The 57,283-nt window shown below is 65.5% G+C and carries 55 protein-coding genes and 1 tRNA gene (2 of these 56 running past the window's edge); 23 read left to right on the top strand and 33 right to left on the bottom strand.

The features are described from left to right. From fusA to rpoB, 5 genes are all read right to left on the bottom strand, one after another. Positions 1-535 carry the beginning of an elongation factor G gene (fusA, locus tag DBZ45_RS17875; protein ID WP_111905192.1) on the bottom strand. The gene continues 1,580 nt to the left of window position 1, outside the view, so only the first 535 of its 2,115 coding nucleotides appear in the window; it begins with the start codon at positions 533-535; the stop codon falls past the left edge of the window. Between the two features lie 69 nt (positions 536-604). Beyond that, positions 605-1,075 carry a 30S ribosomal protein S7 gene (gene rpsG, locus DBZ45_RS17870; protein WP_003803829.1) on the bottom strand — a complete coding sequence of 157 codons (471 nt, stop codon included), beginning with the start codon at positions 1,073-1,075 and terminating at the stop codon, positions 605-607. 1 nt (position 1,076) lies between these two features. Beyond that, on the bottom strand, positions 1,077-1,451 hold the full coding sequence (gene rpsL / locus DBZ45_RS17865) for a 30S ribosomal protein S12 (RefSeq protein ID WP_018773658.1): 375 nt from the start codon (positions 1,449-1,451) through the stop codon (positions 1,077-1,079). A gap of 347 nt (positions 1,452-1,798) precedes the next feature. After that, positions 1,799-5,698 (bottom strand): DNA-directed RNA polymerase subunit beta', encoded by a 3,900-nt coding sequence (locus DBZ45_RS17860; protein WP_111905191.1) that lies wholly within the window; start codon positions 5,696-5,698, stop codon positions 1,799-1,801. A 100-nt stretch (positions 5,699-5,798) separates the two neighbouring features. Further along, on the bottom strand, positions 5,799-9,305 hold the full coding sequence (gene rpoB / locus DBZ45_RS17855) for a DNA-directed RNA polymerase subunit beta (protein WP_111905190.1): 3,507 nt from the start codon (positions 9,303-9,305) through the stop codon (positions 5,799-5,801). Positions 9,306-9,697: 392 nt separating this feature from the next. Between rpoB and DBZ45_RS17850 the strand changes: the two genes are divergently transcribed. Further along, positions 9,698-10,897: an acetyl-CoA C-acetyltransferase gene (locus tag DBZ45_RS17850; RefSeq protein ID WP_111905189.1), complete on the top strand. Its 1,200-nt coding sequence runs from the start codon at positions 9,698-9,700 to the stop codon at positions 10,895-10,897. Next, complete coding sequence (locus DBZ45_RS17845) at positions 10,897-11,382, top strand: aminoacyl-tRNA deacylase (RefSeq protein ID WP_111905188.1); 486 nt, start codon at positions 10,897-10,899, stop codon at positions 11,380-11,382. Before DBZ45_RS17850 ends, DBZ45_RS17845 begins: the two co-directional genes overlap by 1 nt. A gap of 52 nt (positions 11,383-11,434) precedes the next feature. On the opposite strand, the gene rplL is transcribed toward DBZ45_RS17845, so the two are convergent. From rplL to DBZ45_RS17800, 9 genes are all read right to left on the bottom strand, one after another. Further along, positions 11,435-11,812, bottom strand: coding sequence for a 50S ribosomal protein L7/L12 (rplL, locus tag DBZ45_RS17840; protein WP_111905187.1), 378 nt, complete (start codon positions 11,810-11,812; stop codon positions 11,435-11,437). Positions 11,813-11,889: 77 nt separating this feature from the next. Beyond that, the gene (gene rplJ, locus DBZ45_RS17835; RefSeq protein ID WP_111905186.1) at positions 11,890-12,486 is read right to left on the bottom strand and encodes a 50S ribosomal protein L10; all 597 of its coding nucleotides are present in this window, start codon (positions 12,484-12,486) and stop codon (positions 11,890-11,892) included. Between the two features lie 328 nt (positions 12,487-12,814). After that, entirely contained in the window at positions 12,815-13,924 is a 1,110-nt protein-coding gene (locus tag DBZ45_RS17830) for a GNAT family N-acetyltransferase (protein WP_111905321.1), read from the bottom strand. Positions 13,925-14,004: 80 nt separating this feature from the next. Further along, positions 14,005-15,096 carry a GNAT family N-acetyltransferase gene (locus DBZ45_RS17825; RefSeq protein WP_111905185.1) on the bottom strand — a complete coding sequence of 364 codons (1,092 nt, stop codon included), beginning with the start codon at positions 15,094-15,096 and terminating at the stop codon, positions 14,005-14,007. 186 nt (positions 15,097-15,282) lie between these two features. Beyond that, a complete protein-coding gene (gene rplA, locus DBZ45_RS17820; RefSeq protein ID WP_111905184.1) occupies positions 15,283-15,990 on the bottom strand; it encodes a 50S ribosomal protein L1 in 708 nt (235 codons plus the stop codon). Positions 15,991-16,180: 190 nt separating this feature from the next. Beyond that, positions 16,181-16,612: a 50S ribosomal protein L11 gene (gene rplK / locus DBZ45_RS17815; protein ID WP_003803853.1), complete on the bottom strand. Its 432-nt coding sequence runs from the start codon at positions 16,610-16,612 to the stop codon at positions 16,181-16,183. Positions 16,613-16,745: 133 nt separating this feature from the next. Beyond that, positions 16,746-17,627 carry a transcription termination/antitermination protein NusG gene (gene nusG, locus DBZ45_RS17810; RefSeq protein WP_111905183.1) on the bottom strand — a complete coding sequence of 294 codons (882 nt, stop codon included), beginning with the start codon at positions 17,625-17,627 and terminating at the stop codon, positions 16,746-16,748. Positions 17,628-17,741: 114 nt separating this feature from the next. Next, a complete protein-coding gene (gene secE / locus DBZ45_RS17805; RefSeq protein WP_111905182.1) occupies positions 17,742-18,026 on the bottom strand; it encodes a preprotein translocase subunit SecE in 285 nt (94 codons plus the stop codon). A gap of 81 nt (positions 18,027-18,107) precedes the next feature. Continuing rightward, positions 18,108-18,180, bottom strand: a tRNA-Trp gene (locus DBZ45_RS17800). Positions 18,181-18,453: 273 nt separating this feature from the next. Between DBZ45_RS17800 and DBZ45_RS17795 the strand changes: the two genes are divergently transcribed. Next, entirely contained in the window at positions 18,454-19,671 is a 1,218-nt protein-coding gene (locus tag DBZ45_RS17795; RefSeq protein WP_190243173.1) for a pyridoxal phosphate-dependent aminotransferase, read from the top strand. 176 nt (positions 19,672-19,847) lie between these two features. On the opposite strand, the gene DBZ45_RS17790 is transcribed toward DBZ45_RS17795, so the two are convergent. Next, positions 19,848-20,525 carry a LuxR C-terminal-related transcriptional regulator gene (locus DBZ45_RS17790; protein ID WP_190243172.1) on the bottom strand — a complete coding sequence of 226 codons (678 nt, stop codon included), beginning with the start codon at positions 20,523-20,525 and terminating at the stop codon, positions 19,848-19,850. Continuing rightward, complete coding sequence (locus tag DBZ45_RS17785; RefSeq protein WP_111905179.1) at positions 20,522-21,922, bottom strand: ATP-binding protein; 1,401 nt, start codon at positions 21,920-21,922, stop codon at positions 20,522-20,524. Before DBZ45_RS17785 ends, DBZ45_RS17790 begins: the two co-directional genes overlap by 4 nt. A gap of 125 nt (positions 21,923-22,047) precedes the next feature. Between DBZ45_RS17785 and DBZ45_RS17780 the strand changes: the two genes are divergently transcribed. From DBZ45_RS17780 to DBZ45_RS17760, 5 genes are all read left to right on the top strand, one after another. Next, positions 22,048-23,754 carry a PspC domain-containing protein gene (locus DBZ45_RS17780; RefSeq protein WP_111905178.1) on the top strand — a complete coding sequence of 569 codons (1,707 nt, stop codon included), beginning with the start codon at positions 22,048-22,050 and terminating at the stop codon, positions 23,752-23,754. A gap of 1 nt (position 23,755) precedes the next feature. Next, complete coding sequence (locus tag DBZ45_RS17775) at positions 23,756-24,040, top strand: hypothetical protein (protein WP_111905177.1); 285 nt, start codon at positions 23,756-23,758, stop codon at positions 24,038-24,040. A 3-nt stretch (positions 24,041-24,043) separates the two neighbouring features. Beyond that, complete coding sequence (locus tag DBZ45_RS17770; protein ID WP_111905176.1) at positions 24,044-24,298, top strand: PspC domain-containing protein; 255 nt, start codon at positions 24,044-24,046, stop codon at positions 24,296-24,298. Positions 24,299-24,547: 249 nt separating this feature from the next. After that, positions 24,548-25,573 (top strand): 6-phosphofructokinase, encoded by a 1,026-nt coding sequence (locus tag DBZ45_RS17765; RefSeq protein WP_111905175.1) that lies wholly within the window; start codon positions 24,548-24,550, stop codon positions 25,571-25,573. A 101-nt stretch (positions 25,574-25,674) separates the two neighbouring features. Further along, positions 25,675-26,391, top strand: coding sequence for a GNAT family N-acetyltransferase (locus tag DBZ45_RS17760; protein ID WP_111905174.1), 717 nt, complete (start codon positions 25,675-25,677; stop codon positions 26,389-26,391). A gap of 35 nt (positions 26,392-26,426) precedes the next feature. Here DBZ45_RS17760 and DBZ45_RS17755 read toward each other — a convergent pair whose 3' ends face one another. The 6 genes from DBZ45_RS17755 to DBZ45_RS17730 all read right to left on the bottom strand — a co-directional run bounded on the left by DBZ45_RS17755 (position 26,427) and on the right by DBZ45_RS17730 (position 31,942). Continuing rightward, positions 26,427-27,935, bottom strand: coding sequence for an MFS transporter (locus tag DBZ45_RS17755; protein ID WP_111905173.1), 1,509 nt, complete (start codon positions 27,933-27,935; stop codon positions 26,427-26,429). A 5-nt stretch (positions 27,936-27,940) separates the two neighbouring features. Further along, positions 27,941-28,357, bottom strand: a complete 417-nt coding sequence (locus DBZ45_RS17750; RefSeq protein ID WP_111905172.1) for an ankyrin repeat domain-containing protein — start codon at positions 28,355-28,357, stop codon at positions 27,941-27,943. After that, positions 28,354-29,439 (bottom strand): CAF17-like 4Fe-4S cluster assembly/insertion protein YgfZ, encoded by a 1,086-nt coding sequence (gene ygfZ / locus DBZ45_RS17745; protein WP_111905171.1) that lies wholly within the window; start codon positions 29,437-29,439, stop codon positions 28,354-28,356. The genes DBZ45_RS17750 and ygfZ overlap by 4 nt, the downstream gene beginning before the upstream one ends. Before the next feature lie 41 nt (positions 29,440-29,480). Then, positions 29,481-30,203: a flavodoxin family protein gene (locus DBZ45_RS17740; RefSeq protein ID WP_440130531.1), complete on the bottom strand. Its 723-nt coding sequence runs from the start codon at positions 30,201-30,203 to the stop codon at positions 29,481-29,483. 151 nt (positions 30,204-30,354) lie between these two features. Further along, positions 30,355-30,987, bottom strand: a complete 633-nt coding sequence (locus DBZ45_RS17735) for an FABP family protein (protein WP_111905169.1) — start codon at positions 30,985-30,987, stop codon at positions 30,355-30,357. A gap of 163 nt (positions 30,988-31,150) precedes the next feature. After that, positions 31,151-31,942, bottom strand: coding sequence for a permease (locus DBZ45_RS17730; protein ID WP_111905168.1), 792 nt, complete (start codon positions 31,940-31,942; stop codon positions 31,151-31,153). 222 nt (positions 31,943-32,164) lie between these two features. Here DBZ45_RS17730 and DBZ45_RS17725 point away from each other — a divergent pair, with 222 nt between their 5' ends. The 13 genes from DBZ45_RS17725 to asd all read left to right on the top strand — a co-directional run bounded on the left by DBZ45_RS17725 (position 32,165) and on the right by asd (position 44,754). After that, a complete protein-coding gene (locus tag DBZ45_RS17725) occupies positions 32,165-32,863 on the top strand; it encodes a winged helix-turn-helix transcriptional regulator (protein WP_111905167.1) in 699 nt (232 codons plus the stop codon). A gap of 262 nt (positions 32,864-33,125) precedes the next feature. Then, the gene (gene mshD, locus DBZ45_RS17720) at positions 33,126-34,097 is read left to right on the top strand and encodes a mycothiol synthase (RefSeq protein ID WP_111905166.1); all 972 of its coding nucleotides are present in this window, start codon (positions 33,126-33,128) and stop codon (positions 34,095-34,097) included. A gap of 104 nt (positions 34,098-34,201) precedes the next feature. Further along, entirely contained in the window at positions 34,202-36,451 is a 2,250-nt protein-coding gene (locus DBZ45_RS17715; protein ID WP_111905165.1) for an RNA degradosome polyphosphate kinase, read from the top strand. A gap of 11 nt (positions 36,452-36,462) precedes the next feature. Further along, a complete protein-coding gene (locus DBZ45_RS17710; protein WP_111905164.1) occupies positions 36,463-37,434 on the top strand; it encodes an NUDIX hydrolase in 972 nt (323 codons plus the stop codon). A 110-nt stretch (positions 37,435-37,544) separates the two neighbouring features. Continuing rightward, complete coding sequence (locus DBZ45_RS17705; protein ID WP_190243171.1) at positions 37,545-39,203, top strand: hypothetical protein; 1,659 nt, start codon at positions 37,545-37,547, stop codon at positions 39,201-39,203. Continuing rightward, positions 39,200-39,652 (top strand): GntR family transcriptional regulator, encoded by a 453-nt coding sequence (locus DBZ45_RS17700; protein WP_111905163.1) that lies wholly within the window; start codon positions 39,200-39,202, stop codon positions 39,650-39,652. The genes DBZ45_RS17705 and DBZ45_RS17700 overlap by 4 nt, the downstream gene beginning before the upstream one ends. Before the next feature lie 9 nt (positions 39,653-39,661). Continuing rightward, complete coding sequence (locus DBZ45_RS17695; protein WP_111905162.1) at positions 39,662-40,465, top strand: thymidylate synthase; 804 nt, start codon at positions 39,662-39,664, stop codon at positions 40,463-40,465. Beyond that, positions 40,462-41,046, top strand: a complete 585-nt coding sequence (locus DBZ45_RS17690; RefSeq protein ID WP_111905161.1) for a dihydrofolate reductase — start codon at positions 40,462-40,464, stop codon at positions 41,044-41,046. Before DBZ45_RS17695 ends, DBZ45_RS17690 begins: the two co-directional genes overlap by 4 nt. Positions 41,047-41,049: 3 nt before the next feature. Continuing rightward, the gene (locus tag DBZ45_RS17685) at positions 41,050-41,268 is read left to right on the top strand and encodes an NF038396 family protein (protein ID WP_111905160.1); all 219 of its coding nucleotides are present in this window, start codon (positions 41,050-41,052) and stop codon (positions 41,266-41,268) included. Positions 41,269-41,344: 76 nt separating this feature from the next. Then, positions 41,345-42,496, top strand: coding sequence for a WXG100 family type VII secretion target (locus tag DBZ45_RS17680; protein WP_223257143.1), 1,152 nt, complete (start codon positions 41,345-41,347; stop codon positions 42,494-42,496). Positions 42,497-42,505: 9 nt separating this feature from the next. Continuing rightward, the gene (locus tag DBZ45_RS17675; RefSeq protein ID WP_111905158.1) at positions 42,506-43,153 is read left to right on the top strand and encodes a hypothetical protein; all 648 of its coding nucleotides are present in this window, start codon (positions 42,506-42,508) and stop codon (positions 43,151-43,153) included. Beyond that, positions 43,146-43,547 carry a hypothetical protein gene (locus tag DBZ45_RS17670; RefSeq protein WP_111905157.1) on the top strand — a complete coding sequence of 134 codons (402 nt, stop codon included), beginning with the start codon at positions 43,146-43,148 and terminating at the stop codon, positions 43,545-43,547. Before DBZ45_RS17675 ends, DBZ45_RS17670 begins: the two co-directional genes overlap by 8 nt. 76 nt (positions 43,548-43,623) lie before the next feature. Continuing rightward, entirely contained in the window at positions 43,624-44,754 is a 1,131-nt protein-coding gene (asd, locus tag DBZ45_RS17665) for an aspartate-semialdehyde dehydrogenase (protein ID WP_111905156.1), read from the top strand. Positions 44,755-45,122: 368 nt separating this feature from the next. On the opposite strand, the gene DBZ45_RS17660 is transcribed toward asd, so the two are convergent. The 7 genes from DBZ45_RS17660 to DBZ45_RS17630 form a co-directional block, all read right to left on the bottom strand. Continuing rightward, positions 45,123-46,229, bottom strand: coding sequence for a winged helix DNA-binding domain-containing protein (locus DBZ45_RS17660; protein WP_111905155.1), 1,107 nt, complete (start codon positions 46,227-46,229; stop codon positions 45,123-45,125). Positions 46,230-46,291: 62 nt separating this feature from the next. Further along, on the bottom strand, positions 46,292-47,359 hold the full coding sequence (locus tag DBZ45_RS17655; RefSeq protein ID WP_111905320.1) for a UDP-N-acetylmuramate dehydrogenase: 1,068 nt from the start codon (positions 47,357-47,359) through the stop codon (positions 46,292-46,294). Positions 47,360-47,366: 7 nt separating this feature from the next. Continuing rightward, a complete protein-coding gene (locus DBZ45_RS17650) occupies positions 47,367-47,804 on the bottom strand; it encodes a MaoC family dehydratase (RefSeq protein ID WP_111905154.1) in 438 nt (145 codons plus the stop codon). A gap of 2 nt (positions 47,805-47,806) precedes the next feature. Beyond that, positions 47,807-48,268, bottom strand: coding sequence for an FAS1-like dehydratase domain-containing protein (locus DBZ45_RS17645; RefSeq protein WP_111905153.1), 462 nt, complete (start codon positions 48,266-48,268; stop codon positions 47,807-47,809). A 45-nt stretch (positions 48,269-48,313) separates the two neighbouring features. Beyond that, positions 48,314-48,538, bottom strand: coding sequence for a DUF3188 domain-containing protein (locus DBZ45_RS17640; RefSeq protein WP_111905152.1), 225 nt, complete (start codon positions 48,536-48,538; stop codon positions 48,314-48,316). Positions 48,539-48,569: 31 nt separating this feature from the next. After that, positions 48,570-49,511, bottom strand: a complete 942-nt coding sequence (locus DBZ45_RS17635) for a DUF2797 domain-containing protein (protein ID WP_111905151.1) — start codon at positions 49,509-49,511, stop codon at positions 48,570-48,572. Between the two features lie 27 nt (positions 49,512-49,538). Further along, a complete protein-coding gene (locus tag DBZ45_RS17630) occupies positions 49,539-50,402 on the bottom strand; it encodes an HpcH/HpaI aldolase/citrate lyase family protein (protein ID WP_111905150.1) in 864 nt (287 codons plus the stop codon). Between the two features lie 338 nt (positions 50,403-50,740). On the opposite strand from DBZ45_RS17630, the gene DBZ45_RS17625 reads away from it, so the two are divergent. After that, positions 50,741-51,778 (top strand): ABC transporter substrate-binding protein, encoded by a 1,038-nt coding sequence (locus tag DBZ45_RS17625; RefSeq protein WP_111905149.1) that lies wholly within the window; start codon positions 50,741-50,743, stop codon positions 51,776-51,778. 81 nt (positions 51,779-51,859) lie between these two features. Beyond that, a complete protein-coding gene (locus DBZ45_RS17620; RefSeq protein ID WP_111905148.1) occupies positions 51,860-52,780 on the top strand; it encodes a TauD/TfdA dioxygenase family protein in 921 nt (306 codons plus the stop codon). Between the two features lie 94 nt (positions 52,781-52,874). Here the strand turns inward: DBZ45_RS17620 and DBZ45_RS17615 are convergent, their stop codons facing one another. From DBZ45_RS17615 to DBZ45_RS17600, 4 genes are all read right to left on the bottom strand, one after another. Then, entirely contained in the window at positions 52,875-53,843 is a 969-nt protein-coding gene (locus DBZ45_RS17615) for an aldo/keto reductase (protein ID WP_111905147.1), read from the bottom strand. An 87-nt stretch (positions 53,844-53,930) separates the two neighbouring features. Next, positions 53,931-55,640, bottom strand: coding sequence for a glycoside hydrolase family 13 protein (locus DBZ45_RS17610; protein ID WP_111905146.1), 1,710 nt, complete (start codon positions 55,638-55,640; stop codon positions 53,931-53,933). 52 nt (positions 55,641-55,692) lie between these two features. After that, entirely contained in the window at positions 55,693-56,604 is a 912-nt protein-coding gene (locus tag DBZ45_RS17605; protein WP_111905145.1) for a carbohydrate ABC transporter permease, read from the bottom strand. Next, positions 56,604-57,283, bottom strand: partial view of a carbohydrate ABC transporter permease gene (locus tag DBZ45_RS17600; RefSeq protein WP_111905144.1) — the 3' portion only. The gene runs 268 nt beyond the window's last position; only the last 680 of its 948 coding nucleotides appear in the window; the start codon falls outside the window, past its right edge — the gene reads right to left on this strand; it ends in the stop codon at positions 56,604-56,606. The genes DBZ45_RS17605 and DBZ45_RS17600 overlap by 1 nt, the downstream gene beginning before the upstream one ends.

Here is a 57,283-nt window from a genome sequence, read left to right as displayed (position 1 = left end):
CGACGACGCCGATGAAGTCGTTCTCGGCACCGATCGGCAGCTGCATGACCAGCGGCTTGGCACCGAGGCGGCTGATGATGGTGTCCACGGTGAAGTAGAAGTCAGCGCCCAGCTTGTCCATCTTGTTGACGAAGCAGATACGCGGAACGTTGTACTTGTCAGCCTGACGCCAAACGGTCTCAGACTGCGGCTCAACGCCTTCCTTGCCATCGAAGACGGCAACTGCACCGTCGAGGACGCGCAGGGAGCGCTCAACCTCAACCGTGAAGTCCACGTGGCCCGGGGTGTCAATGATGTTGATCTGGTTGTTCTCCCAGAAGCAGGTCACGGCGGCAGACGTGATGGTGATGCCGCGCTCCTTCTCCTGTTCCATCCAGTCGGTGGTCGAAGCGCCGTCGTGCGTTTCGCCGATCTTGTGGTTCACACCTGTGTAGAACAGGATGCGCTCGGTGGTGGTGGTCTTGCCGGCATCGATGTGGGCCATGATGCCGATGTTGCGGACCTTACTAAGGTCTGTAAGCACGTCCTGTGCCACGGTGTCTCCCTTTCGGATGGACTACGCGTTCGCCGCCGGCTCGTCTGAGCCGGCGGCGTACGGGAAGTTTTACCAGCGGTAGTGGGCGAAGGCCTTGTTGGACTCGGCCATCTTGTGGGTGTCTTCGCGACGCTTCACAGCGGCACCGAGACCGTTGGAGGCATCCAGGATTTCGTTCTGGAGGCGCTCGGTCATCGTCTTTTCGCGGCGGGCCTTGGAGTAGCCGACCAGCCAACGCAGGGCGAGTGCGGTGGAGCGGCCCGGCTTGACCTCAACCGGAACCTGGTAGGTGGCGCCACCGACACGGCGGGAGCGGACCTCGAGGGAAGGCTTGACGTTGTCCATGGCCTTCTTGAGGGCTGCAACGGGGTCGCCGCCGGACTTCGCGCGGGCACCTTCGAGGGCGCCGTAAACGATGCGCTCAGCGGTGGACTTCTTACCGTCAACCAGCACCTTGTTGATCAGCTGGGTAACCAGCGGGGAGCCGTAAACGGGATCTGATACGAGCGGCCGCTTCGGGGCCGGACCCTTGCGAGGCATATTACTTCTTCTCCATCTTTGCGCCGTAGCGGCTGCGCGCCTGCTTACGGTTCTTCACACCCTGGGTATCGAGGGCACCACGAACGATCTTGTAGCGGACACCGGGAAGGTCCTTCACACGACCACCACGAACGAGCACGATGGAGTGCTCCTGGAGGTTGTGGCCAACACCGGGGATGTAGGCGGTTACTTCGATACCACCGTTGAGGCGCACACGTGCAACCTTACGCAGAGCCGAGTTCGGCTTCTTCGGGGTGGTGGTGTAAACGCGGGTGCAAACACCGCGGCGCATCGGGCTGCCGTTCAGCGCGGGTGCCTTGGTCTTTTTGACCTTAGGCGTGCGGCCCTTGCGGACCAGCTGGTTAATCGTAGGCACTTTCGTGTTCTCCGTTGGTTGATCTCTGCCCCGCGCCAGGCGACAGCCTGTGTTGCGTGAGAGCTTTGGCGTTGTCCCTGCGGCTTCGGATCCTAAACGGTCCGTGGGCGTGCAAAAGTGCGGCATTCGTTGCGCACGTAGCCCGCAACCCGGAAACAGGCTCCACCCAACATCATGAGAACAAAACCGAAATGATGCTGCGGCGGCCTTCATCCACTGCCACACAGAACAATTACACAAAGTCTAGCATGGCTTGATCTGGAGGCTTAATCGGGTGTAAGGCGCAAACGGGGAAGGACCCCGCACTCAGTGAGTGCGGGGTCCTTCCTTTGTGGAGCGACTAACTCTTAGCGGAAGTCGTTTCCGAGGTCGTAGTCATCCAGCGGGATGGCGTGGAACTCAGGAGCCCCGTCGCCGCCCAGCGTGTCGTAGGAGAAATCGCTGAATGCGCTCGGGCCGGTGAACAGGTTGGCCTTTGCTTCTTCAGTCGGTTCCACCGTGATCTCGGTGTAGCGCGGGAGGCCCGTGCCGGCCGGGATCAGCTTACCGATGATGACGTTCTCCTTGAGGCCGAGCAGCGGGTCGCTCTTGCCTTCCATGGCCGCCTGCGTCAGGACGCGGGTGGTCTCCTGGAAGGAAGCTGCGGACAGCCAGGACTCGGTGGCCAGCGACGCCTTGGTGATACCCATGAGCTCGGGACGTCCGGAAGCCGGAGTCTTGCCCTCGGATACAACGCGGCGGTTGGCGTCCTCGAACCGGCTGCGCTCGGCTAGCTCACCCGGGAGCAGGTCGGAGTCGCCGGATTCGATGACCGTGACGCGGCGCAGCATCTGGCGGACGATGACTTCCACGTGCTTGTCGTGGATGCCAATGCCCTGGCTGCGGTACACGCCCTGCACTTCGTCCACGAGGAACTTCTGTGCGGCACGCGGGCCCATGATGCGCAGGACCTGCTTCGGGTCGACCGGACCGTTGATGAGCTTCTGGCCCACCGTGACGTGCTGGCCGTCTTCGATCAGAAGGCGCGACCGGCGCAGGACCGGGTAGGCGATCTCTTCGGAACCGTCGTCCGGAGTGATCACCAGACGCATCTGGCGCTCGGATTCCTCGATGGTGATGCGGCCGGCTGCTTCCGCAATCGGCGCCACACCCTTCGGGGTACGGGCTTCGAAGAGCTCCTGGATACGGGGCAGACCCTGGGTGATGTCGTCGCCACCGCTGGCGGAAACAGCACCACCGGTGTGGAACGTACGCATGGTCAGCTGGGTACCGGGCTCACCGATCGACTGAGCGGCGATGATGCCGACAGCCTCTCCGATGTCCACGGTCTTGCCGGTGGCCAGCGAACGGCCGTAGCACAGGGCGCAGGTGCCGACGCTGGACTCACAGGTGAGTACAGAGCGGACCTTGACCTCGGTGATGCCGGCTGCGAACAGCTCAGCGATCACGACGTCGCCGCAGTCGGTACCGCCGGCAGCCAGGACGTTGCCCTTGGAGTCAACGACGTCCACGGCAAGCGTACGGGCGTAGGCGCTGTTCTCGACGTTCTCGTCCAGTGTCAGCTCACCGTTGGCGTCAGCCACGGCGATCGGGGTGACAAGGCCGCGCTCGGTGCCGCAGTCCTCTTCACGGACAATGACGTCCTGCGAAACGTCCACCAGACGACGGGTCAGGTAACCCGAGTTGGCGGTACGCAGCGCGGTGTCGGCAAGACCCTTACGTGCACCGTGCGTCGCGATGAAGTACTCCAGCACCGACAGGCCCTCACGGTAGGAGGACTTGATCGGACGCGGGATGATTTCACCCTTCGGGTTGGCCACCAGGCCACGGATACCCGCGATCTGACGGACCTGCATCCAGTTACCACGTGCACCGGAGGACACCATGCGGTTGATGGTGTTCATCGGCGAGAGGCTGTCGCGCATGACCTGGGCGATCTCGTTGGTCGCCTTGTTCCAGATCTCGATCAGTTCCTGGCGACGCTCGTCGTCGTCGATCAGGCCCTTGTCGTACTGTCCCTGGATCTTGGCGGCGCGCTCCTCGTAACCGGCGAGGATGGCCGGCTTCTCCTCCGGCACCTCGATGTCGGAGATGGCGACGGTGACGCCCGAGCGGGTGGCCCAGTAGAAACCGGCGTCCTTGAGGTTGTCCAGCGTTGCGGCAGTGACGACCTTCGGGTAGCGCTCCGCGAGGTCGTTGACGATCCGCGAGAGTTCGCCCTTGTCGGCTACAGCCTCAACCCACGGGTAGTCCTCGGGCAGGGTCTCGTTGAAGAGAACCTGGCCCAGGGAGGTGTCCACCAGTGCGGGCTGACCCGGCTCCCAGCCTTCCGGAGCTTCCCAGCCGGCGTAAGGAACAAAGCCCTCAAGACGGATCTTGACCTGGGAGTTCAGGTGCAGCTCGTGGGCGTCGAACGCCATGATGGCCTCGGAGACCGAGCCGAAGATACGGCCTTCACCGGCTGAACCCACACGCTTGGTGGTCAGGTGGTAGAGGCCGATGATCATATCCTGCGAAGGCAGGGTCACCGGACGGCCGTCGGACGGCTTCAGGATGTTGTTGGAAGACAGCATCAGGATGCGTGCCTCAGCCTGGGCTTCGGGGCTCAGCGGCAGGTGGACTGCCATCTGGTCGCCGTCGAAGTCAGCGTTGAACGCGCCACAAACCAGCGGGTGAAGCTGGATGGCCTTGCCTTCAACAAGCTGCGGCTCGAATGCCTGGATACCGAGGCGGTGCAGGGTAGGTGCACGGTTGAGCAGCACCGGGTGTTCGGTGATGATCTCTTCCAGCACGTCCCAGACCTGCGGACGGTAACGCTCGACCATGCGCTTGGCCGACTTGATGTTCTGGGCGTGGTTGAGGTCAACCAGGCGCTTCATCACGAACGGCTTGAAGAGCTCCAGTGCCATCTGCTTGGGCAGGCCACACTGGTGCAGCTTCAGCTGCGGGCCGACGACGATGACCGAACGGCCGGAGTAGTCGACGCGCTTGCCGAGCAGGTTCTGGCGGAAACGGCCCTGCTTGCCCTTGAGCATGTCGCTCAGGGACTTCAGCGGACGGTTGCCCGGTCCGGTGACCGGACGGCCGCGGCGGCCGTTGTCGAAGAGGCTGTCAACAGCTTCCTGAAGCATGCGCTTCTCGTTGTTGACGATGATCTCCGGAGCACCCAGGTCAAGCAGTCGCTTGAGTCGGTTGTTGCGGTTGATCACGCGGCGGTAGAGGTCGTTGAGGTCGGAGGTCGCGAAGCGGCCACCGTCCAGCTGGACCATCGGGCGCAGTTCCGGCGGGATCACCGGGACGGCGTCCAGCACCATGCCGAGCGGGCTGTTGTTGGTGGTCAGGAACGCGTTGACCACCTTCAGGCGCTTCAGGGCGCGGGTCTTGCGCTGGCCCTTGCCGTTGGCGATGATGTCGCGCAGGTTGTCGGACTCGGCCTGCATGTCGAAGTTCTCAAGACGCTTCTTGATGGCCTCGGCACCCATGGAGCCCTCGAAGTACATGCCGTAGCGGTCACGCAGTTCGCGGTACAGGCCCTCGTCACCTTCGAGGTCAGCGACCTTCAGGTTCTTGAAGCGGTCCCAGACCTGCTCGAGGCGCTCGATCTCTGCGTCGGCGCGCTTGCGGACGTTCGCCATCTGGCGGTCGGCCGAGTCGCGTGCCTTCTTCTTGTCGGCAGCCTTGGCACCCTCACCCTCGAGACGGGCAAGCTCGTTCTCAAGGTCGCGGGCGATCGCGGCGATGTCCGAGTCGCGGTTGTCGATCAGCTGCTTCTTCTCGACGTCATGCTCAACCTGCAGGTTGGGCAGTTCCGCGTGGCGGTTTTCTTCGTCGACGCTGGTGATCATGTAGGCAGCGAAGTAGATGACCTTTTCGAGGTCCTTCGGAGCCAGGTCAAGGAGGTAGCCCAGGCGGGACGGAACACCCTTGAAGTACCAGATGTGGGTTACGGGAGCGGCCAGTTCGATGTGGCCCATGCGCTCACGGCGCACCTTGGCACGGGTGACCTCAACGCCACACCGCTCACAGATGATGCCCTTGAAGCGCACGCGCTTGTACTTGCCGCAGTAGCATTCCCAGTCGCGGGACGGGCCGAAGATCTTCTCGCAGAAGAGGCCGTCCTTCTCGGGCTTGAGCGTGCGGTAGTTGATGGTTTCCGGCTTCTTAACCTCGCCGTACGACCAGCCGCGGATGTCTTCCGCGGTGGCGAGGCCGATCTGCATGAGGCCGAAGGAGGATTCGCTGGACATATGGTCCCTGTTCTCTCTTGTTCTCTAAATTCTGAAGTCTTGCTTGCGGGGAGAGGGAGGAGGACGACGGCGGACGGCCCGCCCGCCGTCGTCGGACTCCTTAGACCTCTTCTACGGAGCTGGGCTCTGCACGAGACAGATCGATGCCCAGTTCTTCCGCAGCCGTGAAGACTGCGTCATCAGAGTCACGCATTTCAATTGTGGTTCCGTCGGTGGAAAGTACTTCCACGTTCAGGCACAGCGACTGCATTTCCTTGATCAACACCTTGAAGGATTCGGGAACACCCGGCTCAGGGATGTTCTCGCCCTTGACGATCGCCTCGTAGACCTTCACGCGGCCGTGAATGTCATCGGACTTGATCGTGAGCAGTTCCTGGAGCGTGTAGGCGGCGCCGTAAGCTTCGAGCGCCCACACTTCCATTTCACCGAAGCGCTGGCCACCGAACTGTGCCTTACCACCCAGCGGCTGCTGCGTGATCATCGAGTACGGGCCGGTGGAGCGGGCGTGGATCTTGTCGTCCACCAGGTGGTGGAGCTTCAGGATGTACATGTAGCCGACCGAGATCGGATCCGGGAACGGCTCGCCGGAGCGGCCGTCGAACAGGCGCGTCTTGCCCGAGGAGTCAATCAGGCGGTCACCGTCGCGGGTCACGTTGGTGGAGTCGAGCAGGCCCGTGATTTCTTCTTCGCGGGCGCCGTCGAAGACCGGCGTTGCAACAGTGGTCTGGCCACTCTCGCGCGGCAGGTTCGGCAGCTGCTTGGCCCACTCCGGTTCGCCTTCGATCTTCCAGCCCGTCTTGGCCACCCAGCCGAGGTGCGTTTCCAGCACCTGGCCGACGTTCATACGGCCCGGAACACCCAGCGGGTTCAGGACGATATCAACGGGGGTACCGTCGGCAAGGAAGGGCATGTCCTCGATCGGCAGGATCTTGGAAATAACACCCTTGTTGCCGTGACGGCCGGCGAGCTTGTCGCCGTCGGTGATCTTGCGCTTGGCAGCCACGTAGACGCGGACCAGCTGGTTGACGCCCGGGGGCAGTTCGTCGTCGTTGTCGCGGTCGAAGACGCGGACGCCGATGACGGTGCCGGACTCGCCGTGCGGAACCTTCAGGGACGTGTCGCGCACTTCGCGGGACTTCTCGCCGAAGATGGCGCGGAGCAGGCGCTCTTCCGGGGTCAGCTCGGTTTCACCCTTCGGGGTGACCTTTCCGACCAGGATGTCGCCGGCTTCAACCTCGGCACCGATGTGGATGATGCCGCGCTCGTCCAGGCCTGCCAGGACTTCCTCGGACACGTTGGGGATGTCACGGGTGATTTCCTCGGCACCAAGCTTGGTGTCGCGGGCATCGATCTCGTGCTCCTCGATGTGGATGGAGGAAAGGACGTCCTCGGCAACGATGCGCTGCGAGAGGATGATGGCGTCCTCGAAGTTGTGGCCTTCCCATGACATGAACGCCACGAGCAGGTTCTTACCGAGGGCGAGCTCGCCCTGGTCCGTTGCCGGGCCGTCGGCGATGATGCCGCCAACTTCCAGGCGCTGGCCTTCGTTCACCAGGACACGGTTGTTGTAGCAGTTGCCCTGGTTGGAGCGAGCGAACTTGTTGATGCGGTAGTTGGTTTCCGTGCCGTCGTCGTTGAGCATGATGACGAGCTCGGCGGAGACCTCGGTAACCACACCGGCCTTCTTGGCGATGGTGACGTCACCGGCATCGACGGCTGCTGCACGTTCCATGCCGGTACCCACGAACGGGGCCTCGGAACGGACCAGCGGCACAGCCTGGCGCTGCATGTTGGCACCCATGAGTGCACGGTTGGCGTCGTCGTGCTCGAGGAACGGGATCAGTGCGGTTGCCACGGACACCATCTGGCGCGGGGAGACGTCCATGAACTGCACGTCAGCGGCGGGAACGAGCACGGGCTCGCCTCCACCACCGCGGGCACGGACCAGGACGGTCTCTTCAGCGAAGCTCTTGTTCTCGTCGAGCGGAGCGTTGGCCTGTGCGATCAGGACCTCTGCCTCGTCGTCGGCCGTCAGGTACTGGACGTCGTCAGAAACGACGCCGTCCTTGACCAGGCGGTACGGCGTCTCGATGAAACCGAACGGGTTGATGCGGCCGTAGGACGCCAGCGAACCGATCAGACCAATGTTCGGGCCTTCAGGGGTTTCGATGGGGCACATACGTCCGTAGTGGGACGGGTGGACGTCTCGGACTTCCATGCCTGCACGGTCACGGGACAGACCGCCAGGGCCCAGCGCCGACAGACGGCGCTTGTGGGTCAGACCCGAGAGCGGGTTGTTCTGGTCCATGAACTGGGACAGCTGGGAGGTTCCGAAGAACTCCTTGATGGCTGCCACCACGGGACGGATGTTGATCAGGGTCTGCGGCGTGATTGCCTCGACGTCCTGCGTGGTCATGCGTTCGCGGACGACGCGCTCCATGCGGGACAGGCCGGTGCGGACCTGGTTCTCAATGAGCTCGCCGACGGCGCGGATGCGGCGGTTGCCGAAGTGGTCGATGTCGTCGATCTCGACGCGCAGCTCGTGGTCTTCGCCATCGCGCTTGCCCATGAGGGTCTTCTCGCCGGCGTGCAGCGCGACGAGGAACTTGATCATGGCGACGATGTCTTCAACGTGCAGGACCGAAGCTTCCTTGTCACCAAGGGAGCGGTCGATGCCAAGCTTGCGGTTGATCTTGTAGCGGCCAACCTTGGCCAGATCGTAGCGCTTGGAGTTGAAGTACAGGTTGTCCAGCAGGGACTGGGCAGCCTCGACTGTGGGCGGCTCGCCCGGACGCAGCTTGCGGTAGATATCCAGCAGGGCGTCTTCGCGGGTTTCGGTGGCGTCCTTCTCCAGCGTTGCACGCATGGAGTCGTACTGGCCGAACTCCTCGAGGATCTGGCCTTCGGTCCAGCCGAGGGCCTTCAGCAGCACCGTGACCGACTGCTTGCGCTTGCGGTCGAGGCGCACGCCGACCTGGTCGCGCTTGTCGATCTCGAGCTCGAACCAGGCGCCGCGGGACGGGATGATCTTTGCGGTAAAGATGTCCTTGTCGCTGGTCTTGTCAGCGGCGCGCTCAAAGTAGGCGCCCGGGGAACGGACCAGCTGGGAAACGACGACACGCTCGGTGCCGTTGACGACGAAGGTGCCCTTCTCGGTCATCAGCGGGAAGTCACCCATGAACACGGTCTGCTGCTTGATTTCGCCCGTGTTGTTGTTCATGAATTCGGCCTTGACGTACAGCGGTGCCGAGTACGTAGCGTCCCGGTCCTTGCATTCAGCCATGGTGTACTTCGGATCAGCGAACTCCGGATCGGAGAAGCTCAGGGACATGGTGCCCTGGAAGTCCTCGATCGGGGAGATCTCTTCGAAGATGTCGGAAAGACCAGAGGTGGTGGCGACGCTCAGGTCGCCTTCTTCGACGGCCTTCGCAACGCGGGCCTGCCAGCGTTCATTTCCGACCAGCCAGTCGAAGCTGTCCGTCTGCAGGGCAAGCAGATTCGGAACGTCAAGAGGTTCGTGAATCTTTGCGAATGAGAGCCGGCGAGTCGCACCATCGGTGCTTGCCGTGTTAGCGGTTTCGTTATTAGAGGTGCTCGAGGCGACCAAGAGGGATCCTTCCACAGACCTTCAGGCGTTTTCAGATCTCCCCCGCTTTCACCCTGCGAAGTGACTCCGCAGTGCTACCATCCGGTTCCGCTATATGACCCGGGACCTGGTTCTGCCCATGCTGGTGACGTTGTTCACGGCACATTGATGGAGCAGCTAACAGGCTAAGCCCACCGCTATATGAAGGCTGAAGGTAAACAGGGAAGACGCAAATATCTACGATACGGCAAAATTCCACGCGTGTCTACCCCACTTGCCAACAGAATGCAAGCACCGTTGCCACGGGCACCTAACCGGAATGCGCCCAGCTTCCCCAGCGTTTGAATGGATAGGTGACCGGGCTCACGATACCCTTAGGCCAACCATTGACCAAAGATCGGAAGAGAACAACCATGAGCAATTCCGCGGACAACAGCGATGTTGTCATCCTGTCCGGCGCGCGCACCCCGCAGGGCCGGCTGAACGGGCAACTGGCAAGCTTCACCGCCGTCGAGCTCGGGGCGCACGCCATCAAGGCGGCCATCGCGGCAAGCGGATTGGAAGCCGATCGGGTGGACGCCGTCATCATGGGCCAGGTCCTGCAAGCCGGGGCGGGCCAGAACCCGGCACGCCAGAGCGCCATCGGCGCGGGCATCGGCTGGAACGTCCCCACGGTGACCATCAACAAGGTCTGCCTCTCCGGACTTACCGCTGTGATCGACGCGGCGCGGCTGATCCGTGCCGGCGACGCCACCATCGTCGTCGCCGGCGGCCAGGAATCAATGACGCGGGCTCCGCACGTCCTACCGGGCTCCCGCCAGGGCTGGAATTACGGCACCGTCCAGGCGCTGGACGTTGCGGCTCACGACGGCCTGACCGATGCGTTCGACGGCCAGTCGATGGGCCTTTCCACCGAATCCAAGAACCTTACGTTGGGCATTGACCGGACCGCGCAGGACAACGTGGCCGCCCACTCGCACCAGCGCGCCGCGATCGCTTCGAAGAACGGCGTGTTCGACGACGAGATCTCACCGATCAGCGTCAAGCAGCGGAAGGGTGATCCCGTGGTGGTCTCTACGGATGAGGGCGTCCGGCCGGACACCACCGTCGAATCCCTGGCCGGGCTGCGGGCCGCCTTCGTCACGGACGGCACCATCACGGCCGGCAACTCCTCTCCCCTGTCCGACGGCGCCTCCGCCCTGGTCCTGACCTCGCGCAGGTTCGCGGAGGAGAACGGCCTGGAGTACCTGGCCGTGGTGGGCAAGCCCGGGCAGGTGGCGGGGCCGGACAATTCCCTGCACTCGCAGCCTTCCAACGCCATCGGGCAAGCTTTGGACCGCGCCGGCTGGAGCACTTCCGACCTGGACTTCATCGAGATCAACGAAGCATTCGGTTCAGTGGCCGTGCAGTCCCTCAAGGATCTGGACTACCCGCTGGAGCAGTGCAACATCCACGGCGGCGCCATCGCGCTGGGACACCCGATCGGCGCCTCCGGTGCCCGGCTGGCACTCCACGCTGCGCATGAGCTGAAGCGCCGCGGCCAGGGCAAGGCGGCAGTATCGCTCTGCGGAGGCGGCGGGCAAGGCGAGGCCCTCCTGCTGTTCCGCGACTGATGAACGCTGTTCCGGCGTCGGGCAGGGAGCGTTTCCTATCCGACGCCGCCGCGCGCGGCCTGAACGTCCAGCTCGTCGAACGGCTGGCCGCCCACAGCCTCGAGGAGGCGGCCGCGATCCTTGGCATCAGCCCGGCGGACATTGTGAAGTCCCTCGTGGTCAAGCACAAGGACGGCAGCTTCCTCTTCGCCCTGATCCCGGGCGACCGCCAGATCTCCTGGCCTAAGCTGCGCAGCCTGGTGGGCGTCAACAAGCTCTCGCTGCCGGCGGCGGATGTGGCCCTGGCGGCGACCGGCTATGAGCGTGGCACCATCACGCCCCTGGGCAGCACCACGGCATGGCCTGTCTACGCGGACCGGACCATCGCGGGCAAGCGGATTTCCATGGGCGCGGGCCAGCACGGCTACAGCGCCTTCGTCGATGCCGATGCCCTGGTCTCCGCCCTCGGCGCCGTGCTCGCGGACATCAGCGAACCCAACCGTTAAACGCAGGAATCCCCGCCCACCGGAGTGGACGGGGATTCCTGAGAAAGCAGTGTTACTTGACGGTAACGGTGGCGCCAGCTTCTTCGAGCTGAGCCTTTGCCTTCTCGGCAGCTTCCTTGGTGGCGCCTTCGAGAACAGCCTTGGGAGCGCTGTCAACCAGGTCCTTGGCTTCCTTGAGGCCCAGGGAGGTGATGGCGCGAACTTCCTTGATCACTGCGATCTTCTTGTCGCCAGCAGCTTCGAGAACGACGTCGAATTCGGTCTTCTCTTCGGCTTCCTCAGCGGCAGCGCCACCGGCGGGGCCGGCAACAGCTACAGCAGCAGCGGTAACTTCGAAGGTCTCTTCGAAGAGCTTGACGAACTCGGAGAGCTCGATGATGGTCAGTTCCTTGAAAGCTTCAATGAGCTCTTCGTTGCTGAGCTTCGCCATGGTGTGGCGTCCTTCCTATAAAGGTGGCCGGGGCTTGATGCCGTTCCGATCCACCGGAGTCTTTTTGGGAGAGAGAATTAGTTCTCTTCGGCAGCGGCTTCGGCCGGAGCCTCAGCTGCGGCTTCTGCGTCAGCCTCTGCGGCAGGAGCTTCTTCAGCGGCGGGAGCTTCGGCTTCAGCCGGAGCACCGTTCTCTTCTTCAAGCTTGAGGCGCAGTGCGTCGATGATGCGTGCAGCAGCGGCAGCAGGTGCCTTGAGGATGCCTGCAACCTTGGCGAGCTGCAGCTCGCGGGACTCGAGTGCTGCCAGGGCAGCAACTTCGCTGGCGTTCAGTGCCTTGCCTTCGAAGTAACCGGTCTTGATGACCAGCTGCTTGTTAGCCTTGGCAAAATCCGTCAGGCTCTTGGCAGCTGCAACTGCGTCACCCTTGATGAACGCGATTGCAGTGGGGCCGGCGAGCTGGCCGTCGAATGCTTCGACACCAGCTTCCTTGGCTGCAATGGCGGTCAGGGTGTTCTTGACGACCGCGAACTTGGTGTCCTGGCCGAGAGAAACACGCAGCTGCTTGAGCTGTGCAACGGTGAGCCCACGGTATTCGGTCAGGACAGCGGCGTTCGATTCCTTGAAATCGTTAGTGATCTCAGCTACTGCTGAAACCTTGGTAGGCGTTGCCATAACCCTCCTTCCGGGGATAGTGCCGGTATTCCGGGTCCCCGCTCAGGTGAGCTAAAACTAAAAACGCCCCGCGCAGATGCACGGGGCTTGGCTCAACGCTGTTCAAACAGCGGAACTTTGCTTCGTTCACCTGCGCCGGCCGCCCTATGTTCAGGGTCCTTCGTCCGGAAACCCACTGGCTCTTCCGCACACAACTGCAGAGTTGAGCTGAGCTCGAAAGAGTGGGAATCCAACAACCGACGGTCTTTGGTAGTTCAAGCTTAGGGGACGGCCCTGTGCATTACCAAATCGGGCATTACCAAATCGGCAGTCCCTCCGCCACCAGGACCTAACTCCTCCTCGGCCCAAGGTCCGGCAGTTCCTTCTGCCAGATCCCGGTGACTCCCGCCGTCGTGAACCCAAGCTGCAGGTTGACCGTGAGGAGGTACCGGTTTTCCGGCGCGTTCCAGGTGTAGATCACCCGCGCAGCGGGAAACTGCTCGGTGAGGCGTTCCATATTGGCCACCTTGATGAGCAGGCCGAGCTTGTTGCCGCGGTGCGCCTGCAGCACCACCGTGTCGTCCTGGAAGACGACGTCCTGCCGCTGCGCCAGGACGCTGATGGTGGTCAGCCCCACGAGCGCCCCGGTGGCAATGTGTTCGACGGCGGTCACCACCGTGCGCCGCCCCTGGGAGATGGTGACTTCCTCGGCTTCCCTCAGGATCCGGGCATCGAAGACTATGTCGTCGGTCCCCTCTACCGGTCCGGCGTCGCCGCCGGCCTGGTTTTCGAGGGCTGCCACCGATTCCAGCCAGCGCTCCGGGCAGCGGTCGGTCCAGTGGTGCAGGCGGTAGCGGCCGTTGTTGGCTTCCTGCGCCTCCGCCTCAAGCTCGGCCACAAGCTTGCTGTCCAGGGGCAGCACGCATGAGCTGAACTGTTCGATGTGCTGCAGCGTGTAGCCGGTACGCTGGGCGAACTCCACCTCGCGGCTCCCCAAGGGCACATAGCCCTGGCCCGATCCGGGCACCAGCTGCTCGGGCGCGAATTCGTGCAAGGACGCACCGGGATGGTTGGTGTCCACGAGAATCATGGTGCGGCCCTCGTTCCGGGCAAAGTGCTCGGCGGCTTCCAGCAACTGCCTGCCCACGCCCTGGCGCTGGTACTCGGGGAGGATGTCCAGGGTGAATTCGGCAAGGTCCAGGTTGTCGGCGAGGGGCAGGGCGATATCCACGGTACCCACGATGTCGTCGCCGATCTTCGCCACGAGGATGACCTGGCGCTCGTACGGGTCTTCCAGCTCGAGGAGCTTTTCCAGCGGCGTGTAGGCGAGGTCGTCACTCCCCCAGGTATCCATCCGGACCTTGCGCCCCACCTCGACAGCGGCGAGGAAATCCGCCGCGTCGGCAGCATCCACTGAGTCCGGAATCCACAACCGCTCGATCCGCACCTCTATTGCCATCATCCCCAGCCGTTCCGCCGCTTGCCGTGAAGGCTGCGGGCTTGAGTCCACGCGGTGTATCCGTCGCCAGCATATGCCGGTTAGCGCCGGCGCTGCCACTCGCCGTCGTACCCAGCCGGACGGAAGCCCAGCGCCACATTGATGGCCAGCATGTGGTCATTCTCTGCAGCATTGAATGTCAGGACCCGTTCCACTTCGGGATGCTCCCGCTGCAGGCGCCGCAGGTTGCGCACCTTGACCAGCATCCCCAGCCGGTGTCCGCGGTGCGCCTTGGCCACGAGCGTGTCGTCCTGCTCGGCCAGCCACGGCTTGTCGTCCGAGTGCTGCAGCACCGAGTAGGCAGCCAGTTCGCCGCTCGCCTTATGCCGGGCCACCGCCACCAGCGACTCCAGGCCCGCCCGCTTCCACTCGTCCTCGACGTGCCGGACGCGCGGGGCGTCCCAAACCTCGGCGTCGTAATGCAGCGCACCTGCCGGCGAGTCCGTGCTCATCCTGGACATGAGCGCGGCCATCTGTTCTACGTGCTCATCCGGGCAGCGGTCGGTCCAGCCGAGGATTTCATACTGGTCCCCGGCAATGCCGGCGGCCTCGCGTTCCAGTGCGTCCAGGACACCGTCCGACGGCGGCATGTCCAGTGCGCTGAAACGCGTCACCTGCTCGAGGGTGTAACCGGCCGCCACGGCGAAACGGACGCCGCGCGCCGTGGCCGGGACCCCGCCCGTCCCGGTTCCAGGCCTCAGGATCCCCGGGCCGTCCAGGTCGAAACCGGGGGCGTGTTCAGTGAAACTCTGCAGGGTGCTGCGTCCGTCCTCCGTTGCCAGTGCCTCGGCGTGCCGGAGGAGGGCCAGTCCGATACCCCGGCCGCTGAACCCGTTAAGGACGTCTACCCTCAGGAACGCATCCTGAAGGTTTTCCTTTTGCGTAAGCCTGACCCAGGACCTTGCCACCATGCGGCCGTCCAGCCGAACGAAGAAGAGCCGCAGCTTCGAGTAGTCGTCGTCACGCCACGATTCCAGTCTGGCCTTCGGCGGCGCTGCCCGGTCCAGGTTGCCCCAGAGCTCCAGCACCACGGCATCGCTGAGGTCGCTGAACTCGAGGAAGTCCGTGGCGTCGGGCGCGTCAAGTGACGCAGGCAGGAAAAGCGGCTCGATCCGGTAGGAGGGCGTCGTCACCGGATCAGCCTAGCCGCAACACCTTGGGTCCGACAGAGCCCCCTCCGGAGCGGGCCGGCGCGCTTACCGGAGTCCCGCCGTCGAGCTCCAGGGAACCAAAACGCCGCCGGAATGCAAAAGGACCGCCCGGCAAACGCCGGACGGTCCTGCTGCTTGGGCCGGAAAACCGGACGAGGTTCGCGAGACTTATGCCTCGATGAGAACCTTGGTGACGTTGGGGTCAACGGAGATGCCGGGACCGAACGTGGTGGCAACCGTTGCCTTCTGGATGTAGCGGCCCTTGGAAGCGGACGGCTTCAGGCGGAGCACCTCTTCGAGGGCAGCGGCGTAGTTCTCGGCCAGCTTGACGGAGTCAAACGAAACCTTGCCGATGATGAAGTGCAGGTTGGAGTGCTTGTCGACGCGGAAGTCGATCTTGCCGCCCTTGATGTCGTTGACAGCCTTCGTGACATCGGGGGTGACGGTGCCGGTCTTCGGGTTCGGCATCAGGTTACGCGGACCCAGGACCTTACCGAGGCGGCCAACCTTGCCCATGAGGTCAGGGGTGGCAACGGCTGCGTCGAAGTCGGTCCAGCCGCCGGCGATCTTTTCGATCAGGTCGTCGGAACCAACGAAGTCGGCGCCGGCAGCGATTGCTGCTTCGGCCTTCTCGCCCGTGGCGAACACGAGGACGCGGGCGGTCTTACCGGTGCCGTGCGGCAGGTTGACGGTGCCGCGGACCATCTGGTCAGCCTTGCGGGGGTCAACACCCAGGCGGAATGCAACCTCAACGGTGGCGTCGAACTTGGACGGGTTGGTGTCCTTGGCGAGCGTCACTGCCTCGAACGGCGCGTAGAACTTCTCCGCGTCGATCTTGGCTGCGGCTGCCTCGTATGCTTTGCTGCGCTTTGCCATGCTGCTTATTTCTCCTTGTGCAGTTGTGGTCTGCGGACCGCGCTGGGCCCTGCCACAGTCAGCATTCCCGGGATGGACTGCTGACATTACGGTTTGTGCCGGTTGTCCGGCAATGGTGCCGGTTTCCCGGCGGTGCTGCCCGGCGTCGTTCCCGGTTTCCCGGAAGTGGCGCCGCATCAGCGGGAAGGGACTAACCCTCGACGGTGATACCCATGGAGCGGGCGGTGCCGGCGATGATCTTCGCTGCGCCTTCGAGGCTGGTGGCGTTGAGGTCTTCCATCTTGGTGGAGGCGATCTCGTTGACCTGTGCCTGCGTCAGCTTCGCAACCTTGACGGTGTGCGGGGTAGCCGAACCCTTGGCGACGCCTGCAGCCTTCTTGATGAGCTCTGCAGCCGGCGGGGTCTTGGTGATGAACGTGAACGAACGGTCTTCGTAGACCGTGATTTCAACAGGAATAACGTTGCCGCGCTGGGCTTCCGTCGCAGCGTTGTACGCCTTGCAGAATTCCATGATGTTGACACCGTGCTGGCCAAGCGCAGGACCGATCGGCGGGGCCGGGTTAGCGGCACCTGCCTGGATCTGCAGCTTGATGAGGCCGGTGACCTTCTTCTTGGGAGCCAATGTAGGGTCCTTCTCTCAAATGCGTCCTGGGACACAGGAGCGTGCCTCAGGTGGTTGGCCGCCATGGCGAGGCGGCCGGCCGTTCCGGAACTGCTAAAGCGGGCCGTTCCGGAGCGAAATCTGTGGTGATCAGTTAGATCTTGGTGACCTGGTTGAAGGCCAGCGTGACCGGGGTCTCGCGTTCGAAGATGGACACCAGCACCACGAGGGTCTGGGAATCGACCTTGATCTCGGAGATCGTGGCGGGAAGGGTCTCGAACGGGCCTTCCTTGACGATGACCGATTCGCCGACCTCGAAGTCGACGTCGACCTGCGCGGCAGCCTGCTTGGCGGGCTTGCCCTTCTCGGCCTGCTCTTCTTCGAAGACCGGGGCCAGCATGGAGAAGACCTCATCGAGCCGCAGCGGAACCGGGTTGTGGGCGTTGCCCACGAAGCCAGTGACGCCCGGAGTGTGGCGGACGGCGCCCCAGGAGGCGTCCGTCAGGTCCATGCGGACCAGCACGTAGCCGGGGATGCGGACGCGGTTGATGACCTTGCGCTGAGCGTTCTTGATCTCAACGACTTCTTCCATGGGAACCTGGATTTCGAAGATGTAATCTTCCATGTCCAGGGTCTGGATGCGGGTCTCAAGGTTGGCCTTGACGCGGTTCTCGTAGCCGGCGTAGGAGTGGATGACGTACCAGTCACCCTCCTGGCGGCGCAGCTTTGACTTGAACTCCGCGGCGGGATCCGTGGCCTGGGCGGCAGCGGCGGCCAGGACATCGGTCCCTTCGGCGCCTTCCTCGGCGTCCTCTCCGGTCACGTCGCCAGCGACGTCGGTTTCAGCGTCAGCTTCAGCGTCAGCGGTCTCGTCGTCGGCGTCAGTATTGGCCTCGTCAGCGTCGCCGTCGTACTCGGCATCGCCTTCGGAATCGGGCGCAGCAGACTCAACCTCGGAACCCTCGGCGGACTCAGCCGCGGGGTTCTGGGTTTCATCCAGCTCAGTCTCAGTTACCTCGAGCTCCTGCTCAGACACTTGGTCTCCTGCTTCCTCATTGCCTAATTGCCTATTTAAATGGCTCAATTCCGCACACCCCGCAACTCCCGCCGATTCCGGTCGGGAGTCCACGCGGTCTGCGGACCGATCGCCTTAGCGGTCCCCGGCGCCTGTACCGCCGAAGACCCAGCCCACCGCGGTGCCGAACCCCAGGTCCAGCAGCGTGACGATCACCATCATGATGACCACGAATACGAGCACCACGAGCGTGTAATTGATCAGTTCCTTGCGGGTGGGGGCGACGACCTTCTTCAGCTCGCCAATGACCTGGCGAACGAAGAGTGCGATGCGAGCGAAGAAGCCGGCCTTGGCGGCCTTCTTTGCGGGGCGGCCCTTGGAGCTGCTGGCAGCTGTTTCGGTCACCTGTTCCTCACTCATCCTCGCAAGTCGGATTACCCGGCTCTGAACTGAACCTTTGGTTGCTGCGCTTGCTCCGGCTTTTCACCGGAACAGCCTGCGCAGGGCAGACAGGACTCGAACCTGCAACCTGCGGTTTTGGAGACCGCTGCGCTACCAATTGCGCCACTACCCTATGGATCAAAAACCGATAAAGGCCGCACTTTCCCAAGGACATCTGGGGCGCAAGTCATCATCTGTGTTTTCAACACCGGAGAACCAGTCTACGCAACAACTGCGCTTACGTCGAACCAGCCTCATTTCGGACCGTTTTTCAGCTTCAGGATCCGCGCCGCATCGCAGTCACAAATCCGCGTTCCACCTCGAACGATCCGGTGAACAGCATAGAGTAGATTCCGTCGAATCCCACCATTCAGCTCTCCAGCTGCAAGCGAAGAACGGACCCGCCATGTCTGCCGCCCGCGTTTCCCAACGCATTTCCGCCATTGCCGAATCCGCCACCCTGGCCGTCGACGCCAAGGCCAAGGCGCTGAAGGCGGCGGGCCGGCCGGTGATTGGCTTCGGTGCGGGCGAGCCCGACTTCCCCACTCCGGACTACATCGTCCAGGCCGCGATCGACGCCGCCAGCCAGCCGAAGTACCACCGCTACTCCCCCGCCGGCGGTCTGCCCGAGCTGAAGAAGGCAATCGCCGAGAAGACGTTCCGGGACTCCGGCTACAAAGCGGACCCGTCCCAGGTGCTGGTAACCAACGGCGGCAAGCAGGCCGTCTACAACACGTTCGCCACCCTCGTGGATCCGGGCGACGAAGTGATCGTGCCCACGCCGTTCTGGACCACCTACCCCGAGGCCATCCGCCTCGCCGGCGGCGTCCCGGTGGAGGTCTTTGCCGGCCCGGAGCAGGACTACCTGGTGACCGTGGAGCAGCTCGAAGCCGCCGTCACGGACCGTACCAAGATCCTCCTGTTCGTGTCGCCGTCGAACCCCACCGGCTCCGTCTACTCGCCCGAGCAGGTCGCCGAAATTGGCAAGTGGGCCGCCGCCAAGGGCCTGTGGGTGGTCACCGACGAGATCTACGAGCACCTGACGTACGACGGCGTCCCCTTCACCTCCATCGCCACCGCCGCCCCCGAACTGGGCGACAAGGTTGTGATCCTGAACGGTGTTGCCAAGACCTATGCGATGACCGGCTGGCGCGTGGGCTGGATGATCGGGCCTGCCGACGTCATCAAGGCCGCCACCAACCTGCAGTCGCACGCCACCTCCAACGTGTCCAACATCCCGCAGATCGCTGCCCTTGCAGCCGTCTCCGGCCCGCTCACCGCGGTGGACGAGATGAAGGTCGCCTTCGACCGCCGCCGGAAGGCCATCGTGGCTGGGCTGAACGCCATCGAAGGCGTTGAATGCCCGACGCCGAAGGGCGCCTTTTACGTGTACGCGGACGTCCGCGCGCTGTTGGGTAAGGAATTCCCGACGGCGAACGGCACCGCCCGCCCGGAGACTTCGGCCGCGCTTGCCGCGCTGATCCTGGATGAGGTGGAGGTGGCCGTGGTTCCCGGCGAGGCTTTCGGCCCGTCCGGCTTCCTTCGGCTCTCCTACGCCCTGGGCGACGAGGACCTCGCCACCGGTGTCGGCCGCCTGCAGGACTTCCTCGGCAAGGCGCAGTAACCCCAAAACGCTCGATCACATCCTGCAGGAAATCCACGGACCCTGCCTCAGATCCTGCAGAGAATCCCTAAACGCTCCCGCACCAATAAATTTTGGTGCGGGAGCGTTGGCGTTTCGGCAGCAGGAGGTGAGGAAGCGTTAGGGGAAAGGCGGCAGGAGGTGAGGAAGCGTCTGGGCTAGAGGAGGCGGCGCTCGGCGGCCCACTTGGTCAGTTCGTGGCGGCTGGACAGCTGCAGCTTCCGCAACACGGCCGAGACGTGGGTTTCCACGGTCTTGATCGAGATGAAGAGCTCCTTGGCCACCTCCTTGTAGCTGTAGCCACGGGCGATCAGCCGCATCACCTCGAGTTCCCGGGCGGAGAGCTTGTCCAGCTCGTCGTCGGCAATGTCGGCCGGGGCGGTGCCGAATGCGTCCAGGACAAAGCCTGCCAGCCGCGGCGAGAACACCGCGTCGCCGCCGGCAACTCGGAACACGGCGTCGGTGATCTCCGCGCCGGAAATGGTCTTTGTAACATAGCCGCGGGCCCCGGCGCGGATGACGGCCACCACGTCCTCGGCCGCGTCGGAAACGCTGAGGGCAAGGAAACGCGTGGCTCCCAGGAGCGCGGCGGACCCGGTGATGACTTCCCGTCCTCCCCCGCCTCGGCCGCCGGGCAGGTGCACGTCCAGCAGCACGACGTCGGGCCGTGCTGCTGCAATAACTTCGACGGCCTGTTCCACGGTGCCAGCCTCGCCGACCACCACCACGCCCGGGTCCAGGTCAGCCTTGAGGCCGGACCGGAAAATCGCATGGTCATCCACGATCACCACCCGCACGGTTCGTCCCGCCGCGCCTGCCCCTGCTGGTGTACTCATGACTTCCCTTCCCCGTTGTCCGCGACGTCCGCCGGCAGCCTGAGGCGCACCTCCGTGCCGTCGGGACTGCTGTTGATTGCGGCGTTGCCGCCGTGCCGTTTCATCCGGCCAATGATCGATTCGCGGACGCCCAGCCTGTCGTGCGGGACGTTGTGCAGTTCAAAGCCCGGGCCGCGGTCTTTGACGAAGACTTCCGCGCCGCCGTCGGACACCTCGAGATACACAGAGACGGGACCGCCGCCGTGACGGGCGGCGTTCAGCATGGCCTCGCGGCTGGCCTGGACCAGCGCTTCGTGGCGCTCGGTCATCTCCGTGTCGCCCACGGTCACGACGTCGACGGCGTTACCGAGGCCGTCCTCAACCTCCGCGGCGGCCGCCTTGATCCGGTCCGAGAGCTGGCCGGCGTCGCGCGCCGGATCCTTGAAGAGCCAGCCCCGCAACTCGCGCTCCTGAGCCCTGGCCAGGCGGACGACATCGTGCTCGTTGCCGGCGCGGCGCTGAATGAGGGCAAGCGTCTGCAGCACGGAGTCGTGCAGGTGCGCGGCGATCTCGGCCCGTTCGGTCTCCCGCACGCGGCCCGCCCGTTCGGTCTCCAGGTCACGCCAGAACTTCAGGCCCCAGGGCAGGAGCACCAGCGCCACGCCGCCCAGCACGGCCACGGACGCGAGCAGCGCGAGCCAGGTCTGCTGCCATGAGCCCGACCCGGAGACCATGACCAGCACCCCCGCCACCACGAGTGCCAGGCCCGCCGCCAGCCGCGCCCAGCCGCCGGCTTGGTCCGCCTTGGTCTTGTCCACCAGCCCGGCCCGGCGGGTCTCATCCAGCTGCATCCACGCGATGGCGGCGCCGCCGAGTATCGCAGCCGCCGGGATCAGCGTGCCGAGGGGCACCTCCACGCCCAGCAGCCTGGCGATCAGGATCGCCGCGACGAGCAGGAGCCCGGCGCCCAGCAGGATCTCCTTGCCGTAGCGCATGCTCCGGATCCGGAACCAGGTGCCGGACCCGGGAGCGGCGGCCGGCGCCGGGGGCTGGAAGGCGGTGCCGGCGTCGTACTCTCCCGCAGGCGGAGGGGCGGCGTGAGGAAAAGGTACTGTGCCGAATGAAGGGGCGGGGGCCGGGCCGGGCTGCAAGCCCACGGGCGGCAGGCTTACGGCGGGGGCAATGGGCGACGCCGGACGGCGGGCATTGCGCTTGGCGTTCTCGTCCGCGGTGGGAACCATGATCCACAGCCATCCGTAGAATGCGAGGCCCGCACCGCCTGCGAAGGCAGCCACCACCATCCCGGTCCGGACCATGCGCACCGGCCAGCCAAGATGGACCGCCAGTCCGGAGCAGACGCCGGCGATCACGCGGTCGCTGCTGCGGACCAGAGGTGGGCGGACAGGGACTGTGGTCATGCATCAATCCAAACACGGATCAGGGTTCCAGAGTCCCGTTGTGAGGGTGAACCCGGGGTAAGTCAGGGGCCGCTCAGGGTGTTCCCCAATAGAGGACTGACCAGCGCAAACGGCAATATCGAAGTATGAACTCGCAGAACCCCAACCCCAATGAAGGCCAGCAGCCGGGCACCCCGTCCGAGGGCAGCACCGGCCAGGAACCGGAGCTCCCCGCAGCGCGGGAACAAACAGGGCCGGAAAACATTGCGCCGGAAAACCCCGAACCGGAAACCCACGCCGTGCCGGAAAACCCCGCGCAGGAAAATCCCACGGAGCCGCTGTTCCCGTCTCCCGCCGCGGACGAACCACCGCACACTTCCGCTGGAGCCACCCCTCCCTCCGGAACGCGCGCCGGGTCCAGTTCCGGAACCAACACCGGGTCCGGTTACGGTGCTCCCGCCCACGGCGCTCCTGGTTACGGCCGTGCCGCCCAGCCGCTGAACTTCTTCGACTGGATCCGCAGCCACGGGATAAACCGGGGACGCGACCGCTGGATCGGCGGCGTCTCGAGCGGCATTGCGGAAAGGATGGGCATCGATCCCCTGATCGTGCGCGGCATCTTCATCGTGCTGACGCTGTTCGCAGGCATCGGCGTCCTCCTGTACGGCCTCGGCTGGGCACTGCTGCCGGAGCCCGACGGCCGCATCCATACCCAGGAGGCTGGCGCCGGCCGCTGGAGCACGGGCATGACCGGCGCACTCATCACCTCGATCATCGGCCTCACCGGCATGGGCGGCGGCTTCTGGGGATGGGGCCACGACGGCTTCGGCTTCTTCTGGGCCCTGTTCTGGATCGGCGGCGTCATCTACCTCATCTACTTCCTGACCCAGCGCAACAAGAACCGCACTGGTGCAACGATGAACGGGACCACCGGCCGCCGGCCGGCATACGGCTATGCCGGCACCGCCAACTCACCTGCCGCTGCCGCGGCCGGATCCTCCGCATCTACATCGCAGTTCCAGGCGTCCACCTTCACTGCCGGAAGCCCTGCGCCTACCCAGCCCTACACGGTGCCGCCGACTCCGGACGCCATCCCGTCATACGGCCCCGCAACCCCGTACGGCTCCGCAACCCCGTACGGCTCCACAGCCCCCACAGCCCGTTACGGGGGCGGCACTCCGCCGCGCCGGCCCGCCCCGGTCCCGACGCCGGCACCCAAGCCGCGGCCGAGCGGCCCCGGAGCCCCCGCCGTGGCCATCACCGCCGGACTGGCGCTGCTGGCGGGCGGCACGCTCAAGGCGCTCGACGCCGGCAACCTCATTGATCTCGGCAACTCGGCCAACGCCGTGGTCTGGGCAGCCGGTGCAGCGGTCCTTGGCCTTGGCATCCTGCTGGCCGGGATGCGCGGCAGGACCTCGGGCGTTCTCGGGTTCTTCGCCGTGGTGGCGCTCATCGTCGGCGGCATCTTCAGCGCCGTGCCCAACGGTGACCGGTTCCGCTTCCAGAATGCGGACTGGAACCCGGTCAGCATCGAACAGGCCCGCCAGGGCTTCCAGATCACCGGAGGCCGCGGAACTGTGGACCTGACCGGCCTGAACCTGAACCCGCCCCTGGGCACCGACGTCGTAATTCCCCTCGACGCCACAGCAAGCAACGTGACGGTGGTCATTCCGCGTACCGTGCCGGTGGATGTCCGGGCCGACATGACCCTGGGGAACCTGAACGAGGGCGTGGACAGCCGAAGCGGCATCACTTCCCGGCAAAGCAGCTACAACTCGGACAAGCCCGGCGCCCGGCTGATCCTCCAGATCGACGGCACAGTGAGCAACATCACCATCCAGGAAGGAAACTGACATGAGCAGTTTTGATCCGTCACCGGAAACAAACCCCGCGCCCAAACCGCCCAGCGCGGGCAACAACGAACCCGCCGCAGCGCCCGCACGGGTGGGCACCATCGTCTGGGGACTCGTGGTCCTCGCCCTGGCCGTCCTGATCACCGTCTCCCAGCTGGGGATCGTGGTCCTGAACGGGACATACGTGCTGATCGGCCTGATGATCGGGGCCGGGGCCGCGCTGGTGATCGGCGGACTGCTCGCAGCACGGAAACGTGACAACAGCACAACAAACGGGAAGTCTTAAACCATGGAAAAGTTCTACAGCATTGTCAGGGGCCTTGGCCTGAAGCGCGGACCCCAGCGCTGGCTGGGCGGCGTGTGCGGCGGAATCGCCGGGAAACTGAACGTGGACGTGGCATTCGTCAGGATCGCATTTCTGCTCTTCTGCCTGCTGCCCGGCCCGGCCGTCGTGTTCTACCTCGCGGCGTGGCTGATCCTGCCGGACCAGAACAACTCGATCGCGCTTGAGTCCTTCCTCGAAAAGCGCGGCACAGGCCGGTAGAGCCTCGGGCGGGCAATCGCCGTCGTCCATTCATGCAGTGTCCCCGTTCCGTCCGGAACGGGGACACTGTGCTGTCCCGGCCCTTACCCGTCCCGGTAGCCGGGACTTGGTGTCCGGGGGCCCCGGTCTCCAGACCCCCGCGGCTGTAACCGTTTGTGTCCTACCCCACACTCCGCACTAGAATCTCTAATTGAGCTCAGCGTGGCGCTCTGCCCGTAAAACCTTCGAACCAGGATTTGAGCCAAGAAAATGAAAATCGGAATCCTCACCAGCGGCGGCGACTGCCCCGGACTTAACGCGGTCATCCGCGGCGCCGTCCTCAAAGGCATCGCCATCCACGGCCACGAATTCGTGGGGTTCCTCGACGGTTGGCGCGGAGTGGTTGAGGGTGACATCATCCCCATTCCCCGTACTCTTGTCCGCGGTATTGCCAAGCAGGGCGGCACCATTCTGGGCACATCCCGCACCAACCCGTTCGAGAACGGGGGCGGCCCGGACGTCATCAAAGCGCACATGGACCGGCTGGGGATCGACGCCATCATCGCCATCGGCGGCGAAGGAACCCTCGCGGCCGCCAAGCGCCTCACCGACGCCGGTCTAAAAATCGTCGGCGTTCCCAAGACCGTTGACAACGACCTCGACGCCACGGACTACACGTTCGGCTTCGACACCGCCGTGCAGATTGCCACCGAGGCCATCGACCGGCTGCGGACCACCGGCGAATCCCACCACCGCTGCATGATCGCCGAGGTCATGGGCCGCCACGTCGGCTGGATCGCCCTGCACGCAGGCATGGCCTCGGGCGCCCACGCCATCCTGATTCCGGAGCAGAAGACCAGCATCGAGCAGATCACCAAATGGGTGACCGAGGCCCATGACCGTGGCCGTGCGCCGCTGGTGGTGGTGGCCGAGGGATTCGTGCCGGAGCACATGGAATCGCCGCACTCCGAACGCGGGCTGGACACCTTCGGCCGGCCTCGGCTGGGCGGGATCGCCGACCAGCTGGCCCCGGAAATCGAAGCCCGCACCGGCATTGAGACCCGCGCCACCATCCTGGGCCACATCCAGCGCGGCGGCGTCCCCTCCGCTTTCGACCGCGTCCTCGCGACCCGGCTCGGCATGGCCGCCGTCGACTCCGTGGTCGAAGGCCGCTGGGGCACCATGGTGTCGCTGAACGGCACCGACATTGACCACGTGGGCTTCGAAGCCGCGCTGGGCAAGCTCAAGACCGTCCCGCAGCACCGCTACGACGAGGCCGCGGTCCTCTTCGGCTAAGCCCGCTCCACACTGGGCGGCGCGAACTGGCAGATAATGCCCTGTTCTTTGGTTTTTGAGGGCATTATCTGCCAGTTCGCGCTTCTCGGTAGGCTGGGATCATGAGTCTTGACCCCGGATCCGCCGCCATCATCCAGCTTGCCTGGGCGCGCCGCCTGGGGCTCGACGACGGCGCTTTCGCCCGTGCGCTGGAAACCGGCGAGCGGATCACCAGGGTTGACGACTCCGCGCGCTCGGTTGAGTTCGTGCGGCTGTTCGGCAGCTCGGCCCTAGTGGGTCCGCAGTGGGCGCTGGACGCCGCGGCCGGCATTTCGGACGAGGAGATGGCCCAGCACGTTACCCTGCTGACCATCACCCGCCGGCACGGCGGACACGGCCAGGGCTCTGCCGCGCTCTTCTTCGCGGACGACCTGCCGCTGCTGCAGCCCGCTGAGGAGCTGACGGTATCGCACGGCAACCCCGAAGCCATTGAGCTTGAAGGCCTGTGCCCCCCGGATGACGTAAACGAGGTGGGCCTGTCCGACCTCGAGAACCGGTACACCATCATGCACGACGACGAGGGGCAGCGCGCGCCGGTGGCCTGCGGTGCCTACTCCGAATGGGAAGGCATCCTGGCCAACATGGGGGTTCTCGTGGCGCCCGAGTGGCGCCGCCGGGGACTGGGATCGCTCGCGGCCTCGGTGGCTGCCCACGAAGCGCTGGCCTCCGGCCTGACCTTGCAGTGGCGCACCGACGTGAGCAACAAAGGTTCGCTGGCCACGGCACGCAGCCTCGGTTTTTCCACCGGCGGCATCCAAACCAGCGCGCTGCTCGGCTAGCCGCTAACGCGGCCGGCCGAGCAGCGCCCAGGCACCTAGCGCGTTGTCGCCTCCGCGTCCTGGTCTGCCGCCGGCCGCTGGCCGCCCCAGCCCTGGACCGCCTTGGGCGTGGCGAAGAACAGGGCCACCGCGGCGCCGAGCACAATAACAGCTGCCGGCAGCATGATCGACTGGCCCATCGCCGTCGAGAAGCCCTCATGGAGAGCGGGCGGCAACTGGCCGCCAAAACCGCCGGCCTCACCGGGAGCCCCTCCCGCTGCCGCCGGAAGTTCCGCAGCGAGTCTGGCCTGCATGAGGACGGCGATGGCGGCGCTGCCGAGGACAGCACCGATCTGCCGCGTGGTGTTGTACACGCCAGCGCCGGCACCTGCCTGCCGCGGCGGCAGGTTCCGGGTGGCGGTGGAGCTCAGCGGCGCCCAGATGCCGGCGTTCGCGAAGCCGAGCACCGCGCTGGGCAGCAGGAACAGCCACACCGGCGTGTCCGGATGCATGAGGGCTGAATTCCAGAACAGCGCCACCGCCATGAGCAGCAGCCCGGCGGACGTGATGTATTTGGGGTTAACGCGGTCGATGATCCGGCCCACCACGGGCGCGAGTCCGCCGGAAATCAGCGCCAGCGGCACCATCATGAGGGCCGACTGCGTCGGGGTCATATCCCGCACCATCTGGTAATAGAAAATCAACGGCAGGCCAAAGGCTGTCACGGTGAAGCCCACCGTGGTGATCCCGATGTTGGCGAGCGAGAAATTGCGGTCCTTGAACAGACCCAGCGGGAGCAGCGGCTCGCCCTTGTTAATCGCCTGCCAGCCGACAAAGAGCACAAGCACAACCACGCCGCTGATGATCAGCCCCCAGACCGTGACCGGCCCGGTGATGGTGCCCCAGTTGTAGGTCTCGCCTTCCTGGAGGCCGAACACGAGGAGGAAAAGGCCGACGGCGCTGAGCACCACGCCGGGGATGTCGAACTTGTGCGGGTGGGTGGTCAAGGACGGCACCAGGCGCCAGGCCAGGATGAAGCCGACGATCCCGATGGGTACATTGATGAAGAAGATCCACTCCCAGCCAAGCCCGTCCACCAGCACACCGCCGAGGATCGGCCCTACCAGCGTGGCCACGCCGGCAGTGGCACCCCACAGCCCCATGGCAGCGCCGCGCCGGTCCGGCGGGAAGATGCGCGTGATCACGGCCATGGTCTGCGGCGTCATTAGCGCCGCGCCCAGCCCCTGAAGGACGCGTGCCGCGATCAGCATCTCAACGTTGCCGGAGAGCCCGCACCACAGCGAGGCAAGGGTGAAGACCACGAGGCCGGCCAGGTACAGCCGTTTGGGCCCGAACCTGTCACCGAGCCTGCCGGTGACCAGCAGCGGCACCGCGTAGGCCAGCAGATAGGCGCTGGTGACCCAGATGACGGCGTTGATGTCCGTGTCCAGCCCCTCCATGATGCGCGGGTTGGCCACCGATACGATCGTGGTGTCGATCAGGATCATGAAGAACCCGATGACGAGGGACCAGAGTGCAGGCCACGGCCTGCTGACATTCTCCAAGTAGCTCAGCCCAGCAATTCCAGGATGTCGGCCCGGGCGAACATCTGGGCGGCGGCACGTGCGGAGGGGGTACCGGCGTCGGGATCTGCTCCCGCGTCAAGCAGCACCCGCGCGACGTCCGAGTAGCCCTTGAACACGGCGCCGGCCAGCGGTGTCTGTCCACGGTCGTTGGCTGCGTTGGCGTCGCCGCCGTGGTGGAGGATCAGTTGCACGGTTTCGGCAAAGCCGTGGTAGGCGGCGAGCATGAGCAGCGAGTCGCCCGCAGAGTTGGTCAGCGTGGCAGGAGCGCCGGCGTTGAGGTAGCTGCGCAGCAGCTCCGTCTCGCCGTTGCGGGCCGCGTCGAAGAGGGTATGCGCCAGGGCGAGGGTTTCCTCATCCGGCTGCTGCTGGGCCTGGTCCCCGGGCGCGGTGGAGTCTGTCATCTGTGGGTCCCCCTCAGGAATCCTGTCTGTCTTCCGACCACCTGGCCGGCGTCGGGCGCCACGATCACTTCCTGCGCGGCTGTGTACGGTTCATCCCCGTCCATTACCGTCAGTATTTCATCCGGCGCGACCGAACGCTTGATGACTGCCAGCGCGACGGGGCCCATCTCGTAGTGCTGCGCCACGGAGGTCACGGTGCCCACCTTGCGCTCCCCCACCCGGACCTCGCTGCCGGCGGCCGGCAAGGTGTGCTGGGAACCGTCGAGCTGCAGGAACACCAGGCGCCGCGGCGGGTGGCCAAGGTTGTGGACGCGGGCGATCGTCTCCTGGCCTTTGTAGCAGCCCTTGGCCAGGTGCACGGCGGTGCGCAGCAGGTCCAGTTCGTGCGGAATGGTCTTGTCGTCCGTTTCGGCGCCGAGCCGCGGACGCCAGGCAGCCACGCGAAGAGCCTCGGCGGAGAGGACGCCGGCGAGCCTGCGGTCCCCCACCGTTTGCTCGAGCTCCGCCGCGGGCACGAGGTATTCGAACCACGGGCGTTCGGCCCCGGGGTGGGTGTCCTCCGGGACCACGGAGTAGGCGTACCCGCCCGCCCCGACGTGCGGCCAGGGGTCCTGCCACACCTGCAGGCCAGCCCATTCGGGCACGGCCTTGGTGGATCCAACCACCGCCCAGTCGGCCGACACGTCCGCCACCTCGACACGGAGCATGAACTTCATCCTGGTCAGCCACTCGGCCAGGGGACCCGCTTCGGCCGCCTCGACGATCAGCCAGGTGGTCCCGCCGTCGTCCACCACACGCGCATCGAACTCGATGCGGCCCTGCACGCTCAGGAGCAGCAGCTCAGTAGACTCACCGGGCTGGAGATTGGTGACCTGCTGGGAGGACAGCGTGTTAAGCCAGCTCAGCCGGTCCGGCCCGGTGACCGTCACCACGCCGCGGTGGGAAAGATCGACGACGGCGGTTCCGGCAGCGAGGGCGCGCTGCTCCCGCAGCGGTTCGCCGTAGTGGGACGCGACGCCGGCGTCGGCGCCGCCCGCTTCAACGGCGCCAGGGCGCGACAACAGAGGGCTCTTGGTAGTCATATGAAGGGGAACGTCCTTGGCTGGGAGGGTATTCCGGCCACCTAGCGGTATTCCGGGTTTTCGAAACCAAACTTGGTTCCGGCCTTCCATTCTTCCGGAAGGTTACCGTAGGCAGGAATTCCGCCGGCGTCCTTGAGCGTCCGGGCCAGATGCAGGAGGTTCCACGTCATGAACGTGGTGTTCCGGTTCGTAAAGTCGCTCTCCGGACCGCCTGAACCCTCGTCCAGGTAGCTGGGTCCTGGCCCGACAGGGCCGATCCAGCCCGCGTCAGCCTGGGGCGGGATGGAGAAACCGATGTGCTGCAGGCTGTAGAGGACGTTCATGGAACAGTGCTTGATGCCGTCCTCGTTGCCGGTGATCAGGCAGCCGCCCACCTTCGGGTAAAAGGCCCACTGGCCCTTCTCGTTGAGCTGGCCCGAATGGGCGTAGAGCCGCTCGATGAGCTTCTTGGTCTGCGAGGAGTTATCCCCCAGCCAGATGGGTCCGGCCACCACCACGATGTCCGCGTCCTTGACGGCCGGGTACAGCTCCGGCCATTCGTCGGAAGCCCAGCCGTGCTCGCGCATGTCCGGGTAAACGCCGCTGGCGATGTCGTGGTCTACAGTCCGGATGACCCGGGTGGACACGCCCTGCTTCTCCATGATCAGCCGGCTCACCGTGATCAGGCCCTCGGTGTTGCTCTGCTCAGGCGAACGCTTGAGCGTGCCGTTGAAGTACACGGCTTTGAGGTCGCTGTAGTCAGCCGGCGGCTGGGATTCATCCATCGGACACTCCATCGGGTTGCTTTGGACTTAGGCATGGAGACCTGAGGCCAAAGTAGCCGAAACGGGGGCCGCGGAACAGGGTTTCGGAGCAGCGGGGTGCGGAGAGGCGAGGTCCGCAGAGGCAAGGTGCGGAGAGGCAGGGTGGCTGCGGTCAGGAGACCTTATTAAGGAACGCCGAGGCGTGGGCCTCGAGTCCATTGCCAGGCCCAGCAGCCGCGGAGCTAGCCGACGGGCTGCCGGTGGCCACATCCCACCGCCAGAGCAGGTTGCCGTCCACCAACCCGAAGATCCGGGTGGCCGCACTGTAGTCCTTGGAGTGGCTGCCGCGCATTACCATGTCGGTGCTGAGCTGGATCTGCGGGCCCTTGATCTGCCCGTAGTACAGCTCCGAGATGCCGCCCGGGTGGCTGATCGACACCGAGATGTCGAAACCGCCATCCTTGTTACGGAGAGCCTCAACCTCGTCGGCGCTTTTCAGCACTGGCACGATGTCCCCGGGAATCAGGCCGGGGCCGCTGTCGGCCTCCAGCTGTTTGCGCTCCAGGGCCCAAAATCCGGTCTCAACTGTGAGCGGCCGGAGCTTGGTGCCGTCCTCGTCGGTCAGCCAGCTTTCCGCACGGTATTGCAGGTACGGCAGACCGTTGTGGGTGAAGGAAACATGCTGCAGGAAGTGCTCTGAGCTTTCATCACCGGCCCCGAGCCGGCCACGACCCTCCCACTCACCGATGAGCCAGGAGAGGGGAACCAGTTCGGGGGTCAGGTCTGTAGGAATTTCAATAGGCACAGCCGCTACCTCTCGAAACTGCTAAGCAGGGTCTACCGCTGTCCTTTGAACAGACGGTAGACAACAAAACCGGCAAACCAGGCCATGGAAAGGCTGGCAACGCCGAGCAGGACAAGGAAGAAGATTTCAAATGCAAGTACGGACATGATGCCATCCTAACCCGTCAGGAGATGAGTAGTTTGTCTATGAAGTAGGCGAGCGAACCGACCGCCGAAATCGGCGCCAGGCCCATGCCTAGGGCAGCCGGAAAGTTCAGCGGAGCGCCCCGGAGAGTCACCAGCCGGCGGAAACTGACCAGGACCGCCCCGACCACCACGCCGAACACCGCCGCGGGCAAAACGGCGATGTCGGAGAACACCAGGCCGGCGAGCGGCCCGGCCAGTCCGGCCAGGATGATGCCCAGGGGCGCAATAATCCGGTCCGGCCAGCGGATGAGGCCGGCGAGCAGTGCGACGGCTGCGCTGATGCCTGCCACCAGCACCATCTCCTTGACACCGTTGAACCTGGTGCCGGCAATCCATCCGGACCCCAGGCAGGAGAGAAGGACGCCCACGCTGCAGCCGAGTGTCGACTCGAGGCGCTGCGCCTGGCCGGTACCGCGCACCAGTTGGACGATGAAGACGGCGGTGACACCGAGCGCAATGAAGCCGGGCGTCCAGTTGAGGAAGCCGGGGGCGGCGGCGAAAGTGGCCGCAACGGCCGACCCGGCCCCTGACAGTCCGATCACGGCAGCGAGGGTTTTCTTGGCCGGAATTCCCAGGTAGTGGGGCCAGCCGACGCCGATCCCCAGGGCAAAAAGCACGGCAACCGCGAGGAGGACGTCCGGAGTCCGGAAGACGCTGGCCACCAGCGTGGCCAGGCCCGCCAGGCCAACGACTCCAATGCTCCATGACTGGAGCGTCCGGCCGGCAGCGACAGGAGCGCTCACCTCGGGGGCAGGCCGCGGCGTACTCATCTCGGACTCTGCACTCAAATCTGCTGCGACCTCATCCTGGCTGTGCCGTTGACGGGCAAGGGCTCGGCCCCCTGACAGTTTCAATCCTGCCCTATGTGACCGCCATATGTCGTAAACAAGGCGCGCGGGTACGGCCCATCCGTGTCCGCTGGGGAGCCGTTGGGTATACTCAGACATCAGCTCAGTCGCCCGACGATGCGCGGACAGCCCCTTGGAGGAATAATGTCGCACATCCTGTTACTGACCAACAGCACCGGGTCATCGGTGGACATTCTGCCTGCCCTGGAGCTCCTGAACCACCGGGTGCACATCCTTCCCGCCGAGCCCACCGCGCTGCTCGAGACAGACCCCTGCGACATCGTCCTCCTGGACGCGCGCAAGGACCTCGTGGGCGCCCGATCCCTGACCCAACTTCTGAAGGCCACCGGCCTCAGCGCGCCTCTGGTGCTGATCCTCACCGAGGGCGGCATGGCGGCCGTTTCCTCAGCCTGGGCCGTCGATGACATCGTGCTCGACTCGGCCGGCCCCGCCGAGGTGGAGGCACGGATCCGCCTCTCTGTCGCCCGGGCCGTACCGGATCAGGATGATGCTCCCTCCGAGATCCGGGCTGCCGGCGTCGTTATTGACGAGGCGAGCTACACGGCGCGCGTCAACGGCGCAGCACTGAACCTGACCTTCAAGGAGTTCGAACTCCTGAAGTACCTGGCGCAGCACCCCGGCCGGGTATTTACCCGGCAGCAGCTCCTCACCGAGGTCTGGGGCTACGACTACTACGGCGGCACCCGGACCGTGGACGTCCACGTCCGGCGGCTGCGCGCCAAGCTGGGCGCCGACCACGAGAACCTGATCAGCACTGTGCGCAACGTGGGCTACCGGCTTACGCTGATCCGCCAGCAGGAGGACGAACTCACCGAGGCGTAGACCCCAGGCCGGACCCACTGGGCCCGCCGCGGAGTGCCTGCACCTGCAGCAGAAATACGGAACGGCCCGGCTCAAGGGAGCCGGGCCGTTCTGTATTTCTACTTATGAGTGGAGGACATACGGGTCGAACGTATCGAGGCCACCCCAGTGGTGGATCCCCCTCACAACCTGCCATGAAGGCGGCTGAGGTAACGACTATACGGGGCGCCACGGCCTGTTCCAAATCGGGCGTGCGTGGGTGGCGTCCGTATAGCCTTACAGCATGAGTCCTGCGCACCCGGAGAAATGGCCCGTCCTAGTCATCAAGGGCGGCGTGGATGAAGAGCTGCTGCGGGACGTCCGCGCCCTGCTGGCCGCCGCCGAGGAATCGGACGGCAATCCTCCCATTTCCGAACAGACCCTCGTGACCATGCGCGCGGCGGACACGGGCCCGCACATGCTGCTGACCCTTGCCCTCTACGCCCCGGACGAGCAGTCGGACCCCGCCACAGCGCAGGACCTGGCCGGGTTCGCGGTGGTGGTCGAGGAGCCGGACGGGACAGGCGTGGCGGAAATCGCGGTGCACCCCAGCTATCGGAACCAGGGCGTGGCAGACCGGCTCGTCAGCACGCTCAAGTCCTCGCGCGGCCTGGACGGACTCAAGGCATGGTCGCACGGCAACCACGAGGCCGCCGCGGACCTGGCGGCCCGGTACGGCTATGGCCCGGTTCGGGAACTGTGGAAGATGCGGCTCACCACCGCCGCCGCTGACCTGCCCGACGTCGGTCTTCCGGACGGCGTCTCGATCCGCGCCTTCGTGCCGGGCCAAGACGAAGAGGCCTGGCTCGTGGCCAACCGTGAAGCGTTCGCGCACCACCCGGAGCAAGGATCCCTGACCATGGCCGACCTGCAGGCCCGGATGGACGAACCCTGGTTCGACCCCGCCGGCTTCCTGCTGGCGGAGGACCCGGACGGGCGGCTCCTGGGCTACCACTGGACCAAAGTGCATCCGCGGCACGGGACACACCCTGCCATCGGCGAGGTGTACGTGGTGGGCGTCACGCCCGCAGCCCAGGGCATGGGTCTGGGCAAAGCGCTGACCATCGCCGGGATCCGGCACCTCCAGCAGCAGGGCCTGCACGCCGTCATGCTGTACACGGATGCGGACAACACTCCGGCTGTCTCGCTGTACCGGCGGCTGGGCTTCACGCGCTGGGACATGGACGTGATGTACGGGCCGGTTGCGGGACGTTAATCGGCTCTTTGACGCTTGGTCCGGCTGCCCCGAAATCTTCGGGTCCCGGACCCGTGAATGCTTGTAAGGTTGAAAATAAACCCGCCAGTACTCAAGGAGAGCGCATGCAACCGGAATCCGCCGGAACAGCCACCACCGAAATCAAGGCTGCCCCTGTGCGCGCCCGGTTCGGCTCCTCCGAAGTGCCGGCCTCCCGCGCCACGCAGGACCGGATCGACATCCCTGAGTTCGCTGCCATCCTGGAGCCGGAGGGCGAGATCAGCCCGGACCGGTTCCTGGACCGCGAGCTGAGCTGGCTCGCGTTCAACGCCCGGGTCCTGGAACTGGCCGAAGACCCCGACCTATACCTGCTGGAGCGGGTCAACTTCCTCTCGATCTTCGCGTCCAACCTCGATGAATTCTTCATGGTCCGCGTGGCCGGCCTGAAGCGCCGCATCGCCACCGGGCTCGCCGTCCCGTCTCCGGCTGGGCTGAGCCCCGTCCAGGTCCTGGAGCAGATCGGCGAGGCGGCCCACCGCCTGCAGCAGCGGCACGCCCAGGTCTACGCGGAGCAGATCCGGCCGGCCCTGGCTTATGAGCACATCCACCTCATGCACTGGGACGAGCTCGACGACGAGGCCCGGCACCGGCTCAGCGCCATGTTCGCGGAGAAAGTCTTCCCCATCCTCACCCCGCTGGCCGTGGACCCCGCACACCCCTTCCCTTACATCTCGGGCCTTTCCCTGAACCTGGCCGTGGTGGTCCGGAACCCGGTCAGTGACAAGGAGCTGTTCGCCCGCGTCAAGGTGCCGGACCAGCTGCCCCGCCTGATCTCCATCGACGGTCCCCGGGCAGGCTCGGTGCCCGGCCGCGTGGCACGGTTCATCGCCCTCGAGGAAGTCATCGCCGTCCACCTGCACCAGCTTTTCGCCGGCATGGAGGTCCTGGAGCACCACACCTTCCGTGTGACCCGCAACGAGGACGTCGAGGTGGAAGAGGACGACGCCGAGAACCTCCTGCAGGCGCTCGAGAAGGAACTGCTGCGGCGCCGGTTCGGCCCGCCCGTCCGGCTCGAGGTCACCAACGACATCAACCCGAACATCCGCGCCCTGCTGATCCGCGAGCTTGGCGTGGACGAGTCGGAGGTCTACTCCGTTCCTGCGCCCCTGGACCTGCGCGGATTGTCCGTGATCGCCAACATTGACCGCGCGGACCTGCACTATCCCAAGCACGTACCCCACACCTCCCGGTACCTGAATGAGTCCGAAACGTCCAAGGCCGCGAACGTCTTCGCCGCCATGCGCCGCCGCGACATCCTGCTGCACCACCCTTACGATTCGTTCTCCACGTCCGTCCAGGCGTTCCTCGAACAGGCGGCGGCGGATCCCAAGGTGCAGGCCATCAAGCAGACCCTGTACCGCACCTCGGGCGACTCCCCCATTGTCGACGCCCTGATCGACGCTGCCGAGGCGGGCAAGCAGGTGCTGGCCCTCGTGGAAATCAAGGCCCGCTTCGACGAGCAGGCGAACATCTCCTGGGCCCGCAAGCTGGAGCAGGCCGGTGTCCACGTGGTCTACGGCATCGTGGGCCTGAAGACCCACTGCAAGCTCTCCCTCGTGGTCCGCCAGGAGGTGGACGGGCTGCGCCGCTACTGCCACATCGGGACAGGCAACTACCACCCGCGGACCGCACGCTATTACGAGGACCTCGGGCTTCTGACCGCGAACGAGCAGGTGGGCGAGGACCTGTCCAAGCTGTTCAATCAGCTCTCCGGGTATGCCCCCAAGTCGACCTTCAAGCGGCTCCTGGTGGCCCCCCGGTCCGTGCGTTCGGGACTCATCGACAGGATCGAAGCCGAAATCCGGAATGCCCGCGCAGGCATCCCCGCGCGGGTGCAGATCAAGGTCAACTCGATAGTGGATGAGTCCATCATCGATTCCCTGTACCGCGCTTCGCAGGCAGGCGTGAAGGTGGACGTTATTGTCCGCGGCATTTGCTCCCTGCGCCCCGGCATCCCCGGGCTGAGCGAGAACATCACGGTCCGCTCCATCCTTGGCCGCTTCCTTGAACACTCCCGCGTGTTCGCCTTCAGCAACGGTGGCGACCCCGTGGTGTATATAGGCTCCGCGGACATGATGCACCGCAACCTGGACCGCCGGGTGGAGGCGCTGGTGCAACTGTCCGGCGGCGAGGACACCGCCTACGTCCTGGACCTGTTGCGCCGGTACATGGACCCCGAGACGTCCAGCTGGCACCTTGACAGCGACGGCGAGTGGACCCGCCACCACATCGGCGAGGACGGCCGCAAACTGGACGATGTCCAGTCCTGGCTCCTGGCATCACGCTCCCGGCAGCGCGCCGTCGTCCGGCGGTAGGAACCCGGCCTTTGAAGAGCAGCGACTCACCCATAGCGGATCAGACCGATCACCCGGGCGAGCCGGTCGCCGTCACGGCCGCCGGCGCCCTGCCTTGGCGCGTCAAGAAGGACCAGCTGGAGGTTCTACTGATCCACCGGCCGCGGTACGACGACTGGTCCTGGCCCAAGGGCAAGCTTGACCCAGGCGAAACTGTGCCCGAGTGCGCAGTCCGCGAGGTGGAGGAGGAGATCGGCCTCGTTGCACCGCTGGGCATCCCGCTACCGCCCATCCATTACCATGTCTCCGCCGGGCTGAAGGTTGTGCACTACTGGGCCGTTGAGGTCACGGGCAATTCCCTGCGGCCCGACGGCAAGGAAGTGGACAGCGTCATGTGGTGTGCACCGGAGCGTGCGGCCGCGCTGCTGTCCAACCCGTCAGACCGGGCGCCGCTGGACTACCTGGCGGCGGCCCACGCCCGCAAGGAACTGCAGACCTGGCCGCTCGTCGTCGTGCGGCATGCCAAGGCAAAACCGCGATCGTCGTGGACCAAGGCGGAAGGCGAACGGCCCTTGGCCGCCACCGGCATACGCCAGGCCCAGGCCGTGCACCGGCTGCTGAAGGCGTGGAAGCCGCTGCGCGTGGTCAGCAGCCCGTGGTTGCGCTGCGTGGCGACCATCGCCCCCTACGTCAAGTCAGCGGACGCCAAGGTGAAACTCGTGGATGCGCTTACGGAGCACAGGCATGCCCGCAACCCCAAAAAGACCGCTGCCGTCGTGGACGCGTTGTTCGACAAGCAGCGCGCGGTGGTGCTGTGTACGCACCGGCCGGCCCTTCCCACCGTGCTGGGCCAGCTCGCCGGTTACATGCCCCCGCGGCTCAAGGGCCTGCTGCCGGTGGCGGATCCATATCTCGCCCCCGGGGAAATGATCATCTGCCACGTGGCGCACGGCAGCAAGAGCAGGATCGTGTCCGTGGAGCAGTTCAAACCCTTCGACGACTGAGGCTCCACCGCCGTCCAGGCCTTCACCTTGACCCCGCCATTTTTGTATCAAATACTTGGTACAAAGATGGCGCATCGGGATCAGGCGCTTGGGGATCATTGGGGGATCTGATGCCAATACAGTTTGAGTTGCCGCCCATGGCGCTGCTGGGACCGCTGCTGGCCGCACTGGGCATTTACGGGTTATTGCGCTGGGTGGTCTGGGCGCCTGGCGGCGGTACCTCGCCCAAGTCCATTTCAGACCATGCCCTCTGGGTCGGCGTCATCGGCTGGCTGGCGAGCACACTCCAAGGGGCAGCGAACGCTGGCATCATCCCCTCCAGTCCGCAGACGCCGTCGCTGGCGCAACCTGCCGACATCCTGGAGGCGCTGGCCTGGCCGGTCGTCGGTTGCCTCGGGGTCCATGCGCTGGGCCAGCTCAGCTACCCGGGTCCCCGTGGTTCGCGCCGGCTGGCAACCCTGTCCGTCCGGCGCGTCAGGGACTTTCTTCCCAGGAAGCTCGCGTGGACTACGCTCGGCATTTTCGCCGGGTCCGCCGCAACCATCACATGGGCGGCCATGCAACCGGCGTACCGGCCGGTGCGGCCTGATACTCCGCCGGACGGTGCTACCGGCCCCAGCTTCTTCGATGACGGACGGATTCCCGGGACAGAACTGGCGGCCTGCCTGGCTGCCGCGCTGCTTCTGCTCGCGGCCGGTACCGTTCTGGTGTTGTGGCTGATTTCCCGCCGCCGGCAGCTGGAAGCACTCGACGCCGGAGACAATGCGCTTCTCCGCACTATTGCGATGAACCGGCTGCTGCGGACGGTCTCCACTGTCGCCGCAGGGCTGGCGGCCATCGCCGGCAACTTTGCCTCCCGCCCGGAGCCGGCAACTGCCACCTCATGGACTAACCCGACCGCACTGGTGGCCGTGGTGGTGCTGTTCGTGATGTGGCTGTGGCAGCCGCCGCAGCTGGCGAGCGTCCGGCCCCGCAAAGCCCAAATCCGCCGGGCTTCGTCTTCGGGCCGGAAAAACGTCCGGAATCTGCGCAGCGAGAAGCATCCTGCCGCGCTGCTCACCGCGTCCTTCGGCGCGCTCCTCGGGCTGGCCGCGGTGGCGCCGGGCGTGGCGGTCCTGTTCTTGCTGGGCTCCACCAATCCGGCCCGTGCCACCGTCATCTCGGCTGTGATGGCCGCGTGCGTCCTGCTGGCCATCCTGGCCGGCGAGCTGCTCCTCGAACGGAATTACGGCGCTGCCTCGGCAGTCCGCGGCTGGCCCGTCCAGCCGGTGGCGCCCGCTCTCCTCACCGCTGCGATCATTGGCCTGCTGCTGCTGGCAGTCGTGATGGTGATGACCGCCGTCGGAGAAGCGGCGCTTCCGTCCGGAACACCAGTAGCCCCGGGCTGGATTCCGACGGCGGTGGCCACTGCCGCCGTCGCCGTCACGGCCGTGCCCGCCACTCAAGCCGTTCGCCGGCGCCGGGGCATCGTCACCTCGGATGACGGACTGGACGCGGCGCTCCGCGCCGTCACGCTCAACAGGATCGTGCGGATTCTGGCCGCCTTCCTGCTGGCACAGGCGGGCGGCCTGTTGATAGCGGCAAACCGGGCGTGGGGTGCGCTGCTGGGAACGCGGACGGTCCCGGCGGAACTGTGGGAAGGGACGGCAGCCGCCGCCGGGTACGTGCTGGTGGCAGCCGCCGTGGTGCTTTCGCTGATTCCCGTGACCGCTTTCGGCCCTAGGAGCGTGCCGGCCACCCGGCGCGCACCGGTGGAACCTGCCCGATGACCGTGGGCATTTCGGTGGACCTCGGTTCCCCCACTCCCCCGTATGAACAAATCCGGCTGCAGGTCAGCGCGCTGATCGCCGCGGGCGGGCTCACGGCCGGCACTCGTTTGCCGGCAGTCCGCAGCCTCGCGGCAGACCTGGGGCTCGCTGCCGGGACCGTCGCCCGGGCCTACAAGGAACTGGAACAGTCCGGGCTAATCGAGACCCGGCGCCGGAACGGAACTGTCGTCGTCGGGCTTCCGGCGTACGGTGCGCCGGACACCGCTGGGCCCGGCGCCGGCACCGCCGGCTCCGGTGCGTCGGCAACGGAAGTGGGTGCCGCCGTCGAACGTCTCATCCAGGCCGGGGCCAAGGCAGGGCTGCCCGACCAGGAGCTTCTGGCGCTGGTCCGGGTCGGTCTGCAGAGGCGGCGCGGCCTGCCTTCGGGCCCGCCGTCGAGCTCCGACTAGACTGGACGGGTGAGCACCCCAACGCCCTATGAAGACCTTCTGCGCGACGTCATGGCCAACGGCACGCACAAATCAGACCGCACCGGCACCGGAACCAGCAGCGTTTTCGGCCGCCAGATTCGCTTTGATTTGGGCGAAAGCTTCCCGCTGATCACCACCAAGCGGGTGCACTTCAAGTCTGTTGCCGTCGAGCTGCTGTGGTTCCTCCGCGGCGACACCAATGTCAAGTGGATGCAGGACCAGGGCGTGACCATCTGGAACGAGTGGGCAGATGCCGACGGCGAACTCGGACCGGTTTACGGCGTCCAGTGGCGCAGCTGGCCGACCCCCGACGGCGGTCACATCGACCAGATCGCCGAGCTCGTGGACAGCCTGAAGTCGAACCCGGACTCGCGCCGGCACATCGTTTCGGCCTGGAATGTGAGCGAGCTCAAGGACATGGCACTGCCGCCCTGCCACGCGTTCTTCCAGTTCTACGTCGCAGACGGCAAACTCTCCTGCCAGCTGTACCAGCGGTCCGCGGACATGTTCCTGGGCGTCCCGTTCAACATCGCTTCCTACTCGCTGCTGACCTGCATGCTGGCCCAGCAGGTCGGGCTCGAGCCCGGCGAATTCGTCTGGACCGGCGGGGACGTGCACATCTATGACAACCACATGGACCAGGTCCTGAAGCAGCTGGAACGGGAACCGTACGAGTACCCGCAGCTGAAGATCACCCGCAAGCCGGAATCGATCTTCGACTACACCCTGGACGACTTCGAAGTGGTGGGCTACCGGCACCACCCCACCATCAAGGCGCCGATCGCCGTATGAGCACGGAGGGCACAATAGATGCGCAGGCTTTCAGCGAGGACATCGCCGCGGGGATGTCAGGGATCGGACTCGTGTGGGCCCAGACGCCTGCCGGCGTCATCGGCAAGGACGGCGACATGCCGTGGAACCTGCCCGAGGACCTGAAGCACTTCACGAGGGTCACCACCGGCCACCCCGTCATCATGGGCCGCAAGACCTGGCTGTCCTTCCCGGCGAAGTACCGTCCGCTGCCCAACCGGACCAACATCGTCATCACCCGGCAGGAAGACTGGGGCAGCTCGCCCGAGGCGGAGGGCGCCGTCGTCGTCAAATCCCTCGATGATGCCCTGCTGGAATCCCAGTTCGCACCTGGCTGCGAGGCTGTCTGGATCCTCGGCGGCGGCGAAATTTTCAAGGAGTCCACGGGCCTGGCCAACGTCGCTGTGGTCACCACCATCGATGTGGACGCCGACGGCGACACGTACGCCCCGGAGCTCGGCGACGGCTGGGTGGCCGGCACATCCGTGCCTTCCGACGGCTGGCTGACCGGCGCCAACGGCACCCGCTACCGGTTCACCAAGTGGAACCGCTCGGAAGGTTAGAACATGCTGCGTAAACCTGAAACCCTCTTCGTGCTCGGCTACATGCTGCTGCCCCTGTTTGCCCTGCTGTCCGCGATTGTCGGGCTCACCATGATCCTGGGTGGCAACAAGATCGCCGGTATCATCGTCCTGGTGGTGGTGACGCAGGTGTTCGCCTTCGGCGCCTTCTTTGCCCTGCGCGCCCGCAAGACCGCCCTGCTGGAGGAGCCCGACCGCCAGTAGCGCCAGGATGGGGAGTGCTGCCCATCGCGGCTGGCCGGGGCGCCAACTAGAGTGATGGCTGGACTTAGCAGCAACCGTGCCAGTTCGGAACGGTCAAATTTTGGGGGACGATGTGACAGGTAATTTGTGGGGCGCCGACGTCGCGCAACTACGCACACTCGCGCAGCAGTTCGGGAATGTCTCCGACCACCTGATGCAGACGTCGTTGCAGCTGACCAACCAGATCAACAACACCCCTTCCTGGAAGGGCAACGACGCCACCCAGTTCCGTTCCGACTGGAACGGCAACCACAGGGCTCTTATCCAGCGGACAGTGCGCGCCCTCAAGGACGAATCCCGCAAACTCCTGGACAACGCCAACGAGCAGGAGAAGGCCAGCGACGCCGCCCAAGGCGCCGGCGGCGGACCGATCATGCTGGGCGATCCGGGGGGTCCGGGCGGCAACTGGGCCGTCCTCGGCGGAGCTGCCCTGGTGGGTGGCCTCACCAACTTCATGGCAATCCAGAAGAACATCAAGGCACCGCTGACCCTGGCAAAGCACGTTGGCCAGTATGGCTGGGTCTTGAAGAACCACCCCGCTGACATGGTTAAGACCATGCTCACCAAGGGCCGGCATCGGCTCGGAGGCCCGGCTTTTGACAGTCGCCATCTGTGGCAGACCACCGCGGGCAACAAGGGCCTCGAGACCCTGCTCAAGAAATCGACCGAGAACAACCGCGTTCTCAGGCTGATTGACCACGCATCTGATATCGCGTCTTTGAAGAACCTGAACAGCTTCACTGAAGGGACGAACAGGTTCCTCAAACCACTGGACCGGATCGCCAGCCTAACCGCCGAGAAGGCCTGGATAGACGCAGGTGGCAAATTCGAGTGGTTGGGCAAGTCCGGCCTCGCCCGTGGTCTTGGTTGGGCGGGAGTGGGCTTCAGCGCTTACGACTCGGTGCAAAGCTTTGCCAATGGTGACATCGAAAAAGGCCTCGGTAGTGCTTTCAAGGCGGGTCTTGGCGTCGGTTGCTTCTTGCCCCCGCCTGCCGGGACTGTTTGCCAGGTTGCCAGTGCCGGTATTGCCATTTACGAAAACTGGGACACTATAAGCAGCGTCGGCAAGAACATCGGCGATGGAATTGTCAGTGCAGTGAAGGATCCCGGCAAATTCGTCAGCGGCGCTGGGGAAACCGTGAGGGACGCAGGAAAATCGGTGGCCAAGTTCTTGGGATTCGGGGATTAGGAGACGCACATGAGCACTCAGGATGAGACAAAGCAGGAGCCGCGGCTCGGTGTTGATGTCATCGGCTTCGGAGTGGGCGAGTTTGCCTACCTGCTTAACGTTTTCGAAGGACCCGCTCGGGACCGTTCTGTCAGTGCTTTTCGCGCCGAAGACCTGGTGGACGATGCCACTCTGTCGACGGCCGGGGCTTCGTCGCTGATGGCAAGGGATCTGGCTACCCTGGACGAGGACGGCGACCTTGCTGTGCAGGGGGTGGCTGCGGCCGTCGCTACGGCTCTGGGACAGGCGACGCGCTGGACCGAATTTTCTTTGCTAACCCCAGAAAGCATGGACAACGTGATGCTGCTTGAGGCTCCAGACGTGGCCCTGATGCTGCAGCCGCGGATGCTGGGAACGTGGTTCGCCTTCGCCCAAGACCCCTCAATCAGCTCTGCCGAGGCAACCCTCCGCGTGGTCCGCCAACATGTCGAGCAGCACGCGGACGGAACGGCGTACCTCGTCTTCAAGACCCTGGACGGCGAAAAGAACCTGTTGATCCGGCGGGACACGGATTCGTGGACGACTGGCACCCCCAACTTCGACATGGATGAAGTCGCGGAAACCGAAGGCCTCGATGATGCCGGACTCCTGAAGGCCATAGAGGAATCCCGTGGCTAGGCGCAGCCGCGACGTTCCCCAGGAACCCGGCTACGTTTCCTATCAGCCGCCGGAAGAACGCGTACTGCATCGACTCGCGGAGAACGGCGAGGTTGTCGCTTACACCTCTGAAGAGTACGGCGTCCGCAAGGATGACGGCGGCGGCTTCATCAAACCCGTGAACAGCTCGCGGGGTTTGCTGTTTCTTGCCGTCCTCATCACTATCGCCTTCGCAGGGATGCTGTACGGACTGGTTCAAATCGCGATCACGGCCCAGTGGGACATCCTCGGCCGCACATGGTGGATGTTCCTGGTGATCCAGATCCCACTGCTCGCAGGCTGGGCCGGCTATTTCAAGGAGCGCAAAGCCGAGAAGCTGCGCAAGGCGCGAAACCTTCCACGTCCCGTGGACTGATGCCTGTTGGCCCCTTGGCCATCGCGGCGTGACGTAACCGACTGCGGCCCGCCAAATCCAAAGATAAACTGGCCCAATGACTACAGCAGCTACTCCGTCCGTTGGACTGGTCGGTTGGCGTGGCATGGTCGGCTCCGTCCTGATGCAGCGCATGCAGGAAGAGGGCGACTTCGCCAACATCAACCCCGTATTTTTCTCCACCTCAAACGCAGGAGGTGCCGCGCCTTCGTTTGCTGAAGGCGCAGGCAAGCTCGAGGACGCGTTCGACGTCGACACGCTGGCGAAGCTGCCCATTATCGTCACCGCACAGGGCGGGGATTACACCAAGCAGGTCCACGGCGAACTGCGCAGCCGCGGCTGGGACGGCCTCTGGATCGACGCCGCCTCCACACTGCGCATGAACGACGACTCCATCATCGTCCTGGACCCGATCAACCGCGACGTCATCGACAAGGGCCTCGTCAACGGCACCAAGGACTTCGTCGGCGGCAACTGCACGGTGTCCTGCATGCTGATGGGCCTCGGCGGCCTCTTCAAGAACGGCCTCGTCGAGTGGGGCACGTCCATGACTTACCAGGCGGCTTCCGGCGGCGGCGCACGGCACATGCGCGAGCTGCTCAGCCAGTTCGGAACCCTCAACGCCGAGGTCAGCACGGAACTGGATGACCCGGCGTCGGCCATCCTGGACATCGACCGCAAGGTACTGGCCCACCAGCGTAGCGACATCGACGCCACCCAGTTCGGGGTGCCGCTTGCCGGTTCCCTTATCCCCTGGATCGACGCTGACCTCGGCAACGGCCAGTCCAAGGAGGAGTGGAAGGCCGGCGTCGAGACGAACAAGATCCTCGGCACCTCGGATGACAACCACGTGATCATGGATGGCCTCTGCGTGCGGATCGGCGCCATGCGCTCCCACTCGCAGGCGCTCACCCTGAAGCTCCGCGAAGACCTCTCCGTTGCCGAGATCGAGAAACTGCTCGACGAGGACAATGAGTGGGCCAAGGTGGTGCCCAACTCTAAGGAAGCCTCTATGGCCGACCTGACCCCCGTGGCTGCCTCGGGTACGCTGACCATTCCGGTGGGACGCATCCGCAAGCTCGAGATGGGCCCGCAGTACATCAGCGCCTTCACCGTCGGCGACCAGCTCCTCTGGGGTGCCGCCGAGCCGCTGCGCCGCATGCTCAACATCGCCACCGGCACGCTGTAACCAGCTTCCCGCCACTCAACCGGCCCCTGCCCCGCACGACCGGCCCTGCCCTTGTTATGTCACGGCCGGCCGCTCATGCGGAGCGGGGCCGGTTTTGTGTCCGGGCCCGGCCTGATGCAACCCTTCCTCACCTCCGGTCGGGTTCGACCAACCCTTCCTCAGCTCATCTCGGGTTCGAGCAAACGCTTCCTCACGTCCCATCGTGCCCAGGCGACCCCTTCGGCAAAGGGTGCCGCAGCACTTCTTTGGTCGCTGCAAGCCCTGAGGAAGGGCATCAGAAGACGCGACCAAACCTGAGGAAGCGCGCCACAAAAGGCGACCAAACCTGAGGAAGCTTCGGAGTAGGGCGGGTCGGGGTCCGGGGCCAGTCAGGACGCGAGGAAGCGCTCGTACCGTTCGGCGGCGCGGCGGAAACCCGCCAGGGCGGCCGGGCCCAGGGGCTTGGCCTCATCGAAGGGAACGGGTACGACGGCGGCCTTCCGCCCGCTCCCCTGCCTCGCCCAGGTGCCGGTCACCTCGCCGCCAGCCACGACGGCCTTCTTGAACACGCCATTCCCGCCAGGAACGATCTTCTGCGCATGCTCGGGCGGCAGCACGATGCTTCGGTCCGTGTACCCGAGGACAAACTCATCGAACCCCGGAAGGGCAAGAACCGAGCGCTGGCCTGGCACGCCGTCGTCCAGCAGTGCCGCGGCCTCCGGCGACATCCAGTACTGGGTCCCGTCGTACTCAAGCTCCACCAACTCGCTGTTAACCGCTGGCAGGGCCCGCCGCACCTCGGTCAGAGGAATGCTGGACCACCACGCGAAGTCGCGCAGCGTGGCGGGTCCATGGCCGCGCAGGTACCTCAGCAGCAGCTCGGCGACCCCCTCCTCACGGCCCAGGTCACGGGACATTGTGATCCAGTGGCCGAACGCAGCGAACTTCTGCTGGTTGCCGTCCAGCGGCCCGGGCACCAGTGTGGCGCTCTGGCACAGCATCCACAGCAGGTGAATCCCGCGCTGCTCCTTAGTGGGCTGCCCGGCCGCCTCGAAGGCCGCGAACAGTTCGCCGCGGCTGGCGGCTCGCCCGCCGTCAACCAGTTTGAGCGCGACATCCCGGCAAGCATCAATGTCGCTGCCCGTGATTTCCAGTTGCCGGTGCCGGCCGGCCGTGCCCTGGACCATCCGGGCCGTGGTGATGCTCAGGATCCAGCGCAGATCCTCGGGCGCCAGCAGGTGCAGCGTCCCCCGCATGGGCCAGGACCGGACCACGGACCCGTCATCCAGGGCGCGGCGGACGTCGCTCACGCCTGCGCCGGGAACCCGGATACCCACCGCCCACAGCGCCGCTTGGAGATCCTGGGCCTGCATCGCGGTCATCGAGCGGACTGCCTCCGGCACCCCGGAGAATCCGGCCCCCAGCAGGCCCTGCGACGCCAGCCTCAGCCGGCCCATCACCTTGGGCGTAACCCGGATCCTCACCGTTGCAGCCATGGACCCATCCTAGGGCTCCCCGTATCCGAGCAGCCCGGTTACCGGAGCAGGCGCGGGCAGACCTAGAGCGAGAGGCCGATCAGGAGCGGTTCGGGGTGCAGTTCGATGCCAAAACGCCCGACGACGCCGGCACGCACCTCGCGTGCGATCGCCACCATGTCGGTGGCGCTGGCCGAGCCGCGATTGGTGATGGCCAGGGTGTGCTTCGTGGACAGCGAGGCCCGGCCCCCGGAGACACTGCCCGCCTCCAGCCCGAAGCCCTTGCCGAATCCGGCGTTGTCGATCAGCCACGCCGCGGACAGTTTGACCGCGCCATCGGGGCCGCCCGGGTACCGGGGAGCGTTGTCGGGGAGTCCGTCAGCCACTGCAGGCGGCACGATCGGATTGGTGAAGAAAGAGCCCGTGGAGTAGGTGTCGCGGTCGGCCGGGTCCAGCACCATGCCCTTGGAGGCGCGCAGGCGCAGGACCTCGCGGCGGACGTCGTTCGAGTAGGCGCGCTGGCCCTGTTCTACGCCCAGAACCCGCGCCAGCTCGGCATAGCGGATGGGTGCGCTCATGCGGCCCAGCGGCAGCTGGAACTCGACCGTCAGCACAACGTAGCGCGGAGAGCCGCTGACGGTGGTCTGCTTGAGGATCGAATCCCGGTACCCGAATTTCAGCTCCGAGTTGGTGAACGTCTTCACGGCGTTGCGCTCCCGGTCCCACGTGCGGACCGCGGCGATGGTCTGTGAGACGTCCGCGCCATAGGCACCAACGTTCTGCACGGGTGTGGCTCCGGTGGCGCCGGGAATCCCGGATAGCGCCTCAAGGCCGGACCAGGCGTGGAGCACGGCGTGCTGTACCAGCGCGTCCCAGTTGTGGCCGGCCTGGACCACCACGGATACGCCGCCGCAGGAGTCCTCTGCGTTGACGGTGAACCCCTCCGAGGCGATTTTCAGGACGGTCCCGGGGAACCCGTCGTCGGAAATCAGCAGGTTGGAACCGCCGCCGATGATCAGCAGCTGCTCACCGGCGGCGTCCGCGGCACGCACCGCCTCGATGATCTCGGCCTCGGTGCGGGCCTCGACATATTTGCCGGCGGGACCGCCGACGGCGGCCGTGGTCAGATCGGAAAGCATTGGAGGGGTCACCATCACCTCACGCCAACCGGACGAGGGCCTGGGCTTTCATGAGGACCTTCTGACCGTCGAACACCACGGTGAGGTCCACGCGCGCGGTGCGCGCATCGGCATCCAGCGCGCCGACCGCGCCGCTGACGTCGATCACGGCACCGGCGTCGCCGGTTCCCGTGGTGTCGGAGACCAGCACCGGCTTGGTAAAGCGGGTCTGGTAGTCGACGACGGCGGCCGGGTCACCGGCCCAGTCGCTGACCAGCTGCACGGCCGCACCCATGGTGAACATGCCGTGGGCGATGACGCCGGGAAGCTCGACACCGGTGGCGAAGGCCTCGTTCCAGTGGATGGGGTTGAAGTCGCCCGACGCGCCGGCGTACTTGACCAGGTCCTGCCGGGTCACGTCGATGCTGCGGCCACCAATGTCCTGGCCGACGCTGAGTTCTTCGAATGTGGGGCTCATGGCTACTGTCCCTCTCCGCGGACCAGGATGGATGACTTGGTGGTGGCTACCGGCTCGCGCCCGTCCCCGTCCGTCAGTGCAAAGATCTCGCTGCGGGTGGTGATCATGGCACCTCCCCCCATGGCGCGTACACCGTCGACGTGCAGTTCCGCCACGAGCCGGTCGCCGGCAAAGATGGGGCGGTGGTGGGTGAAGCGCTGGTCTGCGTGGACGACACGGGAGAAGTCGATGCCGGCCTCCGGATCCTCGATCAGCTGGGCGTCGGCGCGCTGCGCGATGATGATCGCGAACGTGGGCGGTGCCACGAGGTCGGGGTGTCCCAGGCCCTGCGCGGCGTCAACATCGAAGTGGGCGGGGTGCGTGGCCTTGACGGCGCGGGCGAACTCGCGGATTTTCTCGCGGCCAACGTCGTACACCTCAGCGGCAGGGTAGCTTCGGCCCTGCAGGTCCGGATTGATAGTCATGGGTTCAAGCCTATCGGGGCCGGCGTGCAGGTCGGATGCGTGTCATTATTTCCTGATGTTCTTCCGGATCCTCTGGCCGCGGACCACCATGCCGACCATATGCAGCACGAGGCCCAGTCCTATCACCGGCAGGGACGCGATCATGAGCACCTGGTTGGCGGTGACGTTGCCCACGATGTTGAGGATCAGGCCGCCGGCGATAAGGCCCATTGCGATGAAGACCAGGATTTTATAGGACTTGGGTGCGGTGACCCAGAATTCGTGCAGCACCGTGCCAGTTTACCCAGTCAGGGCGGCGCGTTCAGAATAGGGCTTCCTGCACCGCCGGCACCTCCGAGCTGTACTCCCCCGGTTCCACCAGGCGCCCCTTCAGCAGCCCGAGGTTCACCACGAAGTCCAGCTCCGAGCCGTCGAGGCCGGCCAGGCCGTGGCTGCCGCACAGGGCTTTGAGCGTGAAGCCGTGGCTTCCGCCGTGCATCCCGTGCGGGTAGGCGTGCCGGGAAACGGCCGCGCACAGCTCCGCGGCCTGCGCCGGACGGATCCACTGCTCATCCACAATGGCAAAACCCCCGACGGCGGTGCCCGCCAACAGGGTCCGCACGTCCTCCGCCCCGCGCCGGTTGTGGAGGTCAAGCTCATCGGCGGGGAGTGGGTCCGTCAGGGCCGCGGCCTTCGCCGCGCCGCGCACCTGCTGGGCAAGGCCCGCTTCGCTCGTGGCCAAGTCCTCCAGGACACGCACCAGCCGCCCGTCCTCGGCCAGGGCAACGTACCGGGCCACCACCGCACCCTGCTCGGCCAGCCGGTTCCACTTGCGCGGCTGGGAGGCGGTGCCAATCTTGCTGGCACCGTTGGCGAACGTGGCGACGTAGAGCCAGTGCGGCTGCATGAGATAGTCCCGGAGGCCCGCCGGGACCCGCCCGCCGCGGTGGAAGTCGTGGATCAGCCGGGTGTCGTCTGCCAGCTGGCAGGGCTCACACTGGCTGCCCCGGACCGCCTGCGCACTGTCCGGGCAGGTGACGTGCCGGCGCTCGGCGGCGGAGAAAACCCTGGTGTGGCCGAGACAGTGCTTGCCGCCGTCCGCAACGCGGAACCCCAGGCGGGCGCCGGCGTCGAGCGCCATCTCACTGAACCCGCCGGAATGGTGCTGGAGGCGCAAAACGGGCCTGCCGCCGTCGGACGCTGCGGAAACGGCCGGCGGACCATCCCAAAAGACCCCGTGCACCAGATAACGGGTATCGGTCACGGGGCCTCCTGGTAATGCTGATGGCGCTTACAGCGCGGGCTGCACGCCAAACGCTACCGCGAGCTTCATGATCTTCTCTGCGCGGCCGAGGCGGGGCAGGTCGGAGCCGTCGCGGATGACGCGGCCGTTGGCTTCGAAGTCCGCCATGAAATCGGTGGCCCAGGCGACGTCCGACGGCGTGGGGCTGATGACCTCGTTGATGACGCTGGTCTGGTCGATGGCCAGGCACAGCTTTCCGGTCATGCCCATCATCACCGTGACGCCGGTCTGCTCGCGCAGGATCGGGTGGTTGGTGCCCACGGTGGGGCCGTCGATGGGGCCTGGCAGGTTACCCACCCGGCTGGCCACGACGAGCTTGGCGCGCGGGTAGGCCATGGCCTCCTGGGTGTTCGCCATGCCGGTGTCGCGGCGGAAGTCGCCGGAGCCGAACGCCAGGCGGAATGCACCCTGGGCCTTGGCGATGTGGTTGGCCTCTTCGATGCCGAGCGCGGACTCCACGAGCGGGATGACCGGGGTCTTGCCGTCCATGCGGTGGAAGGACTCGGTGACCTGGTCAGCCGACTCCGTCTTGGCCAGCATGACACCGAGCAGCCCCGGCGTGCCGCGCAGGCCCGCGAGGTCGTCGGCCCAGAACTTGCTGGTGGCGTCGTTGATCCGCACCCAGGCCTGGCCGCCGCCGGAAAGCCAGTTCACGACGTTCTCGCGGGCGGCATCCTTCTGCGAGGGGTCCACGGCGTCTTCGATGTCCAGGATGATCGAGTCCGCGCGGGACACGGCGGACTGGTCGAAAAGCTCGGTTTTCATTGCGTTGACAAGCAGCCACGAGCGGGCGATCTCGGCGGGGATATTGCGTTCTTGCCGGGTGATCTCGGCTGTGGAGGAAGACGTCATGGTTCTACCGTATCGGGCGGGCGCCCGTATGCGCGACGCAGATCGGCCCGCCAGGGCAGACCAATACGAACAAAAGGCGTCAGCGCAGCGCCCAAATCCCACAGTGTACCGCCCGTCGGGGGGTCTTTACTGCCGCCTGTCACGGGGATTCACCGGCCGCAACGGGGCGCCTCATGTCCCGCTGTTGCGCCGTGTTTCCGCGGATTTCCAACGGTTTCCCGCCGTGACCGGGGCGCTTTCCTGCTTCGTCCGAGTGCGCTTACATCGATCCATCGGCCGTTGCAGCGGCCGGAGCGAACGTGGCGAACCAGCCAACCAACCCCCTGAAGGAACCACCAATGAAACGACACCTGACCATCCTGAGTGCTGCGGCCGCCGTCGTCATCGCCTTGACGGTGTCCGGCTGCGGCGGGAGTGCCGCCGGCGATGACACAGGCCGTACCGGCGCTCCCGGCGCCAACGAAGTCAAGGAGCTCCGCTACCAGGGCTGGGCCAACAGCGTGACCCTTCCCGAGCTGGCGGAGGACCTCGGCTACCTGGGTGACGTAAAGCTGAACTGGGTGGGCAACACCATCAGCGGCCCCCAGGACATCCAGTCCGCAGCGACGGGCCAGACCGACTTCGGCGGCGCGTTCGCCGGCGCCGTGGTGAAGCTCGTTGAGGCCGGCGCTCCGGTGAAGGCTGTCATCAACTACTACGGCGAGGACAGCAAGACCTTCAACGGCTTCTACGTGAAGGAAGACAGCCCGATCAAGACCGCCCGGGACTTCATCGGCAAGAAGATCGCCGTGAACACCTTGGGCGCCCACTCCGAGGCGGTCATTAACACCTACCTCCGCAAGAACGGCCTGAGCGCGGACGAGATCAAGCAGGTCCAGCTGGTGGTGGTTCCGCCGAACGACACGGAGGAAGCCATCCGCCGCGGCCAGGTGGACGCCGGCTCCCTCGGCAGCATCCTGCAGGACAAGGCCGTTGCCAACGGCGGGCTGCGGTCCGTCTTCAGCGACTTCAACCTGTTCGGGGCGTTTGCCGGCGGGCCCTACGTCTTCCGGGAAGACTTCCTCGCCCAGAACCCCAACACGGTCCGGACCTTCACCACGGGCGTAGCCAAGGCCATCGAGTGGGAGCGGGCCACGCCCCGCAAGGACGTCATTGCCCGGCTCACCAAGATCCTGAAGGAACGCGGCCGCAACGAGAACCCGGCCGCCCTGCAGTACTGGAAGAGCGTCGGCGTCCCCGCCAAGGGCGAAATCAAGGACGAGGACTTCACCCGCTGGGAGGAATACCTGAAGTCCGTGGGCATCATCAAGTCCGATCTGGACACGAAAAAGCTCTACACCAACGAGTTCAACGGTCTCCTGACCGCTTCAAAGTAACGCCTGACCCGCATTACTGCCCAATAGAAGCTACCCCCCCCGATTCAAAAAGTATCCGCAGCACAAAGTGAGGAAAGAACGATGACTGTCATTACCGAAACAAAGCTCGAATTCTCCAAGCTGGGCTCCCGCATCGGCGCCGAGATCCGCGGCCTGGACCTCAGCGGCGACCTGTCCGCAGAGACCGTCGCACAGATCCGTGCAGCCCTCAACGAGCACAAGGCCCTGGTGTTCCGCGAAGCCAACATCCTTACCGACGAGGCACAGGTGAAATTCGCCAGCCACTTCGGCCCGCTCACCAAGGCGCACCCCACCGTTGCGTCCGTTGAGGGCGAGGAGAACGTCCTCCCCGTGGACAGCGAGAACGGTTCGGCCAACAACTGGCACACCGATGTCACCTTCGTGGTCAACCCGCCGCAGGCGTCCACCCTGCGCAGCATCGACCTCCCGGCCTACGGCGGCGAGACCCTGATCGCCTCCTCCGCCGGAGCCTACAGCGACCTGCCGGAGGAGCTGCGGAACTTCGCCGACACCCTCTGGGCCATCCACACCAACGACTACGACTACTCGGTGCCCAAGAACCTGGAGCACGCGAACGCCGAGGAGCGCCGCAAAGAGTTCACGCGGCTCAAGTTCGAGACGGCCCACCCCGTGGTCCGTGTCCACCCGCTGACCGGCGAGCGCGGGCTGTTCATCGGGGGCTTCGCGCAGCGCCTGCGCATCGTGGGTCTGTCCAACACCGAGTCCAGGGACATCATCCGGCTGCTCCAGGCCTACGTGACCCGTCCGGAAAACGTGGTCCGCGTGAACTGGGAACCGAACCAGCTGGTGCTCTTCGACAACCGGATCACGCAGCACTACGCCCCGGACAACTACGACGGCCAGCCGCGCAAGCTCAACCGCGTCACCATCGCCGGGGACATCCCGGTGGGCGTGGACGGCAAGCAGAGCCAGGCCCTGAAGGGTGATGCCTCCACGTACTCGGAGATCGCCGCGCTCTAGGGTCGCTTCCCGCCGGGAGGGCGCCCGCCCAGCTAGCTCGCATTAGTTGTCGTTTTGAGCCGTCAAAACGACAACAACTGCGAGCTAGTTGGGTTTAAGGGATGTTGCTCCCGCGGGCCGTGACCCACAGGCGGTACCACTCGGCCCGGGTCATGCTCTGGGCCGCGCGCGAGGCCCCGGCGCAGGCACGGATCCGGTCCGGGTTGGCGGTGCCGATGACCGGCGCGATCCCGGCCGGATGCTTCATCAGCCACCCGAGCAGCACAGCCTCCACCGTAGTGTCCTTCTCCCGGGCCATCTCCGCCAGCAGCTCGGCTGTGGCGCTCTCGGCCGGGGTGGGCCGTTCGGGCGGGTTGCCGGTGTAGTGGCCGCGGGCCAGGGCACCGTAGGCCTGCAGCGTGATCCCCTGCCGGGCGCAGTACTCCAGCGTCCCGTGCGGAAAGCTGTAGCCGTGGGCATCCGGATGGTTCACAAGCACCGTGCTTTCCAGCCAGTCGCGCTTGAGCAGGCTGAGTTCCAGTTGGTTGGCCACCACCGGGGTTTCCAGGCTGTCCTGCAGGAACTCGATCTGGGCGGCGGACATATTGGACACGCCCAGCGCCCGCACCTTGCCCTCCGCCATCAGCTTCCCGACGGCGGCCGCCACCTCCGCGGGGTCCATCAGGGGATCCGGGCGGTGCAGCAGGAGGAGGTCCACGTAGTCGGTGCGCAGGCGTTCGAGGCTGCCGTTCACACGCTCAATGATCGCGTCGCCGCTGAGATCGTAGTGCGTCTCCAGCCCGCGCTCGTTGAGGCGGATGCCGCACTTGGTCTGCAGCCGGATGCGCTCGCGCAGGCCCGGCGTTGACGCCAGCACCTCACCGAAGACAGCCTCGGACTTGCCCCGGCGGTAGATGTCCGCGTGATCGAACAACGTAATGCCTGCATCCAGCGCCGCGTCGACGGCGGCAGCGGCCTCCTCGACGTGGTGGACGTCATGCGGTTCGTCGGACCATCCGCCGCCAAGGCCCATGCAGCCGTAGATGAGCTCCTGCGCGGACGATGGAACGTTGTGATCGGTCATTGCTTCACTCTTTCATGAGTCGCGGCAGACGCACAGGTGGCGGCGCCCCGGCCGGGCACCGCCACCTCTGCTTGTTGTGGAGTTATGTCAGCGCAGCCAGGCCGTGGTGTTGGCCGGCAGCTTGCCGCTTTCCAGCGGTGCGCTGCTCACCAGCACCGTGCCGGCAGGGAGGTCGACGGCGGTGTCCCCAAAGTTGGTGACCGCCTGCCAGCCACCGGGGCGGCTGAAGTGCAGGACGTCCGGGTTTCCGGTTTCGATCCATTCCAGCTCTTCGGCGTCCTGCAGCTCACGGCGCAGCTTCAGGGCATTGCGGTAGAGCTCCAGCGTGGAGCCCTGGGTGCCGTCCTGCGCCTCGACGGCGTAGCTGCTGAACCAGTCGGGCTGCGGCAGGTGTGCGCCGCCGTCGCCGAACCCGAAAGAGGTGCCTTCCACCGCCCACGGCAGCGGCACGCGGCAGCCGTCACGGCCCACTTCCACTCCCCTGTTGCGGAAGAATGACGGGTCCTGGCGTTCGGACTCAGGGATGTCCGCCACTTCCTGCAGGCCCAGTTCCTCGCCCTGGTACAGGTAGGCGGAGCCGGGCAGCGCGAGCATGAGGAGCGTTGCGGCGCGGGCACGGCGCTGGCCGAGCTCGGCGTCGAGTTCCTTCTCAGGTCCGCCGGCCAGCAGCCAGGCCTTGCCGTCCTGGCCCTTGGCGTGCTTGCCCTTGGATCCCTTGGGCAGGCCGTAGCGGGTAGCGTGCCGGACGACGTCGTGGTTGGAGAACACCCAGGTGGACGAGGCGCCGGTGGCGGCCGCCTCGGCCAGGTTACGGGTGATGATCTCGTGGAACTCCTCCGCGTCGAAGTCCGCCTGCAGGAGGTCGAAGTTGAACGCCTGGCCCAGGCCCTCGGGGCTGGCGTAGCGGGCACGGCGGGTGGCGTGCACCCAGGCTTCGGCGACGGCGGTGCGCGGCGGGTTGTATTCGTTGAAGACTTCGCGCCACTCGGCGTAGACCTCGTGCACTTCGTCGCGGTCCCAGAACGGGTGCGACCCGTCGTCGAACCCGTCCGTGCCGGTGTTGGCGGCGCTCAGCTCCAGCTTGGACAGCAGCGGTTCGGTGAGGTCCTTGGTGAGCGCGTGCGCCACGTCAACGCGGAAGCCGTCCACCCCGCGGTCTGACCAGAAGCGCAGGGTCTTGAGGAAGTCGTCGCGGATTTCCCGGTTGGCCCAGTTCAGGTCCGGCTGTTCCTTGGCGAAGATGTGCATGTACCACTGGCCGGGGGTGCCGTCCGGTTCGGTGATGCGCTCCCAAGCGGGGCCGCCGAAGACGGAGTCCCAGTCCGACGGCGGGAACTCGCCGTTGGGGCCCTTGCCGTCACGGAAGATGTAGCGGTCCCGGGCCGGTGAACCCTTCGGGGAGGCGAGGGCTTCCCTGAACCATTCGTGCCGGTCCGAGGAGTGGTTCGGGACGATGTCCGCGATCAGCTTGATGCCGGCGGCGTGGAGCGCGTTGGCCATCTCGTCGAAGTCGTCCAGTGTGCCGAGCTTCGGGTCCACGTTGCGGTAGTCGTCCACGTCGTAGCCGCCGTCGGCGAGCGCCGAAGGGTAGAACGGGCTGAGCCAGACGGCGTCGATCCCGAGGGACTTCAGGTACGGGACCTTGGCCGTGATGCCCTTGATGTCGCCCAGGCCGTCACCGTTCGAGTCGGAAAAGCTGCGGGGATAGATCTGGTAGACGGACGCCTGGCGCCACCAGTTCGGATCGGCCAGGCGGTCGGAATCGGAAAGGGTTGCCAGCGTGGCGGTGGTGGACAAGGGATGATCCTTTTCTTGTGGGTGGGGTTGTTGCTGGACTGGTTTGATGGGTCTACTTGACGGCCCCGCGCATGACTCCGGAGAGTACCCAACGCTGGGCCAGGATGTAAACCACCAATGTGGGGGCCATGGCCATCAGGTAGGACGCGAACGCGAGGCTGTAATTGGTGTTGAACTCTCCCTGGAAGAGCATCTGCACCACCGGTAGGGTCTGCAGGGCGGGATCGGCGATCATCATCTGCGGCAGCAGGAAGTCGTTCCATGAGCCGAGGAAGGCGAAGATGCCCACGGTGGCGTTCATCGGGGCCAGCAGCGGGAAGATGATCTTCCGGAACACCTGCCAGGTGGTGGCGCCGTCGAGCCGGGCCGATTCCTCCAGCTCCACCGGGATGGAGCGCACGAAGGCGATATACAGCAGCGTGTTGAACGAGATCCCGCCCAGCACGTGCAGGAACACCACGCCGCCCGGGTTGTCCAGGCCGAGGAGGGCCGTCTGCTTGATCAGCGGCAGGATGATCACCGGGAACGGGATGAACATGGCCGAGAGCAGGTACACGAATGAGCCCCGGAAAAACCTCCGGTTCCAGTTCCTGGCGATGGCGTAGGCCACCAGCGAGCTGCAGGCCAGCGAACCGAGGACGCTGAAGACCGTGACAAAGGCGGTGGACATGAAGGCAACCGGGAAGTTGGTGGCCACATAGGCGGCGGCGAAGTTCTCCCAGTTCATCGGGTTCGGCCAGGCCAGGCCTGTGCCCGTTCCGATCTGGTCCGGGGACTTCAGTGCCATGGCTACGGTGAAGTACAGCGGCAGCAGGACAGTCAGGGACGCCACCAGCATCAGTGCAGTGAGCCACCAGTTGACCTTGTAGCCTTCCCGGCCGGACTTGCGGGTCCTGCCGGACCAGTTCTCCCTGCGGAGCGGGTTCGTGCGGTTCCCCGGAGAGGAAAGTGTGGATGCGGTCATTAGAGAGAAACCCCCCGGCGCTGGATGAGGCGCAGCTGGATGACGGAGATGAGCAGGGTGATCAGGAAGTAGATGACCGCGTTCGCCATCTGGTAGGAGTAGTCCCCGCCCGTGAAGCCGGAGAAGATCCGCATGGCCACGGACTGGGTGGCCATGCCGGGACCGCCGCCGGTGAGGCCCACGATGATTTCGTAGGTCCCCAGGAAGCCCTTGAAGCCGAGGATCACGTTGATGACGAGGTACCCCAGGATCAGCGGCAGGGTCAGGCTCAGGAACTGCCGGAAGCTGCCGGCGCCGTCGAGGTCGGCGGCTTCATACACCTCGGCCGGTACGCTCTGCAGCCCGGCCAGGTAGATGATGGTGGCGCCGGGAGCCGCCTGCCAGACCGTGACCAGCACGATCGCCAGCCAGGCGAGGTTCTCGTTCGCCAGGATGCTCGTGGCCAGCGGCGTCACGCCGAAGCGGTCCGCCAGCACGGGCAGGGTGTTGGAGAACAGGTAGTTGAACACGAAGGACACCACCAGGGCCGAGAGCACCATGGGGATGAAGAACACGGTGCGGATGCCGGTGCGCCACTTGATTTTGGCGTTCAGGCCGAGAGCGATCGCGAGTGCCACGATGTTGACCACCACGGTGGTGGTCAGGGCGAAAACGAAGGTGAAGATGTAGGACTGCAGGA

The organism is Arthrobacter globiformis, from assembly GCF_003261175.1.
Classification (GTDB): domain Bacteria; phylum Actinomycetota; class Actinomycetes; order Actinomycetales; family Micrococcaceae; genus Arthrobacter; species Arthrobacter globiformis_A.
The sequence above is the reverse complement of the archived record's forward strand: the minus strand, read 5'-3'. Positions and strand labels throughout refer to the sequence as shown.

Coding starts and splice junctions, on each gene's coding strand:
- DBZ45_RS17750 (WP_111905172.1), bottom strand. CDS start 28,357: ATGACAGACTCCACCGCGCCCGGGGACCAGGCCCAGCAGCAGCCGGAT.
- DBZ45_RS17770 (WP_111905176.1), top strand. CDS start 24,044: ATGGAAAAGTTCTACAGCATTGTCAGGGGCCTTGGCCTGAAGCGCGGA.
- DBZ45_RS17845 (WP_111905188.1), top strand. CDS start 10,897: ATGAACGCTGTTCCGGCGTCGGGCAGGGAGCGTTTCCTATCCGACGCC.
- DBZ45_RS17725 (WP_111905167.1), top strand. CDS start 32,165: ATGTCGCACATCCTGTTACTGACCAACAGCACCGGGTCATCGGTGGAC.
- DBZ45_RS17850 (WP_111905189.1), top strand. CDS start 9,698: ATGAGCAATTCCGCGGACAACAGCGATGTTGTCATCCTGTCCGGCGCG.
- DBZ45_RS17660 (WP_111905155.1), bottom strand. CDS start 46,229: ATGGCTGCAACGGTGAGGATCCGGGTTACGCCCAAGGTGATGGGCCGG.
- DBZ45_RS17790 (WP_190243172.1), bottom strand. CDS start 20,525: ATGAGTACACCAGCAGGGGCAGGCGCGGCGGGACGAACCGTGCGGGTG.
- DBZ45_RS17730 (WP_111905168.1), bottom strand. CDS start 31,942: ATGAGTACGCCGCGGCCTGCCCCCGAGGTGAGCGCTCCTGTCGCTGCC.
- DBZ45_RS17605 (WP_111905145.1), bottom strand. CDS start 56,604: ATGACCGCATCCACACTTTCCTCTCCGGGGAACCGCACGAACCCGCTC.
- DBZ45_RS17795 (WP_190243173.1), top strand. CDS start 18,454: ATGTCTGCCGCCCGCGTTTCCCAACGCATTTCCGCCATTGCCGAATCC.
- DBZ45_RS17830 (WP_111905321.1), bottom strand. CDS start 13,924: ATGGCAATAGAGGTGCGGATCGAGCGGTTGTGGATTCCGGACTCAGTG.
- DBZ45_RS17705 (WP_190243171.1), top strand. CDS start 37,545: ATGCCAATACAGTTTGAGTTGCCGCCCATGGCGCTGCTGGGACCGCTG.
- DBZ45_RS17780 (WP_111905178.1), top strand. CDS start 22,048: ATGAACTCGCAGAACCCCAACCCCAATGAAGGCCAGCAGCCGGGCACC.
- DBZ45_RS17615 (WP_111905147.1), bottom strand. CDS start 53,843: ATGACCGATCACAACGTTCCATCGTCCGCGCAGGAGCTCATCTACGGC.
- DBZ45_RS17765 (WP_111905175.1), top strand. CDS start 24,548: ATGAAAATCGGAATCCTCACCAGCGGCGGCGACTGCCCCGGACTTAAC.
- rplL (WP_111905187.1), bottom strand. CDS start 11,812: ATGGCGAAGCTCAGCAACGAAGAGCTCATTGAAGCTTTCAAGGAACTG.
- DBZ45_RS17650 (WP_111905154.1), bottom strand. CDS start 47,804: ATGAGCCCCACATTCGAAGAACTCAGCGTCGGCCAGGACATTGGTGGC.
- rplA (WP_111905184.1), bottom strand. CDS start 15,990: ATGGCAAAGCGCAGCAAAGCATACGAGGCAGCCGCAGCCAAGATCGAC.
- DBZ45_RS17700 (WP_111905163.1), top strand. CDS start 39,200: ATGACCGTGGGCATTTCGGTGGACCTCGGTTCCCCCACTCCCCCGTAT.
- DBZ45_RS17715 (WP_111905165.1), top strand. CDS start 34,202: ATGCAACCGGAATCCGCCGGAACAGCCACCACCGAAATCAAGGCTGCC.
- DBZ45_RS17740 (WP_440130531.1), bottom strand. CDS start 30,203: ATGGATGAATCCCAGCCGCCGGCTGACTACAGCGACCTCAAAGCCGTG.
- DBZ45_RS17690 (WP_111905161.1), top strand. CDS start 40,462: ATGAGCACGGAGGGCACAATAGATGCGCAGGCTTTCAGCGAGGACATC.
- DBZ45_RS17860 (WP_111905191.1), bottom strand. CDS start 5,698: ATGTCCAGCGAATCCTCCTTCGGCCTCATGCAGATCGGCCTCGCCACC.
- DBZ45_RS17645 (WP_111905153.1), bottom strand. CDS start 48,268: ATGACTATCAATCCGGACCTGCAGGGCCGAAGCTACCCTGCCGCTGAG.
- mshD (WP_111905166.1), top strand. CDS start 33,126: ATGAGTCCTGCGCACCCGGAGAAATGGCCCGTCCTAGTCATCAAGGGC.
- rplJ (WP_111905186.1), bottom strand. CDS start 12,486: ATGGCAACGCCTACCAAGGTTTCAGCAGTAGCTGAGATCACTAACGAT.
- secE (WP_111905182.1), bottom strand. CDS start 18,026: ATGAGTGAGGAACAGGTGACCGAAACAGCTGCCAGCAGCTCCAAGGGC.
- DBZ45_RS17685 (WP_111905160.1), top strand. CDS start 41,050: ATGCTGCGTAAACCTGAAACCCTCTTCGTGCTCGGCTACATGCTGCTG.
- DBZ45_RS17625 (WP_111905149.1), top strand. CDS start 50,741: ATGAAACGACACCTGACCATCCTGAGTGCTGCGGCCGCCGTCGTCATC.
- ygfZ (WP_111905171.1), bottom strand. CDS start 29,439: ATGACTACCAAGAGCCCTCTGTTGTCGCGCCCTGGCGCCGTTGAAGCG.
- asd (WP_111905156.1), top strand. CDS start 43,624: ATGACTACAGCAGCTACTCCGTCCGTTGGACTGGTCGGTTGGCGTGGC.
- DBZ45_RS17620 (WP_111905148.1), top strand. CDS start 51,860: ATGACTGTCATTACCGAAACAAAGCTCGAATTCTCCAAGCTGGGCTCC.
- DBZ45_RS17760 (WP_111905174.1), top strand. CDS start 25,675: ATGAGTCTTGACCCCGGATCCGCCGCCATCATCCAGCTTGCCTGGGCG.
- DBZ45_RS17785 (WP_111905179.1), bottom strand. CDS start 21,922: ATGACCACAGTCCCTGTCCGCCCACCTCTGGTCCGCAGCAGCGACCGC.
- DBZ45_RS17675 (WP_111905158.1), top strand. CDS start 42,506: ATGAGCACTCAGGATGAGACAAAGCAGGAGCCGCGGCTCGGTGTTGAT.
- rpsG (WP_003803829.1), bottom strand. CDS start 1,075: ATGCCTCGCAAGGGTCCGGCCCCGAAGCGGCCGCTCGTATCAGATCCC.
- DBZ45_RS17630 (WP_111905150.1), bottom strand. CDS start 50,402: ATGACGTCTTCCTCCACAGCCGAGATCACCCGGCAAGAACGCAATATC.
- DBZ45_RS17775 (WP_111905177.1), top strand. CDS start 23,756: ATGAGCAGTTTTGATCCGTCACCGGAAACAAACCCCGCGCCCAAACCG.